Genomic DNA, 57,671 nt, shown 5'->3' on the forward strand with positions numbered 1-57,671 from the left:
TACAGGATTAAAACGAACAAGGCCCCCTTTTAGGGGGCCCCATTTAAAGCCACCTCTTCAAGAGGTGGATTTTTACTTATGCCTGAGGCGAGATTACTTCTGCTGAGCAGACTGGATCGCGGTCAGGGCAACGGTGTAGACGATATCGTCGACCAGGGCGCCGCGAGACAAGTCGTTAACCGGCTTACGCATGCCTTGCAGCATCGGCCCGATGGAGACCAGATCGGCGGAACGCTGTACCGCTTTGTAGGTGGTGTTACCGGTGTTCAGATCCGGGAAGATGAACACGGTGGCTTTACCGGCGACCGGTGAGTTCGGCGCCTTCGACTTGGCGACGTCGGCCATGATGGCGGCGTCGTACTGCAACGGACCATCGATAACCAGATCCGGACGTTTCTCCTGCGCCAGACGGGTGGCTTCGCGTACCTTCTCGACGTCGCTACCTGCGCCGGAGTTACCGGTGGAGTAGGAGATCATCGCGACACGCGGGTCGATGCCGAAGGCGGCGGCAGAGTCGGCTGACTGGATGGCGATCTCGGCCAGCTGTTCGGCCGTCGGATCCGGGTTGATGGCGCAGTCGCCATAGACCAGAACCTGTTCCGGCAACAGCATGAAGAAGACGGAGGAGACCAGGGAGCTTCCCGGTGCCGTCTTGATCAGCTGTAGCGGCGGACGAATGGTGTTGGCCGTGGTGTGTACCGCGCCGGAAACCAGACCATCGACCTCGTTCTGCTCCAACATCAGGGTGCCCAGCACCACGTTGTCTTCCAGCTGGTCGCGCGCGGCGACTTCGGTCATGCCCTTGCTCTTACGCAGTTCGACCAGACGCGGCACATACTTCTCGCGTACGGCGGCCGGATCGACGATTTCGATACCGTCACCCAGCGTCACGCCTTGTGCGGCGGCGACGCGCTGGATGTCATCCGGATTACCCAGCAGCACACACTGTGCGATGCCACGTTCGGCGCAGATGGCGGCCGCTTTCACGGTACGCGGTTCGTCGCCTTCCGGCAGGACGATGCGTTTGCCAGCCTTGCGAGCCAGTTCGGTCAGTTCATAACGGAACGCCGGCGGAGAGAGACGACGTGAACGCTCGGAGGTGGCGCTCAGGGAGTCGATCCACTCGGCATTGATATGGCTGGCGACGTAGTCTTGCAGCTTCTCGACGCGCTGATGATCGTCGGCCGGAACTTCCAGGTTGAAGCTTTGCAGGCTCAGAGAGGTCTGCCAGGTGTTGGTATCGACCATAAATACCGGCAGGCCGGTCTGGAAGGCACGTTCACACAGCTTGCTGACGCGTGCATCGATTTCATAGCCGCCAGTCAGCAGCAGGGCACCGATCTCGACGCCGTTCATGGCGGCCAGGCAGGCGGCGATCAACACGTCAGGACGGTCCGCAGAGGTAACCAGCAGGGAGCCCGGACGGAAATGTTCGAGCATGTGCGGGATGCTGCGTGCGCAGAAGGTGACAGACTTGATACGACGAGTCTGAATGTCGCCGGCGTTGATCACGCGTGCCTTGAGGTGGCTGGCCATATCGATGGCGCGGGTGGCGATCAGCTCCAGGCTCCAAGGGATGCAGCCCAGTACCGGCAGCGGACTGTTGGCAACAACCTGGGCGACGTCGAGGGTCACGACGCGGCTCTTGGTGGAGTCGTCGAAAATTTCTGACAGATCCGGGCGGGTGCGGCCCTGTTCGTCGACCGGTGCGTTCAACTTATTGATGATCACACCAGAGATATTCTGGTTCTTGCTGCCACCGAAGCTGGAGCGAGCCAGTTCGATGCGCTCTTTCACCTGATCGATGCTGTCGTTGCCCATCGCCATGACGAAGACGATCTCGGCGTTCAGGGTCTTGGCGATCTCATAGTTCAGCGCGTTAGCAAACTGATGTTTGCGGGTCGGTACCAGGCCTTCAACCAACACCACTTCGGCGTCTTTGGTGTTCTCGTGATAGCGCGCGACGATCTCTTCCATCAGCACGTCTTGCTGGTTAGAGCTCAGCAGTGCCTCGACGTGCGACATGCGCAGCGGCTCGGCGGCCGGGATGGTGGAATTGGCGCGGATGATGGTGGTGGTCTGATCCGGCGCATCGGCATCGGTACGCGGCTGAGCGATCGGCTTGAACACACTCAGGCGCACGCCTTTCTGTTCCATGGAACGAATGACACCCAGGCTAACGCTGGTCAGGCCAACGCTGGTGCTGGTGGGGATCAACATGATTGTACGGGACACGATAGCAACCTCTTTTGAGTAGTCCACCGCGGCGACGGGAGCGGCGGCGGTAAAAGGGAGTCTTGCCGGTGGCGGGACCATGCAGCCCCGCCGCCAGCGACGCCGCCTACGAGGGACGGCGTAGGCGAGTTAGGCGGTCAGACGGGCTGCGTCTTGTGCGATAACCAGCTCTTCGTTGGTCGGGATAACCATGGCCAGGCGGCTGCCATCTTTGGTGATCACGCCTGACTTGCCGAAACGGGCGTCCAGGTTGCGCTGGTGGTCGATTTCCAGACCCAGCAGTGCCAGCTTGTCCAGCGTCAGTTCACGCACCATCGCGGCGTTTTCACCGATACCACCGGTGAAGATGACGGCATCCAGACGGCCATCCATCAGGGCGGTGTAGGCGCCGATGTACTTAGCCAGACGGTGGCAGTAGACATCCATGGCGCGCTTAGCGTCGGCCTTGGTGTCGTAGTTGTCTTCGACATAACGGCAGTCGCTGGTGACTTCGGTCAGACCCAGCAGGCCAGACTCTTTGGTCAGCAGGGTGTTGATCTCGGCGACGCTCATGCCCAGGGTATCGTGCAGGTGGAACACGATGGCCGGATCGATGTCACCGGAACGGGTCCCCATCACCAGACCTTCCAGCGGTGTCAGACCCATGGAGGTGTCTACGCACTCGCCGTTACGGATGGCGCTGACGGAACCGCCGTTGCCCAGGTGGCAGGTGATGACGTTCAGCTCTTCTACCGGCTTGTTCAGCATCTTGGCGGCTTCACGGCTGACATAGTAGTGGCTGGTGCCGTGTGCGCCGTAGCGACGAACGCCGTGCTCTTTGTACAGGTGGTACGGCAGGGCGTACAGGTAGGACTCTTCCGGCATGGTGGTGTGGAACGCGGTATCGAATACGGCGACGTTCTTCTCTTTCAGCTGCGGGAAGGATTTAAAGGCTTCTTCGATGCCGATCAGGTGAGCCGGGTTGTGCAGCGGGGCAAACGGGATTGCATCCTTGATGCCTTGCAGAACTTCGTCGTTGATCACGGCGGAGTGCGTGAATTTTTCGCCGCCGTGTACGATACGGTGACCGATGGCGGTCAGGGAGGCGGAGAGTTCCGGCTTCTGTGCCAGGATGGTGTTAACGATGAAGTTCAGGGCTTCGCTGTGAGCCGCGCCTGCGCCCAGCGCCGCTTCGTGTTTCGCACCGTCCATTTTCCATTTAATACGGGCTTCAGGGAGGTTAAAACATTCGGCTAAACCAGACAGGTGCTCTTCACCGTTGACCGCGTTGATGATGGCGAATTTCAGGGAAGAACTGCCGCAGTTAAGAACCAGTACCAGCTTCGACATGGAAGTACCTACTTGTTATGCGTGGTTAGAAAGTGTACCAGACAGGCGCTAAGCGTAGCGCAATACGCTGCCGGCATTTATGATTAACATCATGCGCGGCACGATCTGGCGCGAGGCCGCTGTCCGTGCCGTTCATAAACGGTGTTGCATCAAAATAATCCGCCCTGTGGGCGGCCACGGTATCCGGGGAAAGCGGCCAAGGCGCCCGCGAGGCGCCGTGGATCTCCCCTCAAACCATGCAGGTTCACAGCAGCGCGCTTGGGCGCTGCGGCATGACTGCCACTGTCCGTCGCTCCCTGCGGGGGAGTGCGCTGCTGTGAGCCCGCCCGTCTGCGGCCAATACGCCGAATCGGCTAAGGTTGGTGCATCGACGGGGGCGATGAGTGCGAACGTCAGCGGCTGGGAGGATTTTTTTACCCTTCTTGACTGACGGCGGCTCAAGGCCGGCTTAGAATACCGATAGCGGCCTTTAAAAACAAAATAAATTTGAGCCCGCCTATTTTTTGTAGTCATTTTACTGCATTTGTTGAATGTTTATCGAATAAATTGAGGTTGCCATGTCATCAGCTCCTACGCCCCATGTCGCTTGGTTCCGCCTTTTCCAGCGAGGCCAGATCTATATGAAGACCTGGCCGAATGAGAAACGGTTGGCACCGGTATTCCCCGAGCATCGTGTCTCTCGGGCGACGCGTTTCGCCATCCGCTTTATGCCGCCGATCGCCATGTTTACCCTGTGCTGGCAGATCGCGTTAGGCGGGCAATTAGGCCCGGCGCTCGCGACGGCTCTGTTCGCCTGTAGCCTGCCGATGCAGGGGCTCTGGTGGCTGGGTAAACGCTCGGTGACGCCGCTGCCGCCCACGCTATTACAGTGGTTTCATCAACTACGCGACAAGTTGTCGGCATCGGGTATCGCCTTGGCGCCGCTCGACGGTGCGCCGACCTATCAATCCTTGGCTGAATTGCTGCGGCGTTGCTGTAAGCAATTGGACAAGACCTTTCTGGACGATATTTAAGCGCCGCTCAGGTTGGCTGGTTAATTAGTTGTGAGCAAAACAAATCACACTTGATAATAAAAAGCAGAAGAGGGGAATTATCTCTTCCTTTTATTGTGGCGAACCCCAGTTAAGATCAAAAAACATCTTTTATTGCTCTGTTGGTCAATAGGGCAATATGTCATGCTGAACGGCAAGCAACGATTATGGTAACTCTGGCCGTCGTCGGCCAATAAGGACAATAAAGATGGAAATGACCAATGCACAACGCCTGATCCTCTCTAATCAGTATAAGATGATGTCGATGTTGGATCCGGACAATGCCGAGCGTTATCGCCGCCTGCAAACCATCATCGAACGGGGATTCGGCCTGCAGTTGCGTGAGCTCGATCGCGACTTCGGCGAGTTGCCGGAAGAGACCTGCCGCAGCATCATCGACATAATGGAGATGCATCATGCGCTGCAAGTCTCTTACAATAACCTGAAGGAGCGTCAAGATATCGATGCCCGCCGCCTGGAGTTCTTAGGATTTGATGCGGCGACAGAGGCGCGTTATCTGAGCTATGTCCGTTTCCTGGTCAATACCGAAGGGCGCTATACCCATTTCGATTGCGGTTCACATGGCTTCAATGCCCAAACCAAGATGTGGGAGAAGTATTTGCGCATGCTGGCCGTTTGGCATGCCTGTCCGCGCCAGTACCATTTAAGCGCCGTGGAGATTACGCAAATCCTGAATGCGTAACGCCGGCTGATTTTGCTATGAGGAGTACCCGTGAAGTGTAAAGGTTTTTTGTTTGACCTCGATGGAACCCTGGTGGATTCATTGCCGGTGGTGGAACGTTCGTGGATTAACTGGGCCAAGCGTCAAGGGATCAATCCTCAGCAAGTTCTGGCGTTTATTCATGGCAAACAGGCGATCACCTCCCTGCGCCATTTTATGCCGGATGCCGATGCAGCGCGTTTACAGGAGGAGTTTGAGTGGCTGGAGGAGCTGGAGTCGCGTGATACCGAGGGGGTCGTCGCCATGCCTGGCGCCGCCGAGTTGATCGCTACACTGCAGGCGTTGCAACTCCCCTGGGGGATCGTCACCTCCGGATCGGTGCCGGTCGCCTATGCGCGCTGTAAGGCGGCGGGTTTGCCTAAGCCGGCGGTATTCATTACCGCCGAGCAGGTGCAGCGTGGCAAACCGGAGCCGGATGCCTATCTATTAGGTGCACAGAAACTGGGACTCGCACCGGGTGCCTGCGCGGTGGTCGAGGATGCGCCCGCCGGGATCTTGGCCGGCTTAACCGCCGGTTGTCAGGTGATCGCCGTCAATGCGCCGGCAGAGACACCTAAGCTGGATAAGGCGACGTTGGTATTGTCTAGCCTGGCTCCGATTACCGTGACCCGTGTCGGCGATGAGGCCGAGATCGTCGTGGCGCAGGATTAAGCCGTTCAGCTGACTTCTCTGGGTGGCGAAGCGACGTGTTGCGCTGCGCCACCCTTTATATCGTGTTGTTCATCCTTATCTCTTCGCGCCCCTCCGCCTCGCCGATTCTTCACACATTACTCGCGTCTGCCGGGTCGCCTAGCCATCCAATGACGGTCCGCTCGAACGCCGATCACTTAGCCGAGCACCCTCAGCGCCTGCCCGGTGCGCTCATCCTTCGTCCTTGTCACGCTATCGCATCGGCGAGGGAAGCGGGGCTGCGGATAAAATCCCCCCTGCATCCCTCGGTTATTTTATGGCATAGTGAATAACAGCTAACCCGTTTGTGTTATCCATGGTTAATGGATATGCCCCGCGTCACCGGGGAAAAGCGGCAGGAGAGGGATGTGTAATAGGGAGAGCCCGTGAACGGTCAGTTAGTGTGGGTTTTGAGCTTGCTGGTGGTCGCCATCATTTTGTTCGCTACCAACCGGCTGCGTATGGATGTCGTCGCCCTGCTGATTATCGTGGCGTTCGTGTTGAGCGGGACGTTGACGCTGGCCGAGGCGACGGCGGGCTTCAGTGATCCCAACGTGCTGTTGATCGCCGCGTTATTTGTGATCGGCGATGGCTTGGTGCGTACCGGTGTCGCCTACCAGGTCGGCGAATGGTTGATGCGGGTGGCCGGCGACAGCGAGGCCAAGATGCTGGTGCTGCTGATGGCGACGGTCGCCGCGCTGGGGGCGGTGATGAGCTCGACCGGGGTGGTGGCGATCTTTATTCCGGTGGTGTTAAGCGTGGCGGCACGCATGAAGACCGCGCCGGGGCGTCTGATGATGCCGCTGAGCTTCGCCGGATTGATCAGCGGCATGATGACCCTAGTGGCCACGCCCCCCAACATGATCGTCAGCAGTGAGTTGGTGCGTGAGGGGCTTTCCGGCTTACGCTTCTTCAGTGTCACGCCGATTGGGGTGATCGTGCTGCTGTTAGGCATCGGCTATATGTTGGTGGTGCGCCGTTGGTTGGGCGCCGCCACGCAATCCCCCCATAAAGAGAACTGGCAGCGGCGGACCTTCCGCGATCTGATCCGCGACTATCGCTTGGCGGGACGTGCCCGCCGCCTGGCGTTACGCCACGGCTCTCCGTTGATTGGTCATACCCTGGATGAGTTGCATCTCCGCGCGCGTTATGGCGCCAATGTGGTGGGGATCGAACGCTGGCGTAAGTTCCGCCGGGTGATGGTCAGCGCCTTTGGCGACACGGAGTTGAAGGCGCGCGATGTGTTGCTGATCGACATGTCCGATCCCGAGGTAGACGTGCGCACATTTTGCGCCGAGCAGCTGTTGGAACCGATGGTGTTGCGCGGCGAGTATTTTTCGGAGCAGGCGCGCGATGTCGGCATGGCCGAAGTGACACTGGTGCCGGAGGCCGAGGTGATCGGCAAGACCCTGCGCGAGGTGACGTTTCGGACCCGCTATGGCCTCAATGTGGTCGGCATTCGGCGTAACGGCGACGCGTTGGCAGGGAAGCTGGTGGATGAACCCTTGCAGATGGGGGACATTCTGCTGGTGATCGGCAGTTGGCGTCAGATCCGCCAGTTGCGCCAGCTGCAGCAAAATGCGCGTAACTTCGTGGTGCTGAGCCTGCCTGCGGAGGTGGATGACGAAGTCCCGGCGCTCTCGCAAGCGCCTCACGCCCTGTTCTGCCTGGCGCTGATGATCGCCATGATGCTCACGGCGGAGATCCCTAACGTCATCGCCGCCCTGATCGCCTGTCTGCTGATGGGGAAGTTTCGCTGTATCGACATGGAGAGCGCCTATAAGGCGATCCATTGGCCCAGTCTGATCTTGATCGTCGGTATGCTGCCGTTTGCCTTGGCATTGCAGAAGACCGGCGGTATCGAGCTGGCGGTGCGTGGCTTGACCGACGCCGTCGGTGGCCTGGGGCCGCGCGGTATCCTCGGTTGTCTCTTCGTGTTGTGTGCGGTGATCGGGCTGTTTATTTCCAACACCGCCACCGCCGTGTTGATGGCGCCCATCGCCATCGCGGTGGCGCGAGAGTTGCAGATATCGCCTTATCCCTTCGCCATTATCATCGCCATCTCCGCCTCGGCCGCCTTTATGACCCCAGTCTCGTCACCGGTGAACACCTTGGTGCTCGGACCGGGTAACTACCGTTTCGGCGACTTTGTCCGCGTCGGCGTCCCCTTCACCGTGTTGGTGATGTTGGTCAGCGTGGCGGTGGTGCCCTGGTTGTTCCCATTCTGAGCGTGCCCCCGCTTCGGCGGGGGCGCTTTGGCTTTATAGCGGGGTGTCCTGGCTGATCTCATCCAACGATAGGGTGAAGCTGGGGACGAACACCGCCATGAAGTAGTCCATCTCTGGGCTATGGCGTTCCGCTAAGGTTTTCTCGAGGCGCGCCTTGGCCAGCAGAAACTCTTGATTGCCGGCGGAGAGCTCCTCCAGACACTTGAGGTAGGCGCACAAGGCGTCTGCCTGCTTGATGATCTGCCGCTCCGCCTCTGGGTAGTGGTGCTCGTCGATCAGTGGCAGAAAATCTTGGCGTAATTCGGCGGGGAGCATGGCCAGCAGTTTCTGCTGTGCCACCGCCTCGATCTTCTTATATTCGTGGGCGATCTGCGGATTGTAGTACTTGATCGGCGTCGGTAGATCGCCGGTGAGGACCTCGCTGGCGTCGTGGTACATCGCTTGTAACGCTACGCGCTCTGCGTCGACCTCACCGCCGAACTTACGGTTCTTGATGATCGCCAGGGCATGGGCGACGAAGGCGACCTGGAGGCTGTGTTCGGAGACGTTTTCGGTGCGCACGTTGCGCATCAATGGCCAACGGCTGATCAGTTTCAGACGTGCCAAATGGGCGAAGAAATGACTCTGGGTAGAACTCATGGCGCGGTTATGCCTGTCGCAGTGAGAGGGTGTTGCCATTATGCGCCAAAAAAGCGAGCGGCGCCCGTCGGCGCCGTCGGAGATCAGTATTTCTGATGATAGTTGGCCAGGAAGCGGCCCAACTTGTGGATCGCGCTATCCAGTTCATCGACCCGGGGCAGGGTGACGATGCGGAAATGGTCGGGTTCCGGCCAGTTGAAGGCGGTGCCCTGTACCAGCAGGACTTTCTCCTGTAGCAGCAGATCCAGCACCATCTTCTGATCGTTGTGGATGTTAAAACGCTTGGCGTCGACTTTGGGGAACATATACAGCGCGCCGCGCGGTTTGACGCAGGAGAGCCCGGGGATCTGGTTGATCAGCTCCCAGGCGCGATTGCGCTGTTCGTACAGGCGGCCGCCGGGGCAGATAAATTCGCTGATGCTCTGGTAACCGCCTAACGCGGTTTGGATGGCGTGTTGCATCGGCACGTTGGCGCACAGACGCATGGAGGCCAGCATCTCCAATCCTTCGATATAGCCCTTGGCATGCTTCTTCGGCCCGCTAAGCACCATCCAGCCCTGGCGGAAGCCGGCGACACGGTAGGTCTTCGACAGGCCGTTGAAGGTGATCACCAGCAGATCCGGCGCCAGCGAGGCGATGGAGATGTGTTCGGCATCGTCATACAGGATCTTGTCGTAGATCTCATCGGCGAAGATGATCAGGTTGTGTTCCCGCGCCAGATCCACGATCTGCTCGAGCAACGCCTTACTGTAGACGGCGCCGGTCGGGTTGTTGGGATTGATGATGACGATGCCACGGGTGCGTGGGGTAATCTTGCTGCGGATATCATCGATGTCCGGGAACCAGTCCGCCTGCTCGTCACAGCGGTAATGGACGGCGTGGCCGCCGGAGAGCGCGACGGCGGCGGTCCATAACGGATAGTCGGGCGCCGGCACCAACATCTCGTCGTTGCTGTTGAGCAGGGCCTGCATGGACTGCACGATCAGCTCGGAAACGCCGTTACCGATGTAAATGTCTTCGACGGTGACGTCATGGATGTCGCGGGCCTGATAGTGTTGCATAATGGCCTTACGCGCCGAGTAGAGTCCCTTAGAATCGCTGTACCCCTGTGCCGTCGGTAGATTACGGATCACGTCGACCAGGATTTCATCCGGGGCTTCGAAGCCGAAGGGGGCCGGGTTGCCAATATTCAGTTTGAGGACTTTGTTGCCTTCTTCTTCCAGACGTTTGGCTTCTTTCAGTACCGGGCCGCGAATGTCGTAACAGACGTGGTCCAGCTTATGGGATTTTTCAATCGGAGACATAACACAATGGCCTTAATTTGATTCAGCGTTGCCGCTGACGGATCGGTGTCCTTACTGACACGGCAATCAAAATACTGTACTCCCCACGATCGGGCTTTAGAAGATAGATGCCTGTTTTTAGTGCAAAACAGTATTATTTGGCCATAATACTTAGCAAAAAAAATGGGATTAGTGCTTTTTTGTGGGAAATTTAACTAAAAAAATAAATAAATATAGATTTTAATCTTGGCTGTGGCATCGCGTTACGTAAAGTTGAGATAACAGGAGAGGGTGAATCGGGTGAAAAAATCAAGTCAGGCGCCGTGGGTGGCGCCGTTGTCACGTCTGCCGCTTAGTCTGGCTCCCCTGTTGCACCTGCAACGGCGCCATTATGGGACCGTGCTGAATCCTGTCCGCTGGTGGGGGCGCTTTCCCCGCCTGTTCTGGCTGATTGCCCTGTTTGTCGGTTACCTTGAGCGTCGTCAATCCACGTTGGCCCCCAGCCTGCGTGCCCTGGTGATGACCCGGGTCTCGCAACGTTGCGATTGTGCCTTCTGCATCGATGCCAATAGCCTACGGCTGGCACAACGTAGTGGATCGCTGGAGAAGGTCTTGGCGGTAGCCGACTGGCAGCAGGCCGACTGTTTCGATGACGCCGAACAGGCGGCGTTGGCTTACGCGGATGCGGTAAGTGAGACGCCGCCGCAGGTCACGCCGGCATTGCAACAGGCGTTGCGCCAGCATTTCGATGATCGCGCCCTGACGGAGCTGACGGCGCTGGTGGCGTTCCAGAATCTCTCGGCGCGCTTTAACGCCGCGCTGGCTATTCCCGCGCAAGGCTTGTGTACCCCACCGACAGAAGGTTCCGGGAGAGAGGATGCTTGATCGTTATCTACACCCACCGTTGAAACCTGTGCTGGCCCGGCTGGCTCAGGGGTTGGATCGTCGTGGCCTGCGTGCCGACCATCTGACGCTGGGCGGCTTTGCTCTCGGCGTGTTGGCACTGCCGTTGCTGGCGATGCAGCAGTACGGCGCGGCGCTATTGGCGGTAGGGCTAAACCGATTATGCGACGGCCTAGATGGTGCGTTAGCGCGTCGGCAAGGGCTAAGCGACGCCGGGGGATTCCTGGACATTTCCCTCGACTTTCTCTTCTATGCCTTGGTGCCGTTGGGCTTTGTCCTGGCGGATCCGACGAATAACGCCTTGCCGGGCGCCTGGCTGCTGTGTGCCTTCATCGGCACCGGTAGCAGCTTCTTGGCCTTCGCCGCCTTGGCACAGAAACACCGCTTGGAGGCGCTGGCTTATCCGCATAAGTCATTCTATTACTTAGGCGGCTTGACGGAGGGGACGGAGACCATCGCCTTATTCGTGGCGTTCTGTCTCTGGCCGACCCTGTTTGCGCCATTAGCCTGGCTGTTCGGCGCCTTGTGCTGGTTTACGACCCTGACACGGATCTGGGGGGGGTATCACACCCTGCGCCGTGTGGCGCAGGGGGAGAACGCTTCCTCGTTGTAGCGAGCGATCAGTGCCAACTGCTCTGCGGGCCGCGTGCGCCGCGTACTTCCGGATTGGCCGGATTAGCGGACCATTCGTACCAGCCGCCGTCGTAGACGCCGATATGCGGCCAACCCATGGCACGGGCATACATGAAGGCCTCGGAAGCGCGCCAGCCGGTGCCGCAATAGAAGGCGACCTGTTGGTTCGGGGTGATATGCCAGGTGCGCCACATGGCGGCGATGTCATCCGCAGAGCGCATGGTTCCGTCAGGATTATGGAAGTCTTCCATATGGGTGGCATCGCTACCGGCGTGGCCCCAGCGCGCCCCGGCGATCTCACCCTTGGGCTTGATGTAGCTATAGCCGCTGGTGGTACCGATGAACTCCGGCCAGGAGCGGATGCTGACCAGGGAGGCATCATCGCGCCCTAACAGTTGGCGGGCCTGGGCGGTGGAGAGCATCAACTGCGGTGCGCCGGGTAACGGTGCGCCGAAGTCTGCGGCGGGTTTCTGATCGGCGGGGAGGCCGCGTTCGACCGGCAGATCGGCCTGTTGCCAGGTCTGAAAGCCGCCGTCTAACAGCCGGACGTCTTGCACGCCGGCATACAGTAAGATCTGGGCGACGCGCGCGGCGGCGTAGACGTCGCGGCCATAGAGGATCACGGTGGTATCATGGCGAATACCTTGCTTCGCCAATAACGCCTTTAATTGGGCATCGGAGACTTTATTCCACAGCGGTTCGCTCTCTACCGTATTGGTGTCGATGTAACCGGCGCCGGGGATATGACTGAGCAGGTACTGCTTCGGCGCGCCCCAGGCGGCTTCGAACAGTTTCCACTTGCCGTGCGGCGCGTTGGCGACCGCCTTGCCTTGCTGGAGATCGGCGATCCACTGGGGATAGACCAACTGCTCATAATGCGCCAGGCGTTGCAGACGTGCTGGCTGTGTCAAGGCGTCGCTCAGCGTGGTGACATGTGGGAAGCCAAGCTGAGTGAGGCGTTGTGTCACGGCGTTGATTTCGGTAGGACTACCATATAGCGCCAAGGTTTGCTGTGGCGTGATATGGTGAGTGTCGGCCCACTGGCGCAGTTGGTCGTCATCCATCAGCGGTAACCAGCTGGCGGCCAGATTCAGGGCACCGGGTTCGTGGCCGGAGTGGCCCTGCGCGGGCCAGCCATTATAGAAGGCGCTGGGGCGGGTATCGATGATGATCCCCTGTTGCGCCTGGAGGGCGGTGAGCGGCAATGGCTGGCTGGCGGCGTTAGCGTTCAGCGAGAGGGCTAGCCATAGGGTGGTGAGCAGTGCAAAGAGCGGTTTCATACACCATTATCCATCATACAAAAGTGCGCGAGAGTGGGCGATGCTACACCAAACCGCGCCAAACGCACAGTCGTTGGCCTGGTAGGCTGGCGCGGGTGGCACTTTGCGGTCGGTTTAGTCGAGAGAGAGACGGGGAGAGGCGATGTCGAACGGTATGAAAGGGCGGGTCATCGTGCTGGCGCTGGTCGCGGCGTTGCTGCTGGGCGCCGGGATCGCCCTGCGCCAACCACTGGCGCAGATCTGGCAACTCCTCGCGTCGTTGGATATCGACGCCCTGCTCAATTATCTGCGCAGCTTCGGCCCCTGGGCGATGGTGGTCTCTTTTTTCCTGATGCTTTTTCAGGCGTTGGCGGCTCCCTTGCCTGCCTTCGTCATCACCTTGGCTAACGCCGCCCTGTTTGGTTGGTGGCAGGGCGCCTTGCTCTCCTGGTTTAGTGCCACGGTGGCCGCCGCCATCTGTTTCGCGTTAGCGCGGCTATTAGGGCGCGATGCCTTAGCGCGTTGGATTGCGCCGCAAACCTTGCGGCGTTGTGACCGCTTCTTTCAGCGTTATGGCCGTTATACCGTGTTGATTTGTCGCTTGTTGCCTTTCGTCTCTTTCGATGCGGTGAGCTATGCCGCCGGTCTGACCGCGATGGGCTTCGGCGAGTTTCTGTTGGCGACCGCTATCGGCCAGCTCCCTGCGACGCTGATTTATTCCTATGTTGGTGCGATGTTGAGCGGGAGTTTGCAGATGATAATCTGTGGCTTATTGGTATTATCGGCAATAAGCATTATGATTTACGCAATTAAACATAAGCCAACGGCTAATGATTAATTTAAATTAATATTTCTTGACCATTCAAAGGATATCGCTTACATGGATCGCATTAGCTTTTCTTAACTGTTCGCTATAGGCGAAGCTTTCATTCTGCTGAATCTGCCAAAAAAGAAAAACTCTTTAATATCATAATATTAATTACATTCCGTAGGTCATGCTCACGATGCTTTGTAGTATTTTGCAGCAAAAAAGTATTTGATTGCCCCTATGTTTTCTTTGTCATTTTCAGCCATAATTATTGATAACGTAGCGTGATCTTTATCGTTCTGTTAGCTAGGGATTTAGGTGAATTATTGTAATCCCTAGTCGGGCTAATCTTAACCTTAAAGATTGTCCTATTGTCGAGAATGCCAGGGTAAATTATTTTTGATTTATAACGAGAAAAGATATGAGCAACGGACCACGTCCCCCCATTAATCTGGATTTGGATTTACTACGCACCTTTGTCGCCGTAGCGGACGTGAAAACGTTCGCCGCCGCCGCAACCTGTGTACAACGCACCCAATCGGCCGTGAGCCAGCAGATGCAGCGTCTGGAGCAGTTGGTGGGAAAAGAGCTATTCGCCCGCCAGGGACGCAATAAATATCTGACGGAACATGGCGTCCAGTTATTGAGTTATGCCCGCAAGATCTTGCGTTTTAACGACGAAGCTTGCCATTCCTTGATCAACGACCATCTGCAAGGCACGTTGGTCATCGGCGCGACCGATGACAGTGCGGACAGCATTTTGCCGCAACTGCTCGGCCGCTTTACTGCACTTTATCCTAAACTGGCGATCGATGTGCGCATGCAGCGTAACGCCGACATTCGCCTCATGTTGCTAAATAATGACGTCGACATGGCGATTTACACGGGGCGGCGTGAGTCTGCGTTACCCGGGATGTTGTTGCGTCGTTCACCGACCGTCTGGTTTTGTTCTACCGACTATGACTTTACCCCCGGCGCACCGTTAGATCTGGTGGTGCTAGAGGAGCCCAGTGCTTATCGCGATCTGGTGACCGCCGCCTTGGACGCGCAGGGACTGCCTTGGCGTTTGGCCTATGTCGCCACGACCTTGCCAGCCTTACGGGCGGCATTGAAGGCGGGGTTGGGGATCTCGGCGCGGCCGATCGAGATGATGAGTTCGTCGTTACGCGTTTTGGGCGAGGCCGACGGGCTGCCGCGTCTGGCAGATACCGAATACAGCCTGTGTCTGGCGCCGGAATGTCATAATCCTTTGGCTCAGGCGTTGTTCGATGCGCTGCGTGAGGGAGGGACCGCGTCATTGGAGGCGGCTTCATCCGCCTTGAACGCGCCGCTAGATGCTAATCTATCGTGAATGTTTATCAATGAAACGATATATCATTCTATAAAATTATTAATTTATTGAATATTACCGGTGCTTTGCGCCGGTTTATTCTTTTTTCCCCTCTTTTCTCTGCTCACGATTTTTATTTTATTTCTCAAATAAAAATCATTATCAATAAAGTGCGCAAAAGCGTGCATCATCGTTTCGCCTGAAATAAACCCCGATTTTTTATTAATATCATCACACGATTAAATGTGCGCTAGATCATAAAAATGTCGCAGATACCTCATCCTATGGACAGGCACAGCGTCAATAAATGATATAGTAGAAACCATACGTTCACGTTTTTTTACATTCCAGCCACGTTTATTGGGTATTTTATACTGCTTATCAACGTCTGAATGTGTAAAAATCAGGGCGTATGTTTATTTTTTGTTAACGCGTGTCGCATTTGACATTGACAATGTTGACAAAAGGTTATCAAGAAGGGTAAAACACACGGATTACGCCGTCTGCGTCGGTGGGCGCATCGGTTGATTCACACCCGTTCCGTGATGATTTCCCTCCCTTGGGCGTTGTGGTCATTGCCTGCTGGAGCGATTCGGCTACGGCAAATACCGCGTTAAATGAGTAAGCATAGAGTATGTCAACAGCCACTGAAGTTATCGCCCAGCATTGGGCATTCGCCGTTTTTGTCCTCGTCGCTCTCGGACTGTGTGGGTTCATGCTGCTTGGGGCGTACGCGCTAGGAGGCAAGGCTCGTGCGCGTACCAAAAATATTCCCTATGAATCCGGTATCGACTCGGTCGGTTCAGCTCGTCTGCGTCTCTCCGCCAAATTTTACCTAGTCGCCATGTTCTTCGTCATTTTCGACGTTGAGGCGCTCTATCTGTACGCCTGGTCGGTTTCTGTGCGTGAAAACGGTTGGTTAGGGTTTGCTGAGGCAACCCTGTTTATCTTGGTATTGCTGGCCGGTCTCTTTTATCTGGTGCGTATTGGTGCCCTGGATTGGACCCCCGCTCGCTCCAAGCGCCGTATTACACAGGAAAGTACGATTGTCATGACCGACAAGCGTCCGCAGTAACGCTGGGCGTGACGCCAGGATTTACCCGCTTTATCAAGATACGAGGCAACAAAGATGGATTACACGCTGACGCGCATCGATCCTGATGGTGACAATGATCGCTACCCGCTGCAGAAGCAGGAGGTGGTAGGCGATCCCTTAGAGCAACACGTGCACCGTAGCGTCTATATGGGCAAGCTCGATCATGCATTGCATGATATGGTCAACTGGGGGCGTAAAAACTCGCTGTGGCCCTACAACTTCGGTCTCTCCTGCTGCTATGTGGAAATGGTGACATCGTTCACTGCCGTGCATGACGTGGCGCGTTTTGGTGCGGAAGTGTTGCGCGCCTCGCCGCGTCAGGCGGACTTTATGGTGGTCGCCGGCACCTGCTTTACCAAGATGGCTCCGGTCATCCAGCGCCTGTATGAACAGATGCTGGAGCCGAAATGGGTGATCTCTATGGGTGCGTGTGCCAACTCCGGCGGTATGTATGACATCTATTCGGTGGTGCAAGGGGTGGATAAGTTTATCCCGGTGGATGTGTATATCCCCGGTTGCCCGCCGCGCCCCGAGGCGTACATGCAAGCGCTGATGTTGCTGCAAGAGTCGATCGGCCAAGAGCGTCGCCCACTCTCTTGGGTGGTGGGCGATCAGGGCGTTTACCGCGCCAACATGCAGTCCGAGCGCGAGCGTAAGCGCGCGGAGCGTATCGCGGTAACCAACTTGCGTACTCCCGACGAAATTTAAGCGCGGCGCGGCGGGCCGCCGCGTTTGCCGTTGGAATTTAGCCCGTTTTGCCCCGCGCTCGCGGTGGCAAGTGTCATTCAATGCGTGGTGATAAAAAATTATGACAGATTCGACGACGCACGATCGCGAGATGCCAGCGTGGCAGACCCACGACCATCTCGACGATCCGGTTATCGGGGAGTTGACCAAGCGCTTTGGGCCGGAGGCGTTTAGCGTCCAGCCAACCCGAACCGGCATGCCGGTAGTATGGGTGAAGCGTGAACAGTTGCTCGAGGTGATGGCGTTCCTGAAACAGTTGCCGAAGCCTTATGTGATGCTGTTCGACCTGCACGGCATGGACGAGCGCCTGAGAACCCATCGCCAGGGGTTACCGGCGGCGGACTTCTCCGTGTTCTACCACCTGATCTCCATCGATCGTAACCGCGACATCATGCTGAAGGTCGCCCTGGCCGAGCAAGACTTGCATCTGCCGACGGTGACCCGTCTCTTCCCCAATGCCAACTGGTATGAGCGGGAAACCTTCGACCTGTTCGGCATCACCTTCGACGGTCACCCTCATCTGACGCGCCTGCTGATGCCGCGTACCTGGCAGGGACACCCCCTGCGTAAAGATTACCCGGCACGCGCCACCGAATTCGATCCCTTCGAGCTGACCAAGCAGAAGCAGGATCTGGAGATGGAGTCGCTCAAGTTCCGTCCGGAAGAGTGGGGCATGCAGCGCGGTACCGAGAACGAAGACTTCATGTTCCTCAACCTCGGGCCGAACCACCCCTCATCCCACGGCGCCTTCCGCATCGTGTTGCAGTTGGATGGGGAGGACATCGTCGATTGTGTACCGGATATCGGTTATCACCATCGCGGCGCCGAGAAGATGGGGGAGCGTCAGTCTTGGCACAGCTACATCCCCTATACCGATCGTATCGAGTATCTGGGCGGCTGCGTCAACGAGATGCCCTATGTCTTGGCGGTCGAGAAGCTGGCCGGTATCGAGGTGCCGGAGCGGGTGAAGGTGATCCGCGTGATGCTCTCCGAGCTGTTCCGCATCAACAGCCACCTGCTGTATATCTCCACCTTTATTCAGGACGTCGGCGCCATGACGCCGGTCTTCTTCGCCTTTACCGATCGGCAGAAGATCTATGACATCGTCGAGGCCGTCACCGGTTTCCGTATGCATCCGGCCTGGTTCCGCATCGGTGGTGTGGCGCATGACCTGCCCAAGGGGTGGGATCGCCTGCTACGCGAGTTCCTGGAGTGGATGCCGAAGCGTCTGGACTCCTACGTCAAGGCGGCGTTGCAAAACACCATCCTGAAGGGGCGTTCCGTCGGCGTGGCCGCCTATAGCGCGAAAGATGCGCTGGCCTGGGGAACCACCGGCGCCGGCCTGCGCGCCACCGGTATCGCCTTCGACGTACGCAAGTGGCGTCCCTATTCCGGCTATGAGAACTTCGAGTTTGAGGTACCGACGGCCAGCAACGGTGACTGCTATGACCGTGTGATGCTGAAGGTGGAGGAGGTGCGTCAGAGCCTACGTATTCTGCATCAGTGCCTGAAGAACATGCCAGAGGGCCCGTTCAAGGCCGACCATCCGCTGACCACGCCGCCGCCGAAAGAGCGGACCTTGCAGCACATCGATACCCTGATCAACCACTTCCTCCAGGTCTCCTGGGGGCCGGTGATGCCCGCCAACGAGTCGTTCCAGATGGTCGAAGCAACCAAGGGGATCAACAGCTACTACCTGACCAGCGATGGCAGCACCATGAGTTATCGCACACGTATCCGTACACCGAGCTATGCGCATTTGCAGCAGATCCCCTCGGTGATCCGTGGCTGTCTGGTGTCCGACCTGATCGTGTACCTCGGCAGTATTGATTTTGTTATGTCAGACGTGGACCGCTAACCATGACAGAAAACGTATTGGATAAGGATTCGGTTTTCGTGCTCAGCGACAACGCGCGCGCCGAGATTGAGCATGAGATCCAACACTACGAAGATCCGCGTGCCGCCTCGATCGAGGCGTTGAAGATCGTGCAGAAAGAGCACGGTTGGGTGCCGGATGCGGCCATTGACGCCATCGCCGAGGTGCTGGGTATCCCGGCCGCCGACGTGGAAGGGGTGGCGACATTCTACAGCCAGATCTTCCGCCAGCCGGTCGGGCGCCACATCGTGCGCTATTGTGACAGTGTGGTGTGTCACATCACTGGCTATCAGGGGATCAAGGCCGCCCTGGAGCAGACGCTGAACATTCAGCCGGGTGAGACGACGTGCGATGGGCGTTTTACCCTGTTGCCGACCTGCTGCCTAGGCAACTGCGACAAGGGGCCGAACATGATGATCGATGAGGATCTGCATGATCATCTGACGCCTGAGCGCGCCATCGAACTGTTGGAGCGTTACAAATGAGAGAGATTATTCGTACCGCCGAGACTCATCCGCTGACCTGGCGCCTGCGCGACGATAAACAGCCGGTCTGGCTGGATGAGTATCGTGCCAAGAATGGTTACCAGGCCGCCGAGCGCGCCCTGAAAGGGATGGCGCAGGATGAGGTGGTGACGCTGGTTAAAGACGCCGGGCTGAAAGGGCGTGGCGGCGCGGGTTTCTCCACCGGTCTGAAGTGGAGCCTGATGCCCAAAGACGAAAGCATGAACATCCGTTACCTGCTGTGCAACGCGGATGAGATGGAGCCGGGTACCTATAAAGACCGACTGTTGATGGAGCAATTGCCGCACCTGCTGGTGGAGGGGATGCTGATCGGCGCCTATGCGCTGAAGGCCTACCGTGGCTACATCTTCCTGCGTGGCGAATATGTCGCGGCGGCGCATCATCTGCGTCGCGCGATCGAGGAGGCACGGGCGGCCGGGTTGCTGGGCAAGAATATTCTCGGCAGTGGTTTTGACTTCGATCTGTTCGTGCACACCGGCGCCGGGCGCTACATCTGTGGCGAGGAGACGGCGTTGATCAACTCGCTGGAGGGGCGTCGTGCCAACCCGCGTGCCAAACCCCCGTTCCCAGCCTCGGCTGGTGTCTGGGGCAAGCCGACCTGCGTCAATAACGTCGAGACGTTGTGCAACGTGCCGGCGATTATCGAACACGGCGCCGCCTGGTATCAGGGATTGTCTGCGGGCAAGAGTCAGGATGCGGGCACCAAGCTGATGGGCTTCTCCGGTCGGGTGAAGAACCCCGGCCTGTGGGAGCTGCCCTTCGGTACCACCGCGCGCGAGATCCTGGAGGATTACGCCGGCGGGATGCGCGATGGCTTGAAGCTGAAGGCCTGGCAGCCGGGCGGGGCGGGGACCGACTTTTTGACCGAGGCACACCTGGATCTGCCGATGGATTTCGCCAGCATCGGTAAGGCCGGTAGTCGCCTGGGTACCGCGTTGGCGATGGCGGTCGACCATGAGGTCAACATGGTCTCGCTGCTGTGCAACCTCGAGTCATTCTTCGCTCGCGAGTCCTGTGGTTGGTGTACGCCATGCCGCGATGGGCTGCCGTGGGGGCTGAAGATCCTGCGCGCCTTGGAGCGCGGCGAGGGACAACCGGGCGATATCGAAACCCTTGAGCAGCTGTGCCGCCTGTTGGCGCCGGGCCATACCTTCTGCGCCCATGCCCCTGGGGCGGTAGAGCCGCTGCAGAGCGCGATTAAATATTTCCGTGACGAGTTCGAGGCGGGCATCGCCCGTGAGACGGTCGGTAACGTCAATCCGATTCGCGGAATTCAGCCTAACTTACTGAAATCGCGCTGGTAATTGCATCCTGTCGCCGCACTTGAGCGGCAGGATAAGGTTTTCTTATTTTGGAAGCATGTCAATGGCAACAATACATGTAGACGGCAAAGAGTATGACGTCGACGGGGCGGAGAACCTGCTACAGGCTTGTCTCTCTCTCGGGCTCGACATTCCCTACTTTTGCTGGCACCCGGCGCTGGGCAGCGTCGGCGCCTGCCGCCAGTGTGCGGTCAAGCAATATCAGAACGCCGAGGACACCCGCGGGCGTCTGGTGATGTCCTGTATGACGCCGGCCGCCGATGGCACCTATATCTCCATCGATGATGAAGAGGCCAAGCAGTTCCGCGAGAGCGTGGTCGAGTTCCTGATGACCAACCACCCGCATGACTGCCCGGTGTGCGAGGAGGGGGGCAACTGCCACCTGCAGGACATGACCGTGATGACCGGCCATCGCCTGCGTCGTTACCGTTTTACCAAACGGACCCACGAGAACCAGGATCTGGGGCCGTTCATCTCCCATGAGATGAACCGCTGCATCGCCTGTTATCGCTGCGTGCGTTACTACAAAGATTACGCCGGCGGCAGCGATTTCGGCGTGTATGGCGCGCACGATAACGTCTACTTCGGCCGTCCGCAGAGTGGGACGTTGGAGAGTGAGTTCGCCGGTAACCTGGTGGAGATCTGTCCGACCGGGGTATTCACCGACAAGACGCACTCCGAGCGCTACAACCGTAAGTGGGACATGCAGTTTGCGCCGAGCATCTGCCAGCAATGTAGCGTCGGTTGTAACACCAGCCCCGGCGAGCGTTATGGCGAGCTGCGCCGCGTCGAGAACCGTTTTAATGGCACCGTGAACCACTACTTCCTGTGCGATCGCGGTCGCTTCGGCTACGGCTACGTTAACCTCAAGGATCGCCCTCGTCGGCCGCAACAGCGTCGCGGTCAGGATTGGATCGATCTCAACGCCGATCAGGCGTTGCAAGGGGGGGCTGACATCCTACGCCGCGCCAACAAGGTGATTGGCATCGGGTCGCCGCGTGCCAGCGTGGAGAGCAACTTCGCCCTGCGTGAGTTGGTCGGTGCGGAAAACTTCTATAGCGGCATCGAGGTGGGCGAGCTGAAGCGTCTCAACCTGATGTTGTCGGTGCTGCGTGAGGGGGGGATCTATACCCCGTCTCTGCGCGAGATGGAGCAGTATGACGCGGTGTTGATCCTCGGTGAGGATGTGACCCAGACGGCGGCGCGTATCGCGCTGGCGCTGCGTCAGGCGGTGAAGGGCAAGGCACAGGCGATGGCCGCCGCCCAACGCGTCGCCGACTGGCAGATCGCGGCGGTGCAGAATATCGGCCAGCATGCCAAGTATCCGTTGTTTATCACCAGTGTGGATGAGACCCGCTTGGATGATATTGCCGCCCTGAATTACTGCGCACCGGTGGCCGACCAGGCACGACTCGGTTTTGCCGTGGCCCATGCCCTGGATGCTGCCGCCCCGGCGGTCGAGGGGCTGTCGGACGAGGTGCAACGTCAGGTCGATATCATCGCCCAGGCGCTGGCCGGCGCCCGCAAGCCGCTGATCGTCACCGGTAGCGGCGCGGGATATACCCCGATGATCGAGGCAGCGGCTAACGTGGCGCGCGCCTTGAAACAGCGTGAGCTGGAGGTCGGCATCACCTTCGTACCGGCTGAGGCGAATAGCATGGGGCTGGCGATGTTGGAAGCCTCCTCGCTGGATAACGCGTTGGTACAGCTGGAGCAAGGCTATGCCGACACGGCGATCGTGCTGGAAAACGATCTCTACCGTCATGCGCCGCGCGCGCGCGTCGATGCGGCGTTGGCCAAGGCCAATGGGCTGATCGTCATCGATCATCAGCGTACGGCGATCATGGATCGCGCCGATCTGGTGTTGTCGGCGGCGAGCTTTGCCGAAAGCGACGGTACGCTGGTCAACCAAGAGGGGCGTGCGCAGCGTTTCTTCCAGGTGTTCGATCCCGCGTTCTACGACGATCCGAAGAAGAAGTCGCCGACCATCATGCTGGAGGGGTGGCGTTGGCTGCATGCCCTGCGCGTGAGTGCCGGCCAGCAGGCGCCGGACTGGAGCCAGCTCGATCACGTGATCGCCGACTGCGTGCAGGCCTGCCCACAGTTCGCCGGGATGGTTGACGCGGCTCCTAACGCCGCCTTCCGCGTACGCGGGCAGAAGTTGGCGCGTGAACCGCATCGCTACAGTGGGCGCACTTCAATGCTGGCCAACATCAGCGTGCATGAGCAGCGCCAGCCGCAAGATAAAGACACCGCCTTCGCCTTCTCGATGGAGGGCTATAGCGCGCCGCAGGCTGAGCGCCAAGAGTTCGCCTTCGCCTGGGCGCCAGGCTGGAACTCGCCGCAGGCCTGGAATAAGTTCCAAAACGAGGTGGGCAGCCATCTGCGTTTCGGCGATCCGGGTGTGCGCCTGATCGCCAGCGGCGCGGGAAGCCTGCCTTATTTCACCCAGGTACCGGCGGCATACCAGGTGCATGGCTGGGTGATCGCCCCGTACTACCATCTGTTCGGCAGTGATGAGCTGACCCAACGTGCCCCGGTGATCCAGCGTCGCATGCCGCAGGCCTGTGTGCGTGTCAGCCCGGAGGATGCCGCGCGCATGGGGGCGCAGGAGGGGACGGTGATCGAGGTGACCTGTGCCGGTGAGGCGTTGCGTCTGCCGTTGCAGATCAGCCCACGTCTGCAACCGGGTCAGGTCGGCCTGCCGTTGGGGATGCCGGGAGTATCGCCGGTGTTGAACGGCGTTAAAGTAGATTCAATGCGGGAGGCTGCGGTATGAGCGTAATAACGCCGGATACGGTGGAGATCCTTCTCACCGTGCTGAAGGCTGTGGTGATCCTGCTGGTGGTGGTCACCTGTGGGGCCTTTATGAGCTTCGGCGAGCGGCGCTTGCTGGGGCTGTTCCAGAACCGCTACGGGCCAAGCCGCGTGGGCTGGGGCGGCTCGTTGCAGCTGGTGGCGGACATGATCAAGATGTTCTTCAAGGAGGATTGGGTTCCGCCGTTCACCGACCGCCTGATCTTCACCTTGGCGCCGATGATCGCCTTCTGCTCCCTACTGCTCTCCTTCGCCATCGTGCCGGTAGCGCCGGGTTGGATGGGGGCCGATCTGAACATCGGCATCCTGTTCTTCCTGATGATGGCGGGACTCGCGGTGTATGCGGTGCTGTTCGCCGGCTGGTCGAGTAATAACAAATACTCGCTGCTGGGGGCGATGCGTGCCTCGGCGCAGACCCTGAGTTACGAGGTATTCCTCGGTCTGTCGTTGATGGGGGTGGTGGCGCAAGCCGGCTCCTTCAACATGCAGGTGATTGTCGATTCGCAGAGCCAGGTATGGAATATCATTCCGCAGTTCTTCGGCTTCTTGACCTTCATCATCGCCGGGGTAGCGGTGTGTCACCGTCACCCGTTCGACCAGCCGGAGGCCGAGCAGGAGCTGGCCGATGGTTACCATATCGAATATTCCGGGATGAAGTTTGGCCTGTTCTTCGTCGGTGAATATATCGGTATCGTCACCATTTCGGCGCTGATCGTCACCCTGTTCTTCGGCGGCTGGCATGGCCCGTGGCTGCCACCGTTTATCTGGTTCGCCATCAAGACCGCTTTCTTTATGGTGATGTTCATTCTGGTACGCGCCTCCCTGCCGCGTCCCCGCTATGACCAGGTGATGGCGTTCGGTTGGCGTATCTGCCTGCCGCTGACGCTGATCAACCTGCTGGTCACGGCGGCTGTTATTTTGTATCACGCTTAGTCAAAGGGGTGAGTGTAACCATGACATTGAAAGAGTTAGTGGTTGGTTTCGGCACCCAAGTACGCAGCCTGTGGATGATCGGCCTGCATGCTTTCGCCAAACGCGAAACCAAAATGTATCCGGAGGAGCCGGTTTACCTGCCGCCGCGCTACCGTGGCCGCATCGTGCTGACGCGCGATCCGGACGGGGCCGAGCGTTGTGTGGCCTGTAACCTGTGCGCGGTCGCCTGCCCGGTCGGCTGTATTTCGTTGCAGAAGGCGGAGACGGAGGATGGCCGTTGGTATCCAGAATTCTTCCGCATCAACTTCTCACGTTGCATCTTCTGCGGCATGTGTGAGGAGGCGTGTCCGACCACGGCGCTGCAGTTGACCCCGGACTTTGAGATGGGCGAGTTCCGGCGCCAGGACCTGGTGTATGAGAAAGAGGACCTGCTGATTTCGGGGCCGGGGAAATACCCCGACTACAACTTTTACCGTATGGCCGGGATGGCGATCGATGGCAAAGCCAAGGGCGAGGCCGAAAACGAAGCCAAACCGATCGACGTCAAAGGTCTGTTGCCCTAAGGAGCCGAGCATGGAATTTGCCTTTTATGTGGCGGCGCTGGTGGCGGTGTTGGCGACGATCCGAGTGATCACCCATACCAACCCGGTACATGCGTTGCTCTATCTTATTGTCTCACTGCTGGCGGTGGCGGCGGTGTTCTTCTCTCTCGGCGCCTACTTCGCCGGGGCGCTGGAGATCATCGTCTATGCCGGTGCCATCATGGTGTTGTTCGTCTTCGTGGTGATGATGCTCAACCTGGGGAACTCGGTGGTCGAGCAGGAGCGCGCCTGGTTGCGTCCCGGCGTGTGGTTTGGCCCGTCCGTGCTGACGTTGCTCCTGTTGCTGGTGGTGCTATACGCCATCTCCACCCTACAGGGTGGGGCGATCAGCGGCCAGGTGGTGGACGCCAAGGCGGTCGGTATCGCCCTGTTTGGCCCCTATGTGCTGGCGGTGGAGTTGGTCTCCATGCTGCTGCTGGCCGGGCTGGTGGTCGCCTTCCATATCGGTCGTGAACATCATCAGGGCGAGGTGCTGAGCAATCAGCACTCGGCTCAGAGCGGCGCGGCAAGCACGCCGCGTAATAAAGCGGAGGAGCGCGCATGATCCCGTTACAACATGGGCTGATCTTGGCAGCCATTCTGTTTGTGCTGGGGCTAACCGGCCTGTTAATCCGGCGTAACCTGCTGTTTATGTTGATTAGTCTGGAAATCATGATCAACGCGGCGGCGCTGGCCTTTGTGGTGGCCGGTAGCGTCTGGGGCCAGGCCGACGGTCAGGTGATGTATATCTTGGCGATCAGTCTGGCGGCGGCGGAAGCCTCCATCGGTCTGGCGCTGTTGCTACAATTGCATCGTCGCCGCAACACCCTGAATATTGATACTGTCAGTGAGATGCGCGGATGAACCTACTCTATTTAACCATTCTGCTGCCGCTGCTCGGATTCCTGATCCTGGCCTTCTCGCGTGGTCGGTTGTCGGAGAATAGCACGGCGATCATCGGGGTCGGCTCCGTCGGGCTGGCTGCCCTGGTCACCCTGTATATCGCTATCGACTTTATGAGTGCCAATCAGGGTGCGGGTTTGGTTTACAACCAGCACCTGTGGAACTGGATGACGGTCGGTAACTTCTCAATCCCGGTGACCCTGAGCCTGGATGGCCTGTCGTTGACCATGCTGTCGGTCGTCACCGGCGTCGGCTTCCTGATCCATCTGTTCGCCTCGTGGTATATGCGCGGTGAGGAGGGCTATTCCCGCTTCTTCGCCTATACCAACCTGTTTATCGCCAGCATGGTGGTATTGGTGCTGGCGGATAACCTGATGCTGATGTATCTCGGTTGGGAAGGGGTAGGGCTGTGCAGCTATCTGCTGATCGGCTTCTACTACACCAATCCGGCCAACGGGGCGGCGGCGATGAAGGCCTTTATCGTCACGCGTGTCGGCGATGTCTTCCTGGCCATCGGCCTGTTCATCCTCTATCACCAGTTGGGTACCCTGAATATCCGTGAGCTGATGGTGTTGGCGCCGCAGCAACTGGCGGTCGGCTCCCCGGCGATCACCTGGGCAACCTTGATGTTGCTGGGTGGGGCGGTCGGTAAGTCGGCGCAGCTACCGTTGCAGACCTGGTTGGCTGACGCGATGGCGGGCCCGACGCCGGTCTCCGCGTTGATCCACGCCGCGACCATGGTGACCGCTGGGGTCTACCTGATCGCGCGGACGCATGGTCTGTTCGTGTTGGCGCCGGAGGTGTTGCATCTGGTGGGGATCATCGGTGCGGTGACGCTGGTGCTGGCTGGTTTCGCCGCCTTGGTGCAGACGGATATCAAGCGGGTGCTGGCCTACTCCACTATGAGCCAGATCGGTTACATGTTCCTGGCGCTGGGTGTGCAAGCCTGGGATGCCGCCATCTTCCATCTGATGACCCATGCCTTCTTCAAGGCGTTGCTGTTCCTGGCCTCCGGTTCGGTGATCTTGGCCTGTCATCACGAGCAGAACATCTTCAAGATGGGCGGCTTGCGCCGTAAATTGCCGCTGACGTATCTGTGCTTCCTGGTCGGGGGCGGAGCCCTGGCGGCGTTGCCGTTGATCACGGCCGGCTTCTACAGTAAAGACGAGATCCTGTGGGGTGCCTTGGCCTCCGGTCACGTTAACCTGATGATGGCTGGCTTGGCGGGCGCTTTCCTGACCTCGCTGTACACCTTCCGCATGATCTTCATCGTGTTTCACGGCGAGGCGCATACCCAGGCCCACGAGGTTAAGGGGTGGACACACAATCTACCGCTGATCGTGTTGATGATCCTGTCGACCTTCGTCGGCGCGTTGATCACGCCGCCGCTGGCGGGGGTACTGCCGGGCATGCCGCAGGGCGAAGGGGGCAAGATGACGTTGGAGATCGCCTCCGCCGTCGTTGCCATCGCCGGGTTGCTGCTGGCGGCACGTCTCTACTTGGGGCAGCGTCAGTGGGTCAACCAGATCGCCAGCAGTGCGCCAGGGCGTTTCCTGTCTACCTGGTGGTTCCATGCCTGGGGCTTCGATTGGTTGTACAAGCAGATCTTTATTCAGCCGTTTAAGGCTGTCGCCTGGCTGGTGCGTCGCGATCCGCTCGATCGCCTGATGAACCTGTGCGGCTGGGTGGCGCGTCTGGGCAACCGTGTGTTGGTGGTCAGCGAAAACGGCCAGCTGCGTTGGTATGCGGCATCGATGGGTGTTGGGGCAGTGGTCGTGTTGGCGCTGTTGTTATTGGTGTAGTGAAGCACGTTAAAGCGGGTGAGGGGGCGACCCTCGTCCCCTCCGTTTGAATGTATTCAGAATAAGGGAAACAAAACGCCATGTTATTACCTTGGCTAATTCTTATCCCGCTGATCGGCGGTCTGCTGTCCTGGCAGGGTGAACGCCTAGGGCTGAAAGCGCCGCGCTGGATCGCGCTGCTGGCGATGGGCCTGACGTTGGCGCTCTCCCTGTACCTATGGTTACAGGGCAACTATGGCCTGATGCAGCCGGCGGGGATCCCGCAGTGGCAGTCGAGCTTCTCGGTGCCATGGATCCCCAGCCTGGGCATCTCTTTCCACCTAGCGCTCGACGGTCTGTCGCTGCTGATGGTGGTGCTGACCGCGCTGCTAGGGGTGTTGGCGATCCTCTGTTCCTGGAATGAGGTGCATCGCTATCAGGGCTTCTTCCACCTGAACCTGCTGTGGATCTTGGCGGGGGTGATCGGCGTCTTCCTGGCCATCGACATGTTCCTGTTCTTCTTCTTCTGGGAAATGATGTTGGTGCCGATGTACTTCCTGATCGCCTTGTGGGGCCATAAGGGGTCGGACGGTAAGACGCGTATCAGCGCGGCGACCAAGTTCTTCATCTATACCCAGGCCAGCGGCTTGGTGATGTTGATCGCCATCTTCGGCCTGGTGTGGGTGCACTACAACGCCACCGGGGTCTTGAGCTTCGACTATGAGGTGTTGCTCAACACGCCGATGAGCCATACGGTGCAGTACCTCTTGATGCTGGGCTTCTTCATCGCCTTCGCCGTCAAGATGCCGGTGGTGCCGTTGCACGGCTGGTTGCCGGACGCGCACAGTCAGGCGCCGACCGCCGGTTCCGTCGACCTGGCCGGTATCCTGCTGAAGACCGCGGCCTATGGTCTGCTGCGTTTCAGCCTGCCGTTGTTCCCGCAGGCCTCGCACGAGTTCGCGCCCATCGCCATGGCGCTGGGGGTGATCGGCATCTTCTACGGCGCCTGGATGGCTTACGTACAGACCGACATCAAGCGCCTGATCGCCTACACCTCGGTGTCGCACATGGGCTTTGTGATGATCGCCATCTACTCGGGCAGCCAGCTGGCGTTCCAGGGGGCGGTGGTGCAGATGATCGCACACGGCCTCTCCGCCGCCGGCCTGTTCATCATCACCGGTCAGCTGTATGAGCGCCTGCATACCCGTGACCTGCGTGAGATGGGGGGGCTATGGGGACGTCTGAAGTATCTGCCGGCCTTGTCGTTGTTCTTCGCCGTGGCAACCTTGGGGATGCCGGGTACCGGTAACTTCGTCGGTGAGTTTATGATGATGTTCGGCAGCTTCCAGGTGGTGCCGGTGACCACGGTGGTCGCCAGCTTCGGTCTGGTGTTCGCTTCCGTTTATTCGCTGGTGATGATGCAACGCGCCTACTATGGTGCGCCTAAGTCCGACCAGCCGCTGGCCAGCTTGAGTGTGCGTGAATTGTCGCTGATTCTGCTGCTGGTGGTCCTGCTGGTGCTGTTGGGGATCTTCCCGCAGCCGGTGCTGGATACCTCCAGCGCGGCGATGGGTAATATTCAGCATTGGTTTGCTTCTGCTTCAACTTTAACCACAAGGCCGTAAATCGCCATGACAATAACTCCTCAAAATCTGATCGCATTGCTACCGCTGTTGATCGTCGGATTGACGGTGGTGGTTGTGATGCTGTGCATTGCGTGGCGACGCAACCACTTCGTCAACGCGACGGTGGCCGTGATTGGCCTCAACGCGGCGCTGCTCTCCCTGTTCCTGGTGGCCGCCGCGGTGCCCAGCGACATCACGCCGCTGATGCATGTCGATGGTTTCTCGATGTTCTATACCGCGCTGGTGCTGATGTCGGCACTGGCGACCTGCACCTTCGCCTATCCGTGGTTGCAGGGGTATCCGGATAACCGCGACGAGTTCTACCTGCTGGTGTTGATCGCCACCCTGGGTGGCATCCTGTTGGCCTGCGCCAACCACCTGGCGGCGCTGTTCCTGGGGATCGAGCTGATCTCCCTGCCGCTGTTCGGCCTGGTGGGCTACGCCTATCGCCAGAAGCGTTCGCTGGAGGCGGCGATCAAGTACGCCATCCTCTCCGCGGCCGCCTCGGCCTTCCTGCTGTTCGGTATGGCGCTGCTGTACGCGCAATCCGGCGATCTCTCCTTCGCCGGGCTGGGTTACACCCTGGGCGGGGATCGTTTGACACAGCCGTTGGTGTTAACCGGTCTGGGCATGATGCTGGTCGGTTTCGGCTTCAAGCTGTCGCTGGTACCGTTCCAACTGTGGACGCCGGACGTCTATCAAGGGGCGCCGGCACCGGTCTCTACCTTCCTGGCGACCGCCAGCAAGATCGCCATCTTCGCGGTGTTGTTGCGTCTGTTCATCCTGTTGCCGGCGACCGATAGCGAGGCGATGCGCGTGGTGTTAGGGGTCATCGCCTTCTGCTCCATCCTGTTCGGTAACCTGATGGCGATCACCCAGAGCAACATCAAGCGTCTGCTCGGCTACTCCTCTATTGCTCATCTGGGCTACCTGCTGGTGGCGTTGATCGCAGTGCAGAGCGAGGGGATCGCCGTCGAGACCGTCGGGGTCTACCTGGCCGGCTATCTGTTCGCTAGCCTGGCGGCCTTCGGTATCGTCAGCTTGATGTCCAGCCCGTATAGCGGGCCGGACGCCGAGTCGCTCTACTCCTATCGCGGTCTGTTTTGGCATAAGCCGATCCTGTCGGCGGTGATGACGGTGGCGATGCTTTCCCTGGCCGGTATCCCGATGACCCTGGGCTTCATCGGTAAGTTGTTCGTGGTGATGGCCGGGGTTAGCGCCGGGCTGTGGTGGCTGGTCGGCGCGGTGGTGGTCGGTAGCGCCATCGGCCTGTACTACTACCTGCGCGTGGCGGTCAGTATGTACCTGCGCGCACCGCAGACCCTGATCCGGGATACGCCGAATAACTGGGCGTTGACGGCCGGTGGGGTGGTGGTGCTGCTCTCTGGGGTGCTGGTGGTGCTGACGGGTATCTTCCCGCAGACGCTGATCTCGCTGGTGCAGCTGGCGCAGCCGATGCCGTAAGGGTGAGGGCGCCAATGGGCGTCACGCCGTGATGAAAATGCCGGGCCATGGGCCCGGCATTTTTGTCTCTCTCCTTGCCGGATGCCTGGCTAGCGTAGGATGGAGAAGAGCAGATCGCAGGTGAAACAGCTGATGCTAAAGACGCACAGACGGATCCAGGGACTCTCTACACCGATCATGATGGACAGTAGCGTCATGCCAAGGCTGAAGATCACGCTGATGAGTAGGCTAGGCCAGCTAGACATCGAATTTCCTCCCAGGAAGAGGCCAGCGCTGAGAAGAGCGAGACCAGGCCGCCGCGCCGACCATCGTCGACGCGGCGTTCGCCTTTTATTATGCGCTCGTACGCGTGTAATGCCAGCGGGCGCGGATCACAAGAGATCGAAGTGCGCGCGCTTCACGCGTTGCGAGTCGCTGCCGATGAACAGGTTGATGCGTCCCGGCTCAGTGACCTGGCGCATTTGGGCATTCCAGAAGCGCAGCTGCTGTGGCGTCAGGGTGAAGGTGACGCGCCGCCGCTCGCCTGGTTGGAGCATCACCTTGCGGAAGTCCTGTAAGGATTTCAACGGGCGGCTGAGGCTGGCGACGGGATCCTGCAGGTAGAGCTGCAACACCGCCGCGCCAGCTCGCCGCCCGCTGTTAGTGACCTCGATGCTGGCCTCGATCTGCCCATCACGCGCCAACTGCGGGGCGGAGAGCGTGATTTCGGAGAGAGTGAAGGTGGTGTAGCTCAGGCCATAACCGAAGGGATAGAGCGGGCCGTTGGCCTCATCGAAGTAGTGCGAGGTGTACTTTTCTGGCTTCTGCGGATCGTAGGGGCGGCCCGTATTGAGTCGGCTGTAATAGGTCGGGATCTGGCCGACGGAGCGGGGGAAGGAGATCGGCAACTTAGCGGAGGGGTTGACGTCACCGAACAAGACATCGGCGACGGCGTTCCCCCCTTCGGTGCCGGGGAACCAACTCTCCAGGATGGCGTCGGCCTGTTGATCTTCGCGTACCAGGGTCAGCGGACGTCCATTCATCAGCACCAAGACCAGCGGCTTGCCGGTCTGCTTCAGGGCGGCGATCAGATCCTGCTGGCTCTGTGGCAGGCCGATGTGGGTACGGCTAGAGGCCTCATGGGCCATGCCTTGCGCCTCACCGACCACCGCCACCACCACATCGGCACGGCGAGCGATGGCGACCGCCTCGTCGATCATGGCCTGCGCGGGACGGGGATCGACACGGACCGAGGGGCCATATTGGTTGAGGAACTGGAGGATATCCGCGTCGCCGCTGACGTTGGCGCCGTGTGCATACAGTACCGTGCCGTGGCCAGCCATGGCGCGACGAATGCCGCTGAGAATGGTCACTGCCTGGGCGGGATTACCGGCGGCAGACCAGCTGCCGATGACGTCACGTTGACTGTCCGCCAGAGGCCCCACCACGGCGAGCGTACCGCGACGGTTCAGCGGGAGCGTCTCCAGGCGGTTCTTCAACAACACCAGGCTCTGAGCGGCGACCGTGCGCGCCTCGGCGCGGTGTAGGCGGTCTTCGGCATCCCTATCCAGCGGATCGCTAGCGGCGGGGCCGAGGTGACGATAGGGATCGTGGAATAGCCCCATATCATACTTGACGTTGAGCACGTGGCGGCAGGCATTGTCGACATCGCTGAGGCTGACACGCCCGCTTTTCACCAGGCCAGGTAGATAGCGGCTGTAGTATTCGTCGCTCATGCTCATGTCGATGCCTGACTGGATGGCCAGGCGCACCGCATCCTGGGGATCGCTGGCGACGCCGTGATTAATCAGCTCCTTAATGGCACCGTGGTCGCTGATGGTGATGCCCTGGAATCCCCATTGCTCACGTAACAGCGTCTTTAGCAGCCAGGGATTGGCGCTGGTCGGGGTGCCGTTGATGGCGTTGAGGGAGACCATGACGCCGCCGCTGCCCGCATCCAGCGCCGCCTTATAGGGGGGAAGATAGTCTTGGAACATGCGCTGCGGGCTCATGTCCACGCTGTTGTAGTCGCGCCCGCCCTCGACCGCCCCATACAGGGCGAAGTGTTTGACGCTGGTCATCAAGGCATGGCGATCGCTGGCGCGCGGCCCCTGCATCGCCTCGACCATCAGGCGTCCCATCTCCGAGGTGAGGTACGTGTCCTCACCGAAGCCTTCGGAGGTCCGTCCCCAGCGGGGGTCGCGGGTGACGTCGACCATCGGTGCCCAGGTCATGTTTAGACCATCCTCGCTCGCCTCGTAGGCGGAGACGCGCCCGACGGTGCCGATCAGGGCGCGATCCCAACTGGCAGCGAGGCCGAGGCTAATCGGGAAGATGGTTCGCTGACCATGGATCACGTCATAGGCGAAGAATAACGGAATCGCCATCCGGCTGTGATTTACCGCCTGATCCTGCATACCGCGAATGCCGCGGCGGGTGACGGTATTGAAGATGGCACCGACCTGGCCGTCGGCGATCATCGCGTAGACCTTCTCCTTGGGATTATCGGGGCCGACGCTGATCAGGCGTAATTGGCCGATCTTCTCTTCCAGGGTCATGCGTTGCAGCATCTGGTCGACGAAGGCGTCGCGCGGTAGGGCGGGGTCAGGCCAGGTATCAGGGTAGGGCGTGGTCGCGGCGAGGGCAGGTGCCGTGAGCAGGGCGCCGAGCAGGCCGAAGGGGCGAAGCCATTTCATGGTGTTCAGGTTCTCTTTGCCAGGGCTGCGTAACGCAGCGTAATCGGATAAATAAGTGGAGATATATCATACAGGTGAATGCTGATAGCGTAGCGGCGATTTATCGGTTATGTGGGGCGGATCGCCCGGCATAGCGGTGTGGTAAGGGGGAGTGAAAAAGAAACGGGGCGGCGCAGGCCACCCCGTAGCGAGACGCGCTTAGCGCGTCTTCTTATGCGGCATCATTAGCAGCAGGGCGTTGTCACGGATCACATAGTGATGGAACAGGGCGGCGGCGGTGTGCAACCCGATCAGCGCATAGCCGATGTTCGCTAACACCTCATGCCACTCTTTGAGCAGCGACTTCGTCGCCGGATCCGGGGTGACCCAGGGGGCGATGGTCATGCCGAGAAACGACCAGGTTTTCCCACCGTAAGCCATCATGGCGACGCCTAAGAGGGGAATCGCCAGGAACCACAGGTAGAGCGCCAGATACATCAGGCGCGCCATCAGATGCTGCCAGCGTGGCGGGGTAGGGACAATCGGCGGATCCGGCAGGATATGGCGTAGCCCTAAACGGACGAGCATGATGATCCAGACCAATACGCCGGCGTTATAGTGGGTCTCGCGCATCAGCAAATACGGTGCCGAGTTTTTCTCGAACAAGCCGCGAAACTCGATGCTGATATAGGCGATGATAATCAGTAATAGGGTTAACCAATGTAGGGATATCTGTATCTTACTAAAACGTTGCATGGTATCTCACTCTTATCAGGACGCTACATTGTAGACGAAATCGTTAATTCGAATAGTAGCCCCACGCCGGCAAATCGGCCACAAACGTGCTTTCAGAATATTTCCAAATGTTATTAATTATCATTTTCAAATATGAATACTCAGCGGAGGGTAGCGGAGAGTTAAGAACATGATGGGGGAAAGGGGATGGAAAGGCGGCGTATTTAATCCCCCTCCTCGATTATTTTCAGCCGGCGTAGCAGCATTAGCTGCATTAAGTCGATTAACCTCGCGTTGCTTTAAGTTTATTTATCTTTTTGGCGATAATTTATTCGGCGCAAGGGGCATAATAAAGGGGAGGAATACGCTTTTTTCTATTGCGACAGGGGGGATAGGACACGAATTAATCAGGTGGCGCCTGATCAGCTGCGCGGGGATAATATTTGCCAGAATGGGGGATAAATCGTGCCTAATTTGCGGGAAAATAGCGCAGCGTGTTGGTTTGTGAATAGCCAAGCCGGATCTGGCGGTGCGTCATAATTAAATCTAAACAATGCCTAAAAGCAATAGATAGGCTGTTATGCATAAGAATATCCTTAGAATATTTAGGTGTAATTACGTGAATTATTTGCCTGGTTTTTGTACAGCTTGACCAGGCTGAATCGCTTTGTTTCACATAAATATCCCTATTGTGTAAAAAAAGCCAGTCAACTTGATGGAGATCAACCACAGCGGGGGGGGCAAATCCTTAGCATTGCGCCCCTGAAAGCATTCCACCAGACGAATGCGCACAAACAGGAAACTGCAGAATGGTTGAGGATTCTTTTTTATCCGCTCACGGCATCAATCGTCGTGACTTTATGAAACTGTGCGCGGGCATGGCCGCCACACTAGGGTTAAGCTCCAATGCGGCGGCGGAAATGGCGGCGGCGATCACCAGCCCGCAACGTCCCCCGGTGATTTGGATCGGCGCTCAGGAGTGTACGGGGTGTACCGAAGCCCTGCTGCGCTCGACTCACCCGACCTTGGAGACGTTACTGCTGAATACCATCTCGCTGGAATACCACGAGGTGTTGTCATCGGCGTTCGGTCACCAAGTGGAAGAAAACCTGCACAATGCCATGGAGCGTTATAAGGGCAAATATGTCCTGGTGGTCGATGGTTCTATTCCGCTGAAAGATGGCGGGGTTTACTGCATGGTGGCGGGCGAGCCGATCGTCGATCAGATCCGTAAGGCTGCCGCCGACGCGGCAGCGGTGATCGCTATCGGTTCCTGCTCGGCGTGGGGCGGCGTGCCAGCGACCGGGGGTAACCCGACTGGTGCGGTCAGCCTGGAAGAGGCGTTGGGTCATCCGGTGATTAACATCCCGGGTTGCCCGCCGAACCCGCATAACTTCCTGACGACCGTGGTCTACTACATCACCTACGGTAAGTTGCCCGAGCTGGACAGCAAGCATCGCCCGCTGTTCGCCTATGAGCGTCTGATCCACGAAAACTGCGAGCGTCGTCCGCACTTCGATGCTGGTCGTTTCGCCAAAGAGTTCGGCGACTACGGTCACCGTCAGGGATGGTGCTTGTATCACCTGGGTTGTAAGGGGCCGGAGACTTACGGCAACTGCTCGACCCTGGAGTTCTGCGACATCGGCGGCGGTATCTGGCCGGTCGGTATCGGTCACCCGTGCTATGGCTGTAACGAGCAGGGTATCGGTTTCACCAAGGGGATCTTCCAGCTCTCCAGCGTAGAAAACCCGACCCCACGCGCGGAAAAACCGCTGGTGGACAATAAAGAGGGCGGCCACATTTCGCCGACGGCAACCGGTCTGATCGGGGGTGCGCTGGGTATTCTGGCCGGGGTCAGCCTGATGGCGGTGCGTGAACTGGGTCGCCAGCAGAAGCGTAATCAGGCGGATCAACACGATTCACGGGAGGAGTAAACCGTGAACAGACGAAACTTCCTTAAATTCGCTTCCGTTGGTGCGCTCGCGGCCGGCACTGCCGCGTCCGGCAGCGCCCAGGCGGCGGCCGAGAACAAGCCGCCGATTCCAACGGCGGTCGGGATGCTGTATGACTCCACCCTGTGTGTGGGTTGCCAGGCTTGCGTCGCCGAGTGTCAGCGCCTGAACAAGAATGCGTTGAACCCGAAAGGCGATCCGATCTGGTCGAACAACGACAAGTTGACGCCTTATACCAATAACATCATCCAAGTATGGCGTGATGGCACCGGGGTCAACAAGGATCAGCTGGAGAACGGCTACGCCTATATCAAGAAGCAGTGCATGCACTGCGTCGATCCTAACTGTGTCTCGGTCTGTCCGGTATCGGCGCTGAAGAAGCACCCTGTCACCGGGATCGTCATGTACGATCCTGACGTCTGCACCGGTTGCCGTTACTGCATGGTAGCCTGCCCGTTCGACGTACCGAAGTATGATTACGATAACCCGTTCGGGGCGATTCACAAGTGTGAACTGTGTAACCAGAAAGGGTTGGAGCGTATCGATCAGGGTAAACTGCCGGGCTGTGTCGAGGTGTGTCCTGCCGGGGCGGTGATCTATGGTACCCGTGACGAGCTGCTGGCCGAGGCGAAGAAGCGTCTCGCCGCGCGTCCGGGCTCCGAGTATGCCTATCCGCGTCAGACGTTGCACAGTAACGACAGCTACCTGCACCCGGTCGCGCGCTATCAGCCGTGTGTCTACGGTGAGAAAGAGGGCGGGGGGACTCAGGTCCTGGTGCTGGCGGGCGTACCCTACGAGAAGTTGGGGATGCCGCAGTTGGATGAGCTGTCGACGGGCGCCCGTTCTGAGCATATTCAGCATACGCTGTATAAAGGCATGATCCTGCCGTTGGTGGTCTTGGCCGGTCTTTCGGTAATGACCTATCGAAACACCAAGAATCACCATGACGGAGACGATGATAATGAGTGAGCATAAAGCCAGTCCGCTCGGCGGGCGTCTGGTCAGCTGGCCCGTCGTGTTGCTGGCCCCATTCATCCTGCTGTGTGGGATGTTTATCCTGAAGCGTTTGATCTTCGGTATCGGTTCAGTCGCCGATCTGAACGGGGGCTATCCCTGGGGGATCTGGATCGCCTTCGACCTGTTGATCGGTACCGGTTTCGCCTGTGGCGGCTGGGCGTTGGCCTGGGCGGTGTATGTCTTTAACCGCGGCGAGTATCATCCGTTGGTGCGTCCGGCGCTGCTGGCCAGCCTGTTCGGTTACTCCCTTGGCGGTCTGTCCATCACCATCGACGTCGGTCGTTACTGGAACCTGCCGTACTTCTACATTCCGGGGCACTTCAACACCTCCTCGGTACTGTTCGAGACGGCGGCCTGTATGACGGTGTACATCGGTGTCATGGCGCTAGAGTTCGCGCCGGTGATCATGGAGCGCTTCGGCTGGAAGGTGTCGCTGAAACGACTGAATAAAGTGATGTTCTTTATTCTGGCGTTGGGGGCGTTGCTGCCGACCATGCACCAGTCTTCCATGGGGTCGCTGATGATCTCTGCCGGGAAGAAGGTGCATCCGTTGTGGCAAAGCTATGAGCTGCTGCCGTTACTGTCGGTGCTGACCGCCTTCATCATGGGCTTCGCCATCGTGGTCTTTGAAGGCTCGCTGGTGCAGGCAGGGTTGCGGGGTCGCGGCCCGAACGAGAAGACGCTGTTTGCCAAATTAGTGCGCGTAATCCAGGTATTCCTGCTGGTCTTCCTGGCGCTGCGCTTCGGTGAACTGGCGATGCATGATAAACTGCACTATCTGTTCCAGTTTAATCGCTACGCCATCAGCTTCTGGTGTGAAGCCATGCTGATGTTGTTCCCGCTGCTGGCATTCTGCTCTGCACGCTGCCGTGAAGACTCGCGTATCCTGTTTGTCGGCGCCCTGAGCATGCTGCTCGGCTCGGCGCTATGGCGTTTGAACTATTCGTTGCTGGCTTACTCGCCGGGCAACGGCTACGGCTATTTTCCAACCTCCGAAGAGGTGCTGATTTCGATGGGCTTCGTCGCCATCGAGGTTGTTGCTTATTTGCTGCTGATCCGGTTGTTGCCGGTATTGCCAGCGCTTGACCATTTAAAACACCAAGGTTATCAGGCCCAAGGGAAAGCTAAAGTATGAGCCAACGTATTACTATCGACCCGATTACCCGCATCGAGGGCCACCTGCGCATTGATTGCGAAATCGAAAACGGCAAGGTGACCAAAGCCTGGTCATCCGGCACCATGTGGCGCGGGATGGAAGACATCGTGAAGGGTAACGATCCGCGCGATGCCTGGATGATCGTGCAGCGTATCTGCGGCGTATGTACCACCATTCACGCCATCGCCTCCGTCCGTGCGGTGGAGAGTGCCGTCGGCGCCAAGGTGCCGGTCAACGCACAGTACATCCGTAACCTGATCCTGGCGGCGCACAGCATCCACGACCACATCGTCCACTTCTATCAGCTGTCTGCGATGGACTGGGTGGATATCACCTCCGCGCTGCAGGCCGATCCGAACAAGTGTGAGGCGATGCTGCAGGGCGTCTCCGCCTGGAAGCTGAACAGCGCCGGTGAGTTCGCGAAGGTACAGCAGAAGATCCGTAACCTGGTCGATAGCGGCCAGTTGGGTATCTTCGCTAACGGCTACTGGGGCCACAAGGAGATGAAACTCTCTCCGGAAGTGAACCTGATCGCCGTCGCTCACTACCTGCAAGCGCTGGAGTGCCAGCGCGACGCCAACCGCGTGGTCGCCATCCTGGGCGGTAAGTCTCCGCACATCCAGAACCTGGCGGTCGGCGGTGTTGCTAACCCGATCAACCTCAACGCGCCGAGCGTGCTCAACCTGGAGCGCCTGATGTACGTCAAGATGTTCATCGAGCGTCTGGGCGACTTCATCGAGCAGGTGTACAAGGTGGATGCGGCGATCATCGCGGCCAACTATCCGGAGTGGATGACGTTGGGTCGTGGCGCCAAGCATTACCTGAGCGTGCCGGAGTTGCCGACCGACGGCGACGGCGGTAGCTTCCTGCTGCCGGGTGGCTATATCGAAAACGGCGACATGGCTAACTACCGTCCGATCACCAGCCAGCAGGATCCGTGGCTGATCGCCGGTATTGCCGAATCCAGTAAGCACTCCTGGTATCAGGACGACGCGAATCTGAAACCGTGGGAAGGTAAGACCGAGCCGAATTACACCGGCTGGCAGGAAGACGGCAAGTATTCCTGGGTGAAATCGCCGACCCTGTATGATCAGGTGGTCGAAGTCGGTCCGTTGGCCGATCTGCTGGTTAAACTGGCCGCCAAGCATGAAGACACCGTTAAGCATTACAACGAAGTCAATGGCCTGTATCACACCCTGACCGGCCAGAAGCTGCAGGTCGAACAGCTGCACTCCACCATGGGCCGTATCATCGGTCGTGCGGTGCGTTGCTGCGTGCTGAAGGATACCTTGATGCAGCAGTGGCAGGCGCTGATCGACAACATCGGCAAGGGCGACCATGTGGCCTATATCCCGGCCGAAATCGATCCGAACAAAGAGTATCGTGGCGTCGGCTTCGAAGAGGCTCCGCGTGGTGCGCTTTCTCACTGGATCGTTATCAAGGGTGGCAAGATCGCCAACTACCAGGCCGTGGTACCGTCAACCTGGAACTCCGGCCCGCGTAACGGCCAGGATGAGCCGGGTCCGTACGAACAGGCGCTGGTGGGGACGCCGGTCGCCGACATTAACAAGCCGCTGGAAGTGGTGCGTACCGTGCACTCCTTCGACCCGTGCATGTCTTGTGCGGTACACGTGGTGAATACCCTGGATGGCGAAACGACCAAGGTAAAAATCCTGTAATGAATACGCTGATTCTCGGGATTGGAAACCTGTTGCTCAGCGATGAGGCGGTCGGCGTGCGTATCGTCGAGCGCCTGCAGCGCGACTATCATTTCCCGGACAACATCGAGCTGATGGATGGCGGGACGGCGGGCATGGAGCTGTTGGAGTACCTGGCCTGCCGCGATCACCTGATCGTGGTGGATGCGGTACTCAGCGGCAACGAGCCGGGTACGGTGATCACCCTGCGTGACGATGAGGTGCCGGCGATGTTTAGCCGCAAGATCTCGCCACATCAGTTGGGGTTGGCCGATGTGCTGTCGGCGTTGCGTCTGACGGACGAGTTCCCGAAACAGCTGACGCTGGTGGGGATTGAGCCGCAGTCGCTGGAGCCCAACATCGGTCTGACGCCGGCGATCGCCAGCGCCGTACCGGTCGCGATGGATCGGGTATTGGCCATCCTGCGAGAGCAGGGGGTACAGGCTACGCATCAGGGAGATGTTCATGCACAGTGAAGAGAATGCCATGCACAGTGACGAGAATGCGCTGGGTATGGCGGCCGCATGCGTCGGGTTCGACAACGATCCCGCCGCATTGCTGGTGGAGCAGTATCAGCAGATCGCCAGTGGCGAGATGCATGATCTGCCGTTCTTCCGCGCCGGGATCCCGGTCAGTGCCGTGATGCGCCCGTTCGACGGTCAGTGGGTCGGTTGTGTGCTGACACCCTGGATGTTGAGCGTGGTGATCCTGCCGGGGCCGGATCAGGCCTGGCCGGAGCGTAAGATCGGCGACCGTCTGGCGTTGCAACTGCCGCGCGGCAACATGACCTTCATGGTCGGTGAGCTGCCGCAGAGTGGGCAACTGCTCTCCTGTTCGCTGATGTCGCCTCTCGATCCACATCTGCAGGCGGATCAGGCCGAGCAATTGATGCGCGACACCTTGACCATGCTGCTCTCGTTGCCGGTGGCGGAGGCGCATGACGTCGACCTGTCGCGACGCGCGCTGTTCAGTCGTCGCGGTTAATCTTTTCTGCCGTGTCATGTAAACACCCCCGCTTTGCGGGGTGTTTTTTTATCTCCCGCCTCCCCCGCTCGTGAGGGAGGCGGTTATCGAGCGCACTGCGGAGGCGATTATGCCCCTTCGAAGTGATACTTCATGTCGGTGGCATGGGTCATTTTGCTCACGACCTGACTGGTCAGCTGATCGGTCAGCTTCAGCGCGCCCTGCATGGTCTGATCCTCAAACTGTTGCAGCAGCTGCTGGGCCTTCTTCGGCTGAGACTTGTAGAGCGTCAGGTATGCTTGCTCCATGCTCTGCTGACGTTGGGCCGTCTGCTGCTCGAACTGATGGTAGGCGCGCTGTACGTCAGGCGCATAGGCGTTGTAATCCTGCATGACCAGGGTTTGCAGCGTACGGAACTTCCAGTTGACGGAGTCATCGCTGGCCTGATCGCTCCCCTTGTCATAACCCGGCAAGTAGTGCTCGATGCCCTGATAATAGGGCACATAGACACTCAGCGCGGACATGCCGAAGGCGACGTACTCCACTTCGCCGATCGCTTTGGGTAGGTTCGGACGCACCTGCAGGATGTGCGACTCCTGGGTGCGGAATACGGAGATCGGGCGGTAAGGCTCTTTCGGGTTGTTGTTGGCATAGGGGTCGTGCGCGGTCCCCTGATAATGATTACGCAGCGCCTGCTCTACGTCGGCAATACTGATTTTCTTCGCCGGGGTGAGGAAGACCGGGAAGTTTTTACCGTCGGTGATGGTGGTCTTCAGCTGCGGGTTGAACATGTGTTGCAGCGTCCAGACGCGCGGATAGTTATAGGTCACATCGTTGTCGACGTCCTGAGAATAGGCCTTGTGGAAGTCGAAGGCGCCGTCTTTCGGGCTGTACAGGCCATGCTGTTCGGCAAAGCTGATCAGGGTCGGGGAGCCCAGATAGTTTGCGGTGTCTTTCGGATCATACTGACGCAGACGCCCCTGGTTGGCCGAGACGAAATACTTGTCCGCCGGCAGGCGGGTCGCCATCCACTGGTGGCCGCTGCCGGTCTCCAGATACCACAGATCGTGCTGGTCGACGAAGGCGACGCCAAAGCCTTCACCGGCGCCCTGCTGTTCGATGATCTTACCCAGCAGTTCGACACCCTCACGCGCGCTGTGAATACGCGGCAGCACCACGGTCTGGATAGCGTCTTCCGTGATCCCGGTTTTCTCTACATAGGGATCGGCTTTCAGCGCCGGTTGGCCGTTGTAGATGGTTTCGGTCGCCGTCATTCCGACGCCGGCCGAGTTGAAGCCAGCTTCCCCCATCGACTTGTCCTGGGTGTCGAAGTCGTGGATAGCGGTGTAACTCAGGGCCTCTTTGGGCAGCGGATAGGTAAAGTCATTGCCGTGAGATTTAAACACCCCGTGCTGATTATGGGCGGCCGGATGGATGACCATATGTTTAGCATTATTGGCTGAGTAGTCTTCATTACGTGCAGCGATAAAAGAACCATCGGTCGTGGCCTGATTGCCCACCAGTATCGTGGTGCAAGCCATCGCTTGGCCCATACATAGGGTCGCAATTGTGGCTGCCAGCAGAGTGGTTTTCATAAGTAACTCCAATAGTTATAAGTATTGTAAAGCCTCTTCACCTTAGATCGTGGCTTTGTCAGTTACAAACCCTGCTAATAAAAACGGCGTTACCTTTTGTAAGCGGAAATGACCATAAGAAGCATATGGAATAGGCATATCCGCGCCTGGCATAAAAGCGGCAATAAATGTGATTTATCTCACTTTATGATGTAATAGTCACAACTCGACTAATTGTCGATGTGATGATGGTCAATGAATATGGCGTATTCGCCGCTACACTACGCTTTTTGTATCAGGAGAGTCTGTGATGTCCGTTCTACTTGCCATTGCCTTAACTACCGGCATCCTGTCTGCCGTCTGGGGCTGGCTCGCCATCAGTCTAGGGTTATCGGCCTGGGCCGGCTTCTTGGGCTGTACCGCCTACTTCGCCTGTCCGCAAGGGGGCGTGAAAGGGCTAGGCATCTCGCTATGTACGCTCTGTAGCGGAGTCTTCTGGGCGGAGATCATCATTAATGGCAGCGCATTACAGCCACATCTGGAGCTGCTGGGTTATGGCCTGACCGGGGTGGTGGCGTTCCTGATGTGCGTCCAGGCGCGTCAACGCTGGCTCTCTTTTGTCCCGGGGACCTTTATTGGCTGTTGCGCGACGTTCGCCGCCGGGGGAGATTGGCGCCTGGTGTTGCCGTCGCTATTACTCGGTTTGCTGTTTGGCTACGGCATGAAGAACAGCGGACTGTGGTTGGCGGCGCGTGGTCGCCGTGCCGCTGACGCCACCACTAACACGGATGAGGTACGCATCCGTTAACCCGCTGTTGGCCCTCACTGGCGGCTTTTTCGACGATTGTCCGCCAGTGCGAGCGATATCACCTTCATGCGCTGTTTTTCTGCCTAATCCCCCGTATAATTCATGGCTTAACGCTCTTATCTCCGACCGAGGTTGTCGTGCATCAATTTACCACTCTGATCGAACGCATCGTCCCCTTGTTAGACGCAGTGGCCCACGAGGGGCCGGGACTGGTCAGAGTGGCGCTCCCTTTCCGTGCGCAAGCGGGGGAGGGAATGCTGGAGTGGCTTGCCGCGCAGCCGCTCTATCCCCAATTTTATTGGCGCCATCGCAGCGACGAAGAAGAGGCGGCGGTGTGTGGTGCCCTGCAGATCTTTCGTGATGCCGAGCAGGCCCAGGCCTTTATTCGTCAGCAGAATAATCCGGCGTTACGCATCTGGGGGCTGAATGCCTTCGATCGCGTGGCGTTGGAGGGGATCGGCGAGGTCGAGAGCCTACTCTTCTTACCGCGTCTAGCGCTGTTGCGCCGTGGCGATGAGGCGGAGCTGGTGGTCTATCTGTACAGCGACCATTCGCTGCGTGACGATTTGGCTCGCGCCTTGCGCGATCTGGCCGCGCTGTTACCGCCTCAGCCACTGGGAAGCTTGCAGGCGGCGGTGTTGCACGCGGCGCACCAACCGGATCGCGATGCCTGGTGTGCCCTGTTGCAAAGCGCATTAGCGGCTATCGCGCGTAATGATTTCGCCAAGGTGGTGATGGCGCGCCGCACCACGCTGACGCTGCGTGAGCCATTGCGTGCGGCGCAGTTCCTCGCCGCCAGTCGAGCCGTCAACCACCGTTGCTATCACTTTATGTTGGCGTTGGCGCCGCATCATGCCTTTCTCGGCTCTTCGCCGGAGCGCTTGTATCGCCGCATAGGGCGTAAGCTAGAGACCGAGGCGTTGGCGGGCACGGTGGCGCGTGGCGAGGACGATGAGCAGTGTCGCGCCAATGCGATCTGGCTGATGCAGGATGGTAAGAATCAACATGAAAATCTGCTGGTGGTGGATGATATCTGCCAACGTCTGCGTGGGAGCGCCGGAGCGCCGACCCTAGAGGTGATGGCGGCGGAGATCGTGGCGTTGCGTAAGGTTCAGCATCTGCGGCGCACCATTCATGTCACGTTGAATCAGCAGGATGATGCCGACTGCCTGCGCCGGTTGCAGCCGACCGCGGCGGTGGCGGGGTTACCGCGCGAGCCGGCCCGGCGTTTCATCATGCAGGATGAGCCGTTCGATCGCGGTTGGTATGCCGGATCGGCCGGTTACCTCTCGCTCGCCCGGGCAGAGTTCGCGGTGGCCCTGCGCTCGGCGTTGATCGTCGAGCGACAGATCCACCTGTATGCCGGTGCAGGCATCGTCGCCGGCTCCGATCCGCAGCAGGAGTGGCAGGAGATCGAGAATAAGGCGGCGGGGCTGCGCACCCTGTTGGAGGGAGAGACAGCGTGATCCTGGCGTGTGGTTAGCGCTCGACTGCACCATTTTGCCTAGCGCACATCGATTGAGGTCTGGGGACGCCTGGTGTACCATATTGGTCATACTTTAGATTTGATTTTCTTTTAAATCATGGTGTTATGCCTCGCTTGCTGGGGCGCGACGCCAACGCGCGCGTTAGTGGCTGGTGCCACCAGTCTGCTCGCCTCAGCGCAGGACGCGCAATCCGCTAAGTAACTATTGAGTCGCCATGTCATCTATTCTGTTTAACCGTCGCTGGGCTACGGTGCTGCTTGAGGCGTTGACCCGTCACGGCGTATATCATGTCTGTATTGCTCCCGGTTCCCGTTCCACGCCGCTGACCATGGCGGCGGCGGCCAACGCCCGTCTCCATTGCCACACCCACTTCGATGAGCGCGGACTGGGCCATTTGGCGTTAGGACTGGCGAAGGTCAGTGGCCAGCCGGTGGCGGTGATCGTCACCTCGGGAACCGCCGTCGCGAACCTCTATCCGGCGTTGATCGAGGCCGGGTTGACGGGGGAGCGTTTGGTCTTATTGACCGCCGATCGTCCGCCGGAGCTGATCGACTGCGGCGCCAATCAGGCGATCCGCCAGCAGAACATGTTTGCCTCTCATCCCACCGAAACCCTCAATCTCCCGCGACCGACCCCGGATATCTCCGCCGCCTGGCTGGCCTCTAGCATCGACAGCGCCATGGCCCGTCTCGATCATGGCGCGCTACATATCAACTGCCCCTTCGCCGAGCCGCTGTATGGTGAGGACGACGACGGCCAGCAGGCCTGGTCGGCGGCCTTGGGCGACTGGTGGCAGGGGCAGACGCCCTGGCTGCAGGAGAGCGCACCCTATGCGGGCGTGCAGCCCCTCGATGAGGCCACCTGGCCGCAGTGGCGTAACCGGCGCGGAGTGGTGCTTATCGGGCGCGTGAATGCGCGTGCCGGGCGCCAGGTGGCCGAGTGGGCCGCGACGCTGGGATGGCCGGTGATCGGCGATGTCTTGTCGCAAAGCGGCCAGCCGCTGCCCTGCGCCGATCTGTGGCTGAATCACCCCCGCGCGCGTGATGTGTTGGCGCGCGCCGAGCTGGTGGTACAGTTTGGCGCCAGCCTGACGGGGAAGCGGGCGCTACAGTGGCAGGCGGCCTGTCAGCCACAATGCTACTGGCTGATCGATCCTTTACCGGGGCGGCTCGATCCGGCCTGTCATCGCGGCCATCGCTATGTGGCTGCGGTAGAGACATGGCTGGCGGCGCATCCGGCGCTGCCGAGCCAACCCTGGGCACCCGAGTTGGCCGTGTTGGCCGAGCGTGCCGCGCAGTGTGTGGCGGAGGCGGTGCGGGACCATTTCGGCGAGGCACAGGTTGCCCATCGCCTGGCGCAATTGTTACCGGCGCAGGGGCAGCTGTTTGTCGGCAATAGTCTGATTGTGCGGCTGATCGATGCGTTGGGGCAGTTGCCAGCGGGCTATCCGGTGTACAGTAACCGCGGTGCCAGCGGCATCGACGGATTGATTTCCACCATCGCGGGGGTGCAGCGCGCGGCGGGGCAGCCGACGTTGGCCATCCTCGGGGATCTGTCGGCGCTCTATGATATTAACGGCTTGGCGTTGTTGCGTCAGGTCAGTGCCCCGACGGTGGTGATCGTGGTGAACAACAATGGCGGGCAGATCTTCTCCATGTTGCCGACGCCGCCGGCGGAGCGGGAGCGCTTCTATCTGATGCCGCAGAACGTGGATTTTCGCCACGCGGCCGCCTTGTTTTCCTTACGCTATGCCTGCCCGGCGGACTGGGAGTCCCTGTGTGACGCGGTCAGTCAGGGCTGGGAGCAGGATGGGTGTACGTTGATCGAGTTGCGCGTCCCCAGCACCGAGGGGGCCGAGACACTCCAGCGTCTGCTGGCCAAGGTGGCGGCGCTGTGATCTTAGCCAGCCACCGTCTGGCCGGGCGGCATCCCGCGGCGCCGACCCTGGTGTGGCTGCACGGCTTTCTCGGTAGTCATCATGAATGGCTACCCTTGGCGCAGCAGTTGCCTGAGTTCGCCCATCTGTTGATCGATCTGCCGGGACACGGCGCCTCGGCGGCGTCGGCGGTGGACGATTTCGCGCAATGCGATACGGCGCTACGCGCTACCCTGGCCGCCGCCGGCGTGACCAGCTACGGACTGGTCGGCTACTCCTTGGGGGGGCGACTGGCGATGTATCATGCCTGCCGTGGCGCCGAGGGACTCTGGGCGCTGGCGGTTGAGGGCGGGAATCCCGGTCTGGAGGCACCCGCGGCCCGTCAGGCTCGGCGTGAGCATGACGCTCGCTGGGCCGAGCGCTTGCGCCGTGAACCGATGGCGCAGGTATTGGCGGACTGGTATCGTCAAGCAGTCTTCGCCGATCTGGACACGGCGCAGCGCCAGGCGCTGGTCGCGTTGCGCGCCGCGCAATCCGGTGAGGCCTTGGCGCAGATGCTACAGGCCACCTCGTTGGGTAATCAGCCGCCATTGGGGGAGGCCTTGGCCACGCTACGCTGCCCGCTATGCTATCTGTGCGGTGCGCAGGACGCCAAGTTCCGCGCGCTAGCCGAGCAGTGGCGACTGGCGCCGCGTCTGATCGCCGGTGCCGGGCATAACGCCCACCGCGCCAATCCGCAGGCGTTTCTCTGCGCGCTGCGTGACTTTTTAACCACATGTCGTCCCGGCTGACGCGCCAGGCGCGCTGAACCAGGACGAAATCATCATTAACAGGAAGCGTATTATGCTGTATCCGAGCGAACAAGAGCTGTATGCCCCGATCGCGTGGCAAGATTGCAGCGGCGACTTTGAAGATATTCTCTATCACAAGTCGGCCGACGGGATCGCCAAAATCACCATCAACCGCCCGCAGGTGCGTAATGCTTTCCGTCCTCTGACGGTGAAGGAGATGTTGCAGGCGCTGGCCGATGCACGTTATGACGACGGCATCGGGGTGATCGTGTTGACCGGTGCTGGCGACAAGGCATTCTGTGCCGGTGGCGACCAGAAGATCCGCGGCGACTACGGTGGCTACCGTGATGATAGCGGTGTTCACCACCTCAACGTCCTCGACTTCCAGCGTCAGATCCGTACCTGTCCGAAGCCGGTGGTGGCGATGGTGGCCGGTTACGCGGTCGGCGGCGGTCATGTTCTGCATATGATGTGCGATCTGACCATCGCCGCCGAGAATGCCCAGTTCGGTCAGACCGGGCCGAAGGTCGGCTCGTTCGACGGCGGCTGGGGTGCCTCCTATATGGCACGCATCGTCGGCCAGAAGAAGGCACGCGAGATTTGGTTCCTGTGCCGCATGTACGACGCGCAGCAGGCGCTGGATATGGGGTTGGTCAACACCGTGGTGCCGCTGGACGAGCTGGAGCGTGAGACCGTACGTTGGTGCCGTGAGATGCTGCGTAACAGTCCGATGGCGTTGCGTTGTCTGAAAGCGGCGCTCAACGCCGACTGCGATGGTCAAGCCGGCCTTCAGGAGCTGGCGGGTAACGCCACCATGCTGTTCTACATGACGGAAGAGGGTCAGGAAGGGCGTAACGCATTCAATGAGAAGCGTCAGCCGGACTTTTCCAAATTTAAACGGAATCCGTAATGCGTCAGGTCACGTTGTATCGCTACAGTCTGCCGGTGGAAGCCGGTGTTGCGCTACGTAACCAACGGCTGAAAAGCCGCGAGGGGTTGCTGGTCCGCCTGAGTGAGGCGGGGCGTGAGGGGTGGGGCGAGATCGCGCCCCTGCCGGAGTTTAGTCGAGAGACGTTGCCTGAGGCGCAGCAGGCGGCCACCGACTGGTTGGCCGCCTGGCAGGCGGGCGAGAGCCCGGCGGAGAGCGCGCTGCCTTCGGTCGCCTTTGGGCTGAGCTGCGCGTTGGCGGAACTGGATGGCACGTTGCCGCAGGCGGCTAACTACCGCTCGGCCACGTTGTGCAACGGCGACCCTGACGCGCTATTTCATGCACTACAGTCCATTCCGGGCGAGAAGGTGGCCAAGGTCAAGGTTGGGCTCTACGAGGCGGTGCGTGACGGGATGATCGTCAACCTGCTGTTGGAGGCGTTGCCGGATTTGCGGCTGCGTCTGGATGCCAATCGAAGCTGGACGCGCGCCAAGGCGGATGGCTTCGCCAAGTACGTTAACCCGGCTTGGCGTGATCGCATTCTCTTCCTGGAGGAGCCCTGTAAGACGCGCGATGAGTCGCGGGCCTTCGCGCGTGACACCGGGATCGCCATCGCCTGGGACGAGAGTGTGCGTGATCCTGATTTTCGCGTCGAGGCCGAGCCGGGCGTCGCCGCGATCATCATCAAGCCGACCTTGACCGGCAGCCTGCAACGTTGTCAGCAGTTGGCACAGCAGGCCCAGCAAGCTGGCCTGGGCGTGGTGATCAGCTCGAGCATCGAGTCCAGCCTGGGGCTGGGGCAACTGGCGCGTCTGGCCGCCTGGCTGACGCCGGGCACGGCGCCAGGTTTGGATACTCTGGCGCTGATGCGCGCCCAATTGCTGCGGCCTTGGCCGGAGAGTACGCTCCCGCTGTGGGGCGTCGAACATCTGGATGAGGTTTGGCGGGCGTGATGACGTTTGGCGATTGGCCATGGCGTCACTGGGCGCAACAGCGACCGGCCGCCTGCGCCTTGCGTCTTGAGGGGCAGGCGATCGATTGGCGCACGCTGGCTCAGCGTATCACGGCGTTGGCCGCGGGCTTGGCGGCCCAAGGCGTTACGGCGGGAGCGGTGATCGCCCTGCGTGGTAAGAACAGCGCCGAGATGCTGTATGCCTATCTGGCGTTATTGCAGCTTGGCGCACGGGTCTTGCCGTTAAATCCGCAGTTGCCGCAGACACGCCTGGCCGAACTGCTGCCATCGCTGACGGTGTCGGCGGGATTGGATCTGGCTACGGAGACGCCCATCGCCTGGCCTCGCGGCGTGGCGGCATTATCCCTGCGCTCGCTAGCGGGCGAGGTCGCCGCCGCGTGGCAGCCCGAACGTCAGGCGACGCTGACGCTGACCTCCGGGTCGAGTGGCCTACCTAAGGCGGCGGTGCATAGTGCCGCCGCTCATCTGGCCTCGGCGGCGGGGGTATTGAGCCTGATGCCATTGGCGCCGCAGGATAGCTGGTTGCTGTCGCTGCCGCTGTTTCACGTTTCGGGGCAGGGGATCCTCTGGCGCTGGCTGCTGGCCGGAGCCTGCCTAGTCTGGCGCCCGATGCATCCGTTGCATCAGGCATTGGCCGGCTGTAGTCACGCCTCATTGGTGCCGACTCAGCTGTGGCGCCTGTTGCAGTCGACGCAGCCGGTGGCGTTGCGCGATGTGCTGTTGGGTGGGGCGATGATCCCGTTAGCCCTGACGCAGGAAGCCGAGGCGCGCGGTATTCGTTGCTGGTGCGGCTATGGCCTGACGGAGATGGCGTCGACCGTCTGCGCCAAACGGGCCGATGGCCTACCCGGCGTCGGTCACGCGTTGCCGGGGCGAGAGGTGTGTCTGGCGGCGGATGGTGAGGTGCTGTTGCGTGGCAGTAGCCTGGCCTGTGGTTATTGGCAGGCGGGGCAGTTGCACCCGTTGCTGGCCGCCGATGGCTGGTTCCATACGCGCGATCGCGCATCCTGGGTCGCGGGCGAATTACGCATCCAGGGGCGTATGGATAACCAATTTTTCAGCGGCGGAGAGGGGATCCAGCCGGAGGATATCGAGCGTATCCTGCTGCAGCATCCCGCCGTCTCACAGGCTTTCATCGTGCCGGTGGCGGATGTCGAGTTCGGTCAGCGTCCCTTGGCGGTGGTGGAGAGTGAGGTCGACCTGGCGGTGTTGGGCGAGTGGCTAGCGACGCGCGTGGCGCGTTTTCAGCGCCCGGTGGCTTGGTTGCCGTTGCCCGCGGCGCTGAAGTCTGGCGGCATCAAGATCGCGCGACGTCAGGTACAGCAGTGGGCGCAGGCGACCTATCAGGCATCGTCCAACACTGAACGATAGTCCTCTCTGCCGCTGGCGTTACCTCCGTCGATAAGGCTTAGTCTTAAAGTGAGCGTCTCGTAGGGTTACGAGGCGCTTTTTTTATTCTGTTTCTGCTCGCTTCCCGTTATGCTAACGCCGCCGCGGCGCTCTGCGCCACGTTGCTCGATGTCGCCCTCTCCCCGAATCGGTACGTGATGGATCTCCGTTGCGTCGGGCCATGGGCTGGCATGGATCGGCCAGGACCGCCCCGAGGGCGGTGAATGTCTGGCATGAGTCAGGGCGGATCTCCCGTACGACGGGGATTAGCCAGGCATCGGGAGGCGGTTGTGGGACACATTTTTTTAATGATTGATAAGGAAAATTCAATGAAGAAGTCGTTTTACTGCCTGGTGGCTGGCAGCGCGCTACTGCTGAGCGGGGCGGCGCAGGCGATCAGCGTGAATGGGCAAGCCGGGAAAAACTTCACTAATTTTGAAGCCGGTTTAGGGACCGAAACTTCGGGCCTGTACTCCACCCTGAACTGGGCGCACAGCGATAACGACGGCGATATCGTTGGCCTGGGTCTGGGGTTGGGCGTTCCTTTGGGCTCTGCCATCATCTCTGTTGGCGGTAAGGCCATGTACCTGAATCCGAAGCACAGCGGCGGCGGCAGCGACGATTACGCCGTGGCAATCGGCGGCGGCATCAATCTGCCGTTGGGGCAGAGCTTTGCCCTGTATGGTTCAGCCTACTACTCGCCGGATTCCCTTTCCAGCGGGATCAAGGACTATACGGAAGCGACCGGCGGCGTGCGTTGGAACGTGATGCGTCCGTTGAGCGTGGATGTCGGCTATCGTTACGTCAACCTGGCCGGGAAAGACGGTCACCGCGACAACGCCATCGCCGATGGTCCTTACGTCGGGGTCGGCCTCAGCTTCTGATGCCTCTCTGGGCGGCGTCTCGCCGCCCTGTTAGCCTTAGCGGGCACTATCGCCTGCGCTCAGTACATCAAGGGTAATCCCAATCCGCGTTTGACCGCCATCAGCGTCTGCTGGCTGACCGCCCGCGCCCGTTCACTTCCCTGACGTAAGATCTGCAATAGCATGGCGGGATCGGCGAGAAATTCGGCCCGGCGCTGGCGTATCGGCGCGAGCAATTCCTGTAGGCATCCCTCCAATTCACGCTTGCACTGGCTGTCGCCAAGGCCACCTCGCCGGTACTGTTCCTTCATTTGCGCCACGCGCTCGGCATCGGGATGGAAGGCATCCAGGTAGGTGAAGACCACGTTACCCTCGACACGCCCCGGATCGCTGACGCGCAGATGTTGTGGATCGGTATACATGGCGTGTACCGCCGCCTGGATCTGCGCGGGTGTCGCCCCGAGGGGCAGGGCGTTACCCAGCGACTTCGACATCTTGGCATTACCGTCGATGCCCGGCAGACGCCCTACCGGGCTGAGAATCGCCTGGCAGGGGCGTAGTACAGGCTGGGGCAGTAGGCTATTCATGCGTTGCACCAGTTCGTTTGTCTGCTCGAGCATCGGCAGTTGATCGTCGCCGACCGGAATACGTTCGGCGTTGAAGGCGGTGATATCGGCGGCCTGGCTGACCGGGTAGAGCAGAAAGCCCGCCGGTAGGCTAGCGCTGAATCCCTTCTGGGCGATCTCCGCCTTGACCGTCGGGTTACGTGCCACCCGGGCCACGCTGACGATGTTCATATACAGCATGGTCAACTCGGGCAGCGCCGGCAGCGCCGATTGCAGACAGAGGGTGGTGCGGGCGGGGTCGAGACCGACCGCCAGGTAGTCGGCCATCACCTGCAGGATATTATCCGCCACCTTCTGCGGATGGCTGCCATTATCGGTCAGCCCTTGTAGATCGGCGATCATCACATACAGCGGGAAGTGGCGTTGCAAGTCGAGGCGTTGGCGCAGCGAACCGACGTAATGGCCGAGATGCAGCGGCCCGGTGGGGCGATCGCCGCTCAGGCAGACGGGTTGTTGGGCAAGGTTGAGATCGGTAGATGGCATGGTCGTGCTCCCTTTAAGCGATAAATGCGCCGGAGTGCGACCCGTTAAAAAGTATCAAGCCGCCTTCCGGCGGCTTGATGACTGAGATTAATAATACACAGTAACGTGCCGCCGCGAGATGCGACGCCACCAACCTAACGTGATGTGTAGAGAGACTGTGCTATTCATTCCGTTACCTTACTCGCTTATCCCACCTCGGGCAAGAGCCCGGCGGCGATCGACAGTTGGATGGCGATTACCGCGCCACCACACAGCAATACCAGCCACAGCAGCGGACGTCCGCCCGCGACGCGGTAGTAAGCGCGTTGCTCGCCGTGACGTCGACGGGTCTGCCAGACCAGTAGCGCGGGGAGCAGCAGGGCCAGTACCGCCAGCGCGATGGCGGCATAGCCCAGCGCCATGACGAAGCCTTGCGGGTAAAACAGGGCGAAGGCCAGCGGTGGCAGGAAGGTCAAGAGACCGGTCTGCAGACGCCCGCTTGCGTTACGGCGGCGCTTAAAGAGATCGCCAAGATAATCAAATAACCCAAGGGAGACGCCGAGGAATGAGGTCGCCAGCGCCAGATCGGCGAACAGATGTACCGCCAGCTCGACGTGCGGGGTGGCCACCACGGCACGCACCGATTGCAACAGGCCATTTAACCCAGCATGGCTGGCCATCAGACCGAGGAAGGTGGTGTTGCTGATGCTGCCCAGGGTGGCTAACTGCCAGAAGATGTAGGCTAACAGTGGGATGGCGCTGCCGACGATAAAGATCAGCCGCAGGCGACGCATATCCCCCTTCATATAGCTGACGATGCTCGGGACGCTGCCGTGGAAGCCAAACGAGGTGAAGATCACGGGAATGGCGGAGAGCGCTAACCCCTTCTCCAGCGGTAGGCTGAGCAGGTTGGTGGCGCGAATATGTGGCATCATCAGCGTCAGCATGACCACCAGCAGGATGATCTTGGCACTGAACAGCAGGCGATTGAACAGATCGACAGAGTGGGTGCCGACGCAGACGATGGTGCCGCCGACCAGGGTAAAGAGCAACACGCCGAGCAGGGGGGAGACCGGTAGTGCCAGCCACTGCCCCAGGCTGGCGGCGAGCAACTCACCGGCGCCACTGATATAGGCGGCGGTGAGGGCATACATTAGAAACAGCATGCTGATACCAGCCAGCCACTGGCCGGGGCGCCCGAGGTAACGGCGAGCCAGGGTGCCTAATCCCTCATCGGCCGGTGCGTGTTGATAGACCTCAACCATCAATAGCGCGGTGTAGCACATCAGTGCCCATAGCCCGATGAGCATCACCAGGGTCGTACTAAAACCGACGCCGGCGGCGGCCAAAGGCATCGCCAACATCCCTGCGCCGATCGTGGTACCTGCCACGATAAAAATACTGCCAATAGTCCGATTCTTCACGCTTTCCTCTGCTTTACTGCTCCAGGGAGTTATTTCAGCGCAGCGTACGGGAAATTATTATCGTCGTCAAATCGGCGTTACATTATATGTAATAATAACTTTACATACTCCATTGGGGTAATGTTTTATTGGCACTCTCGGGAGCAAATCATGGGGCGGCCATTGTCACCTGCGAGCGCACTTCTTAAAGTGGGCTAGAGCCTAAAACGGAGTGGACTATGTTACGAGTTGAGATGCTGAGCAGCGGTGATGAGGTGCTACATGGACAGATCCTAGACAGCAACGCGGCCTGGCTGGGGCGTTGGTTATTCGATCATGGCCTGCCGTTAAGCGAACGCGCCACGGTGGGGGATGAGATCGGTGCGCTATGCGCCGCCATTGACGCGGCCAGTCGCCGAGCACAGGTGCTGATCGTCAACGGTGGGTTGGGGCCGACCAGCGATGATCTGACGACGCAGGCGGCGGCCCGGGTGGCGAATCTGCCGCTGGTCGAGGATGAGGCGTGGTTGGCGTGGATGCAGGATTGGTTCGCGCAACGCGGTCGACCGATGGCCGAGAGTAACCGTAAGCAGGCGTTGTTGCCCGCCGGGGCGGAGCGCCTCGATAACCCGATCGGCACCGCCTGCGGTTTTTCCTTGAACTTGCATGATTGTATTGTTTTCTTTACGCCTGGCGTGCCGAGTGAGTTTTACCAGATGGTCGAGCAGCAGATCATGCCGCGTTTACAGCGGCGTTTCGCGTTGCCCGCGCCGCCGCTCTGTCTGCGCCTGACCACCTTTGGCCGTAGCGAGAGCAGCCTGGCCGAGCAGTTAGATGGGCTGAGCCTGCCCGCCGATTGTCGGCTCGGTTACCGTTCGGCGGCGCCGATCATCGAGTTGAAGTTGACCGGACCCGCCGCGCAGGCGGCGGCGATGAAGGCGAGCTGGGCGCAGGTACGCGCCTTGGTGGCGCCGAATCTGTTGTATGAGGGCGAGCAGAGTGTGGCGCGACGTGCCAGCGAGGCCTTACGCCTGGCCGGGATGCGGCTGGCGCTCAGTGAGCAATTCAGCGCGGGCATGATCCATGGTTGGCTGTGCGCGGCGGATGCGCCGTTGGCCGACGGCGAGTTGCTGGCGGCGGGGGGACATCCCACCTTGTCGCAGGTGATGGGGCGCGCGCGTGAGTTAGCCGCTCGCAGTGGGGCGGCGCTGACGCTGGCCAGCGGCGAGCTGCTGGCGGGGCAATTGACCCTGGCGCTGCATACGCCACAGGGGAGTTACGGCCAGACGCTGCGTTATGCCGCCGCCCATCATAGCCAGACGCTGCGCCGTGAGGTGTGCGCTACCCTCGCCTTGGATATGGTGTGTCGCTACCTGGATGGCGCCTCGCCGTTCGGTGAGTATGAGTGGCCGACTCGCCTAGCCTGCGAGCATGCCGCCTAACCCAGTTGTTGCAGTACCCGCTCGATGGCCGTGTGCAGGCGCCCACGGTCATGGCGGTAGGGAATGTCGTCGGCGGCCAGCACGCCCTGTACGACACAACAGGGCGCCGCCAGGTCGTGAGTGTCGGTTTGTGGGCCGACGATGACGGCGTCGATCGCGCGTCCGCCCAGCGCCGCCTTCATGTGCTGTAACTTCTCAACCAGCCGCAATTGCCCGGCGGGGCTATGTTCACGCGCCAGATTTCCGATGTAGACCAGCGGCGCGCGACTGCGACGTAGCGCCTGGCTCAATTCATCGACCAGCAGGATCGGCATCAGGCTGGTGAGATAGCTGCCGGGGCCGATCAGGATCAGGTCGGCGCGTGCGATGGCCTCCACCGCCTCGCGGGTGGCGGTGACGGCGGGGGAAAGCTGCAGTTGGCGCGGCATCCGCGTCAGTTGGTCGATGTTAACCTCGCCATGGACGGGGAGACCATCGTCATCGATGGCACAGAGATCGGTGGCATGCTCCGACATGGGGATCAGTTGGGCATCGACCTTCAACAGGCTACGGATCAGGTTGATGGCCTCCAGGGGACGCACGCTCAGGTGGTCCAGCGCCTTGAGCATCAGGTTGCCCAAGTTGTGGCCAGCCAGCTCGCCATTGCCCGCGAAACGGTACTCGAACATCGCCGAGGCGACGCTGGGCTCGGTGATCAGCTGATTGAGGCAGTTACGCATATCTCCCCAGGCGATCCCCCCCTCATCACGGCGGATACGTCCAGTCGAACCGCCGTTATCGGTGGTGGTGACGATGCCGGTCAGGCGAGGACCGAGGGAACAGAGGGCCGACATGACGCGGCCCAGTCCGTGGCCGCCGCCGAGGGCGACGACGCAATCCAGGTCGGCCAGAGTACGGTTTCGCATAAGGCTCCTTGTTGAGGCGCTGGCGCAGAGGGCGCCTAAGATAGCGGATTGGCGTCAAAAAGGCGATGCGAGGCGTCCGGGGCGTGATATGTATCAATTGCAAGCGGCGCTAATTTGATTACTATGTGCAGTAACTTACTGAGATATAAGCGTTATATCTTTATGTATATAACGCTGGCCACGGTAGATGTCCCGAAGGACAATGCCGGGGTCGATTGCCGGTGATGTTTCGTGGTGGTCGCTGTGATGGGCGATGCAGCGCGCGGCGTGACGGCAATGGCCGCGACGGTAGGATGCCTTGGGCGTCGCCGGCGCGACTTCTTTGAACTCCGAGCCATGGTGCCTAAGTCCACGCAGTCGGCGGGATACGGTGCCTTGGCCGTGGCCTTGCGCCACCAGGGTATCAGGTAGAAATGCCGGTGCCTCCCGACTTGGAAAGGTGTTTATGAGCTCCCAATTAACCGACGCTTTTGCGCGCAAGTTCTATTATCTGCGCCTCTCTGTCACCGATGTTTGCAACTTTCGTTGCACCTACTGCCTGCCGGACGGTTATCGCCCGGCCAGCCACGAGGCGAAGCGTTTCCTGTCGCTGGATGAGATCCGTCGGGTCAGTCGAGCCTTCGCCGCGCTGGGCACCGAGAAGGTGCGTCTAACGGGGGGAGAGCCCACGCTGCGTCGCGACTTCTGCGACATCATCGCCGCCGTGCGTGAGAATCCGGGCATTAAAACCCTGGCGGTGACCACCAATGGTTATCGCATGGCGCGTGATGTGGCCGCCTGGCGTCAGGCGGGGCTGAGCGCGATCAACGTCAGTGTCGACAGCCTGGACGCGCGGCAGTTCCATGCCATCACCGGCGAGGATCGTTTTGCCCAGGTGATGGCGGGTATCGACGCCGCCTTCGCGGCGGGTTTCGAGCGCATCAAGGTGAATACCGTGCTGATGCGTGACGTGAACGATCAGAGCCTCAACGCCTTCCTGCACTGGATCCGCCATTGTCCGATTCAGATGCGCTTCATCGAGTTGATGGAGACCGGCGAGGGCAGCGATCTGTTCCGCCGTCATCACGTCTCGGGGGAGCTGATCCGCCGTCAACTGCTGGCCGCCGGCTGGCAGCGCCGCTTGCCCGGGCGGAGCGATGGTCCGGCTCAGGTATTCTGGCACCCGGACTACCAGGGCGAGGTCGGTCTGATCATGCCCTACGAGAAAAACTT

General features: G+C 59.8%; 49 protein-coding genes and 1 riboswitch (1 of these 50 running past the window's edge). Of the genes, 37 read left to right on the forward strand and 12 right to left on the reverse strand.

Annotated elements, in window-relative coordinates; genetic code table 11:
* Window positions 1-93: 93 nt before the first annotated feature.
* Together pta and ackA are read right to left on the reverse strand one after the other, a co-directional pair.
* Complete coding sequence (gene pta, locus ACEQFP_RS00005; protein ID WP_035594686.1) at window positions 94-2,235, reverse strand: phosphate acetyltransferase; 2,142 nt, start codon at window positions 2,233-2,235, stop codon at window positions 94-96.
* Window positions 2,236-2,364: 129 nt separating this feature from the next.
* Window positions 2,365-3,564, reverse strand: a complete 1,200-nt coding sequence (gene ackA / locus ACEQFP_RS00010; protein ID WP_005288281.1) for an acetate kinase — start codon at window positions 3,562-3,564, stop codon at window positions 2,365-2,367.
* 557 nt (window positions 3,565-4,121) lie between these two features.
* On the opposite strand from ackA, the gene yfbV reads away from it, so the two are divergent.
* The 4 genes from yfbV to ACEQFP_RS00030 all read left to right on the forward strand — a co-directional run bounded on the left by yfbV (window position 4,122) and on the right by ACEQFP_RS00030 (window position 8,234).
* Window positions 4,122-4,577 carry a terminus macrodomain insulation protein YfbV gene (gene yfbV / locus ACEQFP_RS00015; protein ID WP_005288277.1) on the forward strand — a complete coding sequence of 152 codons (456 nt, stop codon included), beginning with the start codon at window positions 4,122-4,124 and terminating at the stop codon, window positions 4,575-4,577.
* Window positions 4,578-4,803: 226 nt separating this feature from the next.
* Window positions 4,804-5,298 (forward strand): YfbU family protein, encoded by a 495-nt coding sequence (locus tag ACEQFP_RS00020; RefSeq protein WP_005288271.1) that lies wholly within the window; start codon window positions 4,804-4,806, stop codon window positions 5,296-5,298.
* Between the two features lie 30 nt (window positions 5,299-5,328).
* A complete protein-coding gene (locus ACEQFP_RS00025; protein ID WP_005288269.1) occupies window positions 5,329-5,988 on the forward strand; it encodes a sugar phosphatase in 660 nt (219 codons plus the stop codon).
* Between the two features lie 404 nt (window positions 5,989-6,392).
* Window positions 6,393-8,234, forward strand: coding sequence for an SLC13 family permease (locus tag ACEQFP_RS00030; protein WP_068870634.1), 1,842 nt, complete (start codon window positions 6,393-6,395; stop codon window positions 8,232-8,234).
* Between the two features lie 33 nt (window positions 8,235-8,267).
* Here ACEQFP_RS00030 and yfbR read toward each other — a convergent pair whose 3' ends face one another.
* The gene (gene yfbR / locus ACEQFP_RS00035; protein WP_005288262.1) at window positions 8,268-8,873 is read right to left on the reverse strand and encodes a 5'-deoxynucleotidase; all 606 of its coding nucleotides are present in this window, start codon (window positions 8,871-8,873) and stop codon (window positions 8,268-8,270) included.
* Between the two features lie 83 nt (window positions 8,874-8,956).
* On the reverse strand, window positions 8,957-10,177 hold the full coding sequence (locus ACEQFP_RS00040) for a pyridoxal phosphate-dependent aminotransferase (protein ID WP_005288261.1): 1,221 nt from the start codon (window positions 10,175-10,177) through the stop codon (window positions 8,957-8,959).
* Window positions 10,178-10,456: 279 nt separating this feature from the next.
* Here ACEQFP_RS00040 and ACEQFP_RS00045 point away from each other — a divergent pair, with 279 nt between their 5' ends.
* Together ACEQFP_RS00045 and ACEQFP_RS00050 are read left to right on the forward strand one after the other, a co-directional pair.
* Window positions 10,457-11,041, forward strand: a complete 585-nt coding sequence (locus tag ACEQFP_RS00045; RefSeq protein WP_068870636.1) for a carboxymuconolactone decarboxylase family protein — start codon at window positions 10,457-10,459, stop codon at window positions 11,039-11,041.
* A complete protein-coding gene (locus ACEQFP_RS00050; RefSeq protein ID WP_109728352.1) occupies window positions 11,034-11,672 on the forward strand; it encodes a CDP-alcohol phosphatidyltransferase family protein in 639 nt (212 codons plus the stop codon). The genes ACEQFP_RS00045 and ACEQFP_RS00050 overlap by 8 nt, the downstream gene beginning before the upstream one ends.
* 7 nt (window positions 11,673-11,679) lie before the next feature.
* Here ACEQFP_RS00050 and ACEQFP_RS00055 read toward each other — a convergent pair whose 3' ends face one another.
* Complete coding sequence (locus ACEQFP_RS00055) at window positions 11,680-12,972, reverse strand: rhodanese-like domain-containing protein (RefSeq protein ID WP_370547292.1); 1,293 nt, start codon at window positions 12,970-12,972, stop codon at window positions 11,680-11,682.
* Between the two features lie 142 nt (window positions 12,973-13,114).
* On the opposite strand from ACEQFP_RS00055, the gene ACEQFP_RS00060 reads away from it, so the two are divergent.
* The 15 genes from ACEQFP_RS00060 (at window position 13,115) to nuoN (ending at window position 30,758) form a co-directional block, all read left to right on the forward strand.
* Entirely contained in the window at window positions 13,115-13,789 is a 675-nt protein-coding gene (locus tag ACEQFP_RS00060) for a TVP38/TMEM64 family protein (protein WP_035597221.1), read from the forward strand.
* 391 nt (window positions 13,790-14,180) lie between these two features.
* A complete protein-coding gene (locus ACEQFP_RS00065) occupies window positions 14,181-15,110 on the forward strand; it encodes a LysR substrate-binding domain-containing protein (protein WP_005288247.1) in 930 nt (309 codons plus the stop codon).
* A gap of 613 nt (window positions 15,111-15,723) precedes the next feature.
* Window positions 15,724-16,164 (forward strand): NADH-quinone oxidoreductase subunit A, encoded by a 441-nt coding sequence (locus ACEQFP_RS00070; protein WP_005288242.1) that lies wholly within the window; start codon window positions 15,724-15,726, stop codon window positions 16,162-16,164.
* A gap of 54 nt (window positions 16,165-16,218) precedes the next feature.
* Window positions 16,219-16,893: an NADH-quinone oxidoreductase subunit B family protein gene (locus tag ACEQFP_RS00075; RefSeq protein ID WP_005288239.1), complete on the forward strand. Its 675-nt coding sequence runs from the start codon at window positions 16,219-16,221 to the stop codon at window positions 16,891-16,893.
* A gap of 100 nt (window positions 16,894-16,993) precedes the next feature.
* A complete protein-coding gene (gene nuoC, locus ACEQFP_RS00080; RefSeq protein WP_005288236.1) occupies window positions 16,994-18,790 on the forward strand; it encodes an NADH-quinone oxidoreductase subunit C/D in 1,797 nt (598 codons plus the stop codon).
* A 2-nt stretch (window positions 18,791-18,792) separates the two neighbouring features.
* On the forward strand, window positions 18,793-19,293 hold the full coding sequence (gene nuoE, locus ACEQFP_RS00085) for an NADH-quinone oxidoreductase subunit NuoE (protein ID WP_005288234.1): 501 nt from the start codon (window positions 18,793-18,795) through the stop codon (window positions 19,291-19,293).
* Entirely contained in the window at window positions 19,290-20,636 is a 1,347-nt protein-coding gene (gene nuoF / locus ACEQFP_RS00090) for an NADH-quinone oxidoreductase subunit NuoF (protein WP_005288230.1), read from the forward strand. Before nuoE ends, nuoF begins: the two co-directional genes overlap by 4 nt.
* Before the next feature lie 61 nt (window positions 20,637-20,697).
* Window positions 20,698-23,433, forward strand: coding sequence for an NADH-quinone oxidoreductase subunit NuoG (gene nuoG / locus ACEQFP_RS00095; protein WP_005288228.1), 2,736 nt, complete (start codon window positions 20,698-20,700; stop codon window positions 23,431-23,433).
* Window positions 23,430-24,404, forward strand: a complete 975-nt coding sequence (gene nuoH / locus ACEQFP_RS00100; RefSeq protein WP_005288225.1) for an NADH-quinone oxidoreductase subunit NuoH — start codon at window positions 23,430-23,432, stop codon at window positions 24,402-24,404. The genes nuoG and nuoH overlap by 4 nt, the downstream gene beginning before the upstream one ends.
* 20 nt (window positions 24,405-24,424) lie before the next feature.
* Window positions 24,425-24,967 (forward strand): NADH-quinone oxidoreductase subunit NuoI, encoded by a 543-nt coding sequence (gene nuoI, locus ACEQFP_RS00105; protein WP_005288223.1) that lies wholly within the window; start codon window positions 24,425-24,427, stop codon window positions 24,965-24,967.
* 10 nt (window positions 24,968-24,977) lie between these two features.
* A complete protein-coding gene (gene nuoJ, locus ACEQFP_RS00110) occupies window positions 24,978-25,550 on the forward strand; it encodes an NADH-quinone oxidoreductase subunit J (RefSeq protein ID WP_279509347.1) in 573 nt (190 codons plus the stop codon).
* A complete protein-coding gene (nuoK, locus tag ACEQFP_RS00115; protein WP_005288207.1) occupies window positions 25,547-25,849 on the forward strand; it encodes an NADH-quinone oxidoreductase subunit NuoK in 303 nt (100 codons plus the stop codon). Before nuoJ ends, nuoK begins: the two co-directional genes overlap by 4 nt.
* Window positions 25,846-27,690, forward strand: a complete 1,845-nt coding sequence (gene nuoL / locus ACEQFP_RS00120) for an NADH-quinone oxidoreductase subunit L (protein WP_005288205.1) — start codon at window positions 25,846-25,848, stop codon at window positions 27,688-27,690. The genes nuoK and nuoL overlap by 4 nt, the downstream gene beginning before the upstream one ends.
* An 80-nt stretch (window positions 27,691-27,770) precedes the next feature.
* Window positions 27,771-29,294 carry an NADH-quinone oxidoreductase subunit M gene (nuoM, locus tag ACEQFP_RS00125; RefSeq protein WP_005288202.1) on the forward strand — a complete coding sequence of 508 codons (1,524 nt, stop codon included), beginning with the start codon at window positions 27,771-27,773 and terminating at the stop codon, window positions 29,292-29,294.
* A 6-nt stretch (window positions 29,295-29,300) separates the two neighbouring features.
* Window positions 29,301-30,758 carry an NADH-quinone oxidoreductase subunit NuoN gene (gene nuoN / locus ACEQFP_RS00130; RefSeq protein ID WP_005288199.1) on the forward strand — a complete coding sequence of 486 codons (1,458 nt, stop codon included), beginning with the start codon at window positions 29,301-29,303 and terminating at the stop codon, window positions 30,756-30,758.
* 89 nt (window positions 30,759-30,847) lie between these two features.
* Here nuoN and ACEQFP_RS00135 read toward each other — a convergent pair whose 3' ends face one another.
* From ACEQFP_RS00135 to ACEQFP_RS00145, 3 genes are all read right to left on the reverse strand, one after another.
* Window positions 30,848-31,003, reverse strand: coding sequence for a hypothetical protein (locus tag ACEQFP_RS00135; RefSeq protein WP_005288196.1), 156 nt, complete (start codon window positions 31,001-31,003; stop codon window positions 30,848-30,850).
* Between the two features lie 126 nt (window positions 31,004-31,129).
* Entirely contained in the window at window positions 31,130-33,433 is a 2,304-nt protein-coding gene (gene bglX, locus ACEQFP_RS00140) for a beta-glucosidase BglX (RefSeq protein ID WP_370547293.1), read from the reverse strand.
* Window positions 33,434-33,631: 198 nt separating this feature from the next.
* Window positions 33,632-34,168 (reverse strand): cytochrome b, encoded by a 537-nt coding sequence (locus tag ACEQFP_RS00145; protein ID WP_005288191.1) that lies wholly within the window; start codon window positions 34,166-34,168, stop codon window positions 33,632-33,634.
* A 788-nt stretch (window positions 34,169-34,956) separates the two neighbouring features.
* Between ACEQFP_RS00145 and hybO the strand changes: the two genes are divergently transcribed.
* The 6 genes from hybO to hybE are packed head-to-tail and all read left to right on the forward strand — an operon-like array spanning window position 34,957 to window position 40,953.
* Window positions 34,957-36,081, forward strand: a complete 1,125-nt coding sequence (hybO, locus tag ACEQFP_RS00150; RefSeq protein ID WP_005288186.1) for a hydrogenase 2 small subunit — start codon at window positions 34,957-34,959, stop codon at window positions 36,079-36,081.
* A 3-nt stretch (window positions 36,082-36,084) separates the two neighbouring features.
* Window positions 36,085-37,068, forward strand: a complete 984-nt coding sequence (gene hybA, locus ACEQFP_RS00155; protein WP_005288183.1) for a hydrogenase 2 operon protein HybA — start codon at window positions 36,085-36,087, stop codon at window positions 37,066-37,068.
* Entirely contained in the window at window positions 37,061-38,251 is a 1,191-nt protein-coding gene (hybB, locus tag ACEQFP_RS00160; protein ID WP_068870654.1) for a Ni/Fe-hydrogenase cytochrome b subunit, read from the forward strand. Before hybA ends, hybB begins: the two co-directional genes overlap by 8 nt.
* Window positions 38,248-39,951 (forward strand): hydrogenase 2 large subunit, encoded by a 1,704-nt coding sequence (gene hybC / locus ACEQFP_RS00165; RefSeq protein ID WP_005288177.1) that lies wholly within the window; start codon window positions 38,248-38,250, stop codon window positions 39,949-39,951. The genes hybB and hybC overlap by 4 nt, the downstream gene beginning before the upstream one ends.
* Window positions 39,951-40,445 carry a HyaD/HybD family hydrogenase maturation endopeptidase gene (locus ACEQFP_RS00170; protein WP_005288174.1) on the forward strand — a complete coding sequence of 165 codons (495 nt, stop codon included), beginning with the start codon at window positions 39,951-39,953 and terminating at the stop codon, window positions 40,443-40,445. Before hybC ends, ACEQFP_RS00170 begins: the two co-directional genes overlap by 1 nt.
* Window positions 40,435-40,953, forward strand: a complete 519-nt coding sequence (gene hybE, locus ACEQFP_RS00175) for a hydrogenase-2 assembly chaperone (RefSeq protein WP_005294597.1) — start codon at window positions 40,435-40,437, stop codon at window positions 40,951-40,953. Before ACEQFP_RS00170 ends, hybE begins: the two co-directional genes overlap by 11 nt.
* A gap of 107 nt (window positions 40,954-41,060) precedes the next feature.
* On the opposite strand, the gene ACEQFP_RS00180 is transcribed toward hybE, so the two are convergent.
* Window positions 41,061-42,527, reverse strand: a complete 1,467-nt coding sequence (locus ACEQFP_RS00180) for a C69 family dipeptidase (RefSeq protein WP_005288170.1) — start codon at window positions 42,525-42,527, stop codon at window positions 41,061-41,063.
* 289 nt (window positions 42,528-42,816) lie between these two features.
* Here ACEQFP_RS00180 and ACEQFP_RS00185 point away from each other — a divergent pair, with 289 nt between their 5' ends.
* The 8 genes from ACEQFP_RS00185 to ACEQFP_RS00220 all read left to right on the forward strand — a co-directional run bounded on the left by ACEQFP_RS00185 (window position 42,817) and on the right by ACEQFP_RS00220 (window position 51,642).
* A complete protein-coding gene (locus tag ACEQFP_RS00185; RefSeq protein WP_005288167.1) occupies window positions 42,817-43,314 on the forward strand; it encodes a DUF1097 domain-containing protein in 498 nt (165 codons plus the stop codon).
* Window positions 43,315-43,451: 137 nt separating this feature from the next.
* Window positions 43,452-44,780 carry an isochorismate synthase MenF gene (menF, locus tag ACEQFP_RS00190; RefSeq protein WP_005288166.1) on the forward strand — a complete coding sequence of 443 codons (1,329 nt, stop codon included), beginning with the start codon at window positions 43,452-43,454 and terminating at the stop codon, window positions 44,778-44,780.
* A gap of 235 nt (window positions 44,781-45,015) precedes the next feature.
* Complete coding sequence (menD, locus tag ACEQFP_RS00195) at window positions 45,016-46,698, forward strand: 2-succinyl-5-enolpyruvyl-6-hydroxy-3-cyclohexene-1-carboxylic-acid synthase (RefSeq protein WP_109610625.1); 1,683 nt, start codon at window positions 45,016-45,018, stop codon at window positions 46,696-46,698.
* On the forward strand, window positions 46,695-47,468 hold the full coding sequence (menH, locus tag ACEQFP_RS00200) for a 2-succinyl-6-hydroxy-2,4-cyclohexadiene-1-carboxylate synthase (protein ID WP_035597205.1): 774 nt from the start codon (window positions 46,695-46,697) through the stop codon (window positions 47,466-47,468). Before menD ends, menH begins: the two co-directional genes overlap by 4 nt.
* 52 nt (window positions 47,469-47,520) lie before the next feature.
* Entirely contained in the window at window positions 47,521-48,378 is an 858-nt protein-coding gene (gene menB / locus ACEQFP_RS00205; protein ID WP_005288159.1) for a 1,4-dihydroxy-2-naphthoyl-CoA synthase, read from the forward strand.
* Window positions 48,378-49,349: an o-succinylbenzoate synthase gene (gene menC, locus ACEQFP_RS00210; RefSeq protein ID WP_005294608.1), complete on the forward strand. Its 972-nt coding sequence runs from the start codon at window positions 48,378-48,380 to the stop codon at window positions 49,347-49,349. The genes menB and menC overlap by 1 nt, the downstream gene beginning before the upstream one ends.
* Window positions 49,349-50,740, forward strand: coding sequence for an o-succinylbenzoate--CoA ligase (menE, locus tag ACEQFP_RS00215; RefSeq protein WP_370547295.1), 1,392 nt, complete (start codon window positions 49,349-49,351; stop codon window positions 50,738-50,740). The genes menC and menE overlap by 1 nt, the downstream gene beginning before the upstream one ends.
* A 347-nt stretch (window positions 50,741-51,087) precedes the next feature.
* Window positions 51,088-51,642, forward strand: a complete 555-nt coding sequence (locus ACEQFP_RS00220; protein ID WP_035602256.1) for a YfaZ family outer membrane protein — start codon at window positions 51,088-51,090, stop codon at window positions 51,640-51,642.
* 59 nt (window positions 51,643-51,701) lie between these two features.
* Here the strand turns inward: ACEQFP_RS00220 and trpS are convergent, their stop codons facing one another.
* The gene (trpS, locus tag ACEQFP_RS00225; protein WP_005294615.1) at window positions 51,702-52,730 is read right to left on the reverse strand and encodes a tryptophan--tRNA ligase; all 1,029 of its coding nucleotides are present in this window, start codon (window positions 52,728-52,730) and stop codon (window positions 51,702-51,704) included.
* A 185-nt stretch (window positions 52,731-52,915) separates the two neighbouring features.
* Window positions 52,916-54,133, reverse strand: a complete 1,218-nt coding sequence (gene tyrP / locus ACEQFP_RS00230; protein WP_370547296.1) for a tyrosine transporter TyrP — start codon at window positions 54,131-54,133, stop codon at window positions 52,916-52,918.
* 218 nt (window positions 54,134-54,351) lie between these two features.
* Between tyrP and ACEQFP_RS00235 the strand changes: the two genes are divergently transcribed.
* Window positions 54,352-55,554, forward strand: coding sequence for a nicotinamide mononucleotide deamidase-related protein YfaY (locus ACEQFP_RS00235; protein WP_370547297.1), 1,203 nt, complete (start codon window positions 54,352-54,354; stop codon window positions 55,552-55,554).
* Here ACEQFP_RS00235 and yvcK read toward each other — a convergent pair.
* Window positions 55,551-56,459 (reverse strand): uridine diphosphate-N-acetylglucosamine-binding protein YvcK, encoded by a 909-nt coding sequence (gene yvcK, locus ACEQFP_RS00240; protein WP_005288124.1) that lies wholly within the window; start codon window positions 56,457-56,459, stop codon window positions 55,551-55,553. The genes ACEQFP_RS00235 and yvcK overlap by 4 nt on opposite strands.
* 315 nt (window positions 56,460-56,774) lie before the next feature.
* Window positions 56,775-56,917, forward strand: a riboswitch (molybdenum cofactor riboswitch).
* Here yvcK and moaA point away from each other — a divergent pair.
* On the forward strand, window positions 56,905-57,671 hold the 5' portion of the coding sequence (moaA, locus tag ACEQFP_RS00245) for a GTP 3',8-cyclase MoaA (protein ID WP_370547298.1). The gene runs 223 nt beyond the window's last position; only the first 767 of its 990 coding nucleotides appear in the window; its start codon is at window positions 56,905-56,907; its stop codon lies beyond the right edge, outside the window. Its footprint overlaps the riboswitch before it by 13 nt.

The sequence above is a fragment of the Edwardsiella sp. A.80236 genome (assembly GCF_044540725.1).
Classification (GTDB): Bacteria; Pseudomonadota; Gammaproteobacteria; order Enterobacterales; family Enterobacteriaceae; genus Edwardsiella; species Edwardsiella tarda.

Bases quoted from the DNA above. Each gene is read 5' to 3' on its own strand.
- menD (WP_109610625.1), top strand. From the start codon at position 45,016: ATGTCATCTATTCTGTTTAACCGTCGCTGGGCTACGGTGCTGCTTGAG.
- nuoF (WP_005288230.1), top strand. From the start codon at position 19,290: ATGAGAGAGATTATTCGTACCGCCGAGACTCATCCGCTGACCTGGCGC.
- nuoI (WP_005288223.1), top strand. From the start codon at position 24,425: ATGACATTGAAAGAGTTAGTGGTTGGTTTCGGCACCCAAGTACGCAGC.
- yfbR (WP_005288262.1), bottom strand. From the start codon at position 8,873: ATGAGTTCTACCCAGAGTCATTTCTTCGCCCATTTGGCACGTCTGAAA.
- ACEQFP_RS00020 (WP_005288271.1), top strand. From the start codon at position 4,804: ATGGAAATGACCAATGCACAACGCCTGATCCTCTCTAATCAGTATAAG.
- menC (WP_005294608.1), top strand. From the start codon at position 48,378: ATGCGTCAGGTCACGTTGTATCGCTACAGTCTGCCGGTGGAAGCCGGT.
- menB (WP_005288159.1), top strand. From the start codon at position 47,521: ATGCTGTATCCGAGCGAACAAGAGCTGTATGCCCCGATCGCGTGGCAA.
- nuoM (WP_005288202.1), top strand. From the start codon at position 27,771: ATGTTATTACCTTGGCTAATTCTTATCCCGCTGATCGGCGGTCTGCTG.
- nuoN (WP_005288199.1), top strand. From the start codon at position 29,301: ATGACAATAACTCCTCAAAATCTGATCGCATTGCTACCGCTGTTGATC.
- nuoH (WP_005288225.1), top strand. From the start codon at position 23,430: ATGAGCGTAATAACGCCGGATACGGTGGAGATCCTTCTCACCGTGCTG.
- ACEQFP_RS00060 (WP_035597221.1), top strand. From the start codon at position 13,115: ATGTCGAACGGTATGAAAGGGCGGGTCATCGTGCTGGCGCTGGTCGCG.
- nuoK (WP_005288207.1), top strand. From the start codon at position 25,547: ATGATCCCGTTACAACATGGGCTGATCTTGGCAGCCATTCTGTTTGTG.
- ACEQFP_RS00145 (WP_005288191.1), bottom strand. From the start codon at position 34,168: ATGCAACGTTTTAGTAAGATACAGATATCCCTACATTGGTTAACCCTA.
- hybO (WP_005288186.1), top strand. From the start codon at position 34,957: ATGGTTGAGGATTCTTTTTTATCCGCTCACGGCATCAATCGTCGTGAC.
- hybE (WP_005294597.1), top strand. From the start codon at position 40,435: ATGCACAGTGAAGAGAATGCCATGCACAGTGACGAGAATGCGCTGGGT.
- yfbV (WP_005288277.1), top strand. From the start codon at position 4,122: ATGTCATCAGCTCCTACGCCCCATGTCGCTTGGTTCCGCCTTTTCCAG.
- nuoG (WP_005288228.1), top strand. From the start codon at position 20,698: ATGGCAACAATACATGTAGACGGCAAAGAGTATGACGTCGACGGGGCG.
- ACEQFP_RS00185 (WP_005288167.1), top strand. From the start codon at position 42,817: ATGTCCGTTCTACTTGCCATTGCCTTAACTACCGGCATCCTGTCTGCC.
- hybB (WP_068870654.1), top strand. From the start codon at position 37,061: ATGAGTGAGCATAAAGCCAGTCCGCTCGGCGGGCGTCTGGTCAGCTGG.
- nuoJ (WP_279509347.1), top strand. From the start codon at position 24,978: ATGGAATTTGCCTTTTATGTGGCGGCGCTGGTGGCGGTGTTGGCGACG.
- ACEQFP_RS00055 (WP_370547292.1), bottom strand. From the start codon at position 12,972: ATGAAACCGCTCTTTGCACTGCTCACCACCCTATGGCTAGCCCTCTCG.
- ACEQFP_RS00170 (WP_005288174.1), top strand. From the start codon at position 39,951: ATGAATACGCTGATTCTCGGGATTGGAAACCTGTTGCTCAGCGATGAG.
- nuoE (WP_005288234.1), top strand. From the start codon at position 18,793: ATGACAGAAAACGTATTGGATAAGGATTCGGTTTTCGTGCTCAGCGAC.
- ACEQFP_RS00180 (WP_005288170.1), bottom strand. From the start codon at position 42,527: ATGAAAACCACTCTGCTGGCAGCCACAATTGCGACCCTATGTATGGGC.
- yvcK (WP_005288124.1), bottom strand. From the start codon at position 56,459: ATGCGAAACCGTACTCTGGCCGACCTGGATTGCGTCGTCGCCCTCGGC.
- ACEQFP_RS00050 (WP_109728352.1), top strand. From the start codon at position 11,034: ATGCTTGATCGTTATCTACACCCACCGTTGAAACCTGTGCTGGCCCGG.
- ACEQFP_RS00075 (WP_005288239.1), top strand. From the start codon at position 16,219: ATGGATTACACGCTGACGCGCATCGATCCTGATGGTGACAATGATCGC.
- ACEQFP_RS00070 (WP_005288242.1), top strand. From the start codon at position 15,724: ATGTCAACAGCCACTGAAGTTATCGCCCAGCATTGGGCATTCGCCGTT.
- ACEQFP_RS00040 (WP_005288261.1), bottom strand. From the start codon at position 10,177: ATGTCTCCGATTGAAAAATCCCATAAGCTGGACCACGTCTGTTACGAC.
- ACEQFP_RS00220 (WP_035602256.1), top strand. From the start codon at position 51,088: ATGAAGAAGTCGTTTTACTGCCTGGTGGCTGGCAGCGCGCTACTGCTG.
- nuoC (WP_005288236.1), top strand. From the start codon at position 16,994: ATGACAGATTCGACGACGCACGATCGCGAGATGCCAGCGTGGCAGACC.
- ACEQFP_RS00135 (WP_005288196.1), bottom strand. From the start codon at position 31,003: ATGTCTAGCTGGCCTAGCCTACTCATCAGCGTGATCTTCAGCCTTGGC.
- ackA (WP_005288281.1), bottom strand. From the start codon at position 3,564: ATGTCGAAGCTGGTACTGGTTCTTAACTGCGGCAGTTCTTCCCTGAAA.
- ACEQFP_RS00065 (WP_005288247.1), top strand. From the start codon at position 14,181: ATGAGCAACGGACCACGTCCCCCCATTAATCTGGATTTGGATTTACTA.
- nuoL (WP_005288205.1), top strand. From the start codon at position 25,846: ATGAACCTACTCTATTTAACCATTCTGCTGCCGCTGCTCGGATTCCTG.
- hybC (WP_005288177.1), top strand. From the start codon at position 38,248: ATGAGCCAACGTATTACTATCGACCCGATTACCCGCATCGAGGGCCAC.
- bglX (WP_370547293.1), bottom strand. From the start codon at position 33,433: ATGAAATGGCTTCGCCCCTTCGGCCTGCTCGGCGCCCTGCTCACGGCA.
- menE (WP_370547295.1), top strand. From the start codon at position 49,349: ATGACGTTTGGCGATTGGCCATGGCGTCACTGGGCGCAACAGCGACCG.
- ACEQFP_RS00235 (WP_370547297.1), top strand. From the start codon at position 54,352: ATGTTACGAGTTGAGATGCTGAGCAGCGGTGATGAGGTGCTACATGGA.
- trpS (WP_005294615.1), bottom strand. From the start codon at position 52,730: ATGCCATCTACCGATCTCAACCTTGCCCAACAACCCGTCTGCCTGAGC.